Source organism: Actinomycetota bacterium (genome assembly GCA_019347575.1).
In the GTDB taxonomy this organism is placed as follows: Bacteria; Actinomycetota; Nitriliruptoria; order Nitriliruptorales; family Nitriliruptoraceae; genus JAHWKY01.
The window spans coordinates 173015-230685 of record JAHWKY010000001.1 but is presented as its reverse complement, the minus strand read 5'-3'; the positions used below and the strand labels follow the sequence as shown (position 1 = coordinate 230685).

Sequence of the window (57671 nt, the reverse complement as noted above, 5' to 3'; positions counted from 1 at the left end):
ACGCGGTGTGGCCGACGTAGGGCTGGTTCGACGGCGGCGTCTGGTTGCACAGCTCGGCCACGGCGTGCGCGATCTCGGTCATGCGCTCGAGCCGGTCCGGCGGCACCAGCGCCAGGCCCCGCTTGAGTTGCAGGTCGGCGATGACGGTGAAGAGGTTGGCGTTGCCACAGCGCTCCCCCAGGCCGTTCGCGGTGCCCTGAACGTGCACCGCCCCGGCGTGGATCCCGACGAGCGAGTTCGCGACGGCGCAGCCACCGTCGTCGTGGAAGTGCAACCCGACGTCGCACGGCAGCGCCCCGACCAGGTCAGCCACGATCGCGTCGACCTCCCACGGCATCGTGCCGCCGTTGGTGTCGCAGAGCACCACGCACTCGGCTCCGGCCACGGCCGCTGCGGTCACGACCTCGCGGGCGTAGGCCTCGTCGCGGCGGTAGCCGTCGAAGAAGTGCTCGGCGTCGAAGAACACCCGCCGGCCGAGCGAGATCAGGTAGGCGATGGAGTCGGACACCATCGCGAGGTTGACCTCGCGCGGCACGCCCAGCGCCTCGTCCACGTGGTAACCCCACGACTTGCCCACCAGGCAGATCACGTCGGCGCCCGATCCGGCCAGCGCCTCCAGCAGCGGGTCGTCCTCGACCGTGTTGTTCGCCATCCGGGTCATGCCGAACGCGGTCAGCGTGGCGTTGTCGAGTGGCAGTTGGCCGTCGGCGGCGCGGGCGAAGAACTCGGTGTCCTTCGGGTTGGCGCCGGGCCAGCCTCCCTCGATGTAGTGCACGCCGAGCGCGTCCATCCGCGCTGCGACGCGCAGCTTGTCCTCGACGCTGAGGTTGATGCCCTCGCGCTGGGTGCCGTCGCGCAGGGTCGTGTCGTACAGCGCCAGCCCGGGTCCTGCCCCGGTCGGCAGGGGCGCATCGCCCATGACTCGTCCTGTCGGTATCGGCGGCGAGGATGAGGATGCACGACCGGGGAGGTCGGTGCCCAACCGCGGCGCACTCTCCGAGACGGATCAGTCGATCTGCTGGCCCTCGTCGAGACGGAAGCCGACCTGGAGCACCACCTGGAAGTGCTGGGGCTCGCCGTCCTTGATCCAGCCGCGGATCTCCTTGACCTCGAACCAGTCGAGGTTGCGCATCGTCTCGGACGCACGGATCACGGCGCCGCGGATCGCGTCGTCGATCCCCTCGCGGCTCGAGCCGACGAGTTCGATCTTCTTGTAGACGAAGCTCATGCCCTGCTCTCCAGGTCGCTGTTGCATGGGTACTCCCAGTATCTAGTCGCATCGATGCTGCTACATCGCACCCTCTACGGTTGCGGAGTACCAGCGCGGACGGGGCGGGCTGGTGCCTCCCAGGGGCTCGTGTGTCGGCGGATGAACCCCCCGACCTCGCGCAGCGCGCGCCGACTCTCCGGCATGCCGGGGAAGGCGTGGAAGACGTGCCACATGCCGTGGAACACGCCGACGTCCGCCTGGACACCCGCCTCCCGAGCGCGGCGGATCAGATCCTTGCCCTCATCGATCAGCAGCTCGTCGCTGCCCACGTGCACGAGCATCGGCGGTAGGCCCTTCAGGTCGGCGAACAGCGGCGACACGCCGGGATCGTCGGCCGGCAGATCGCCGCGGTAGGCGTCGGCGGCCAGGTGGCCCAGTTCGGCCGGCAACCACGGGTCGTCGATGACGCCCGGCTGCCACGACTCCATGCTCAGGGTCAGGTCGACCCACGGTGACAGCAGCACGGTGCAGACGGGCTGCGGCAGGCCCAGGTCCTTCAGGTGCACGAGCAGCGACAGCGCCAAGCCGCCACCGGACGAATCGCCTCCGACGACCAGCCGTGCCGGGTCGATGCGACGGTCCTCGAGCAGCCAGCGGTACGCCTCGACGAGGTCGTCGCGCCCCGCCGGGAACGGGTCCTCAGGGGCGAGCCGGTACTCGGGGACGAAGACCCTGGCACGTCCGCCGCGCGACAGCGCGTAGCCGAGGCCGCGGTGGGTGCGAGGCGAGCACATGCAGTGCGCCCCGCCATGGACCCACAGCACGACGCGGTCGGGTTCGGCGCTGCGATCCACGACCCACTCACCCGGGACGCGAGCGTCGTTCTCGACGGCGATCGTGACCCGCTCCGGCAAGCGCGCACGGGCGGCGAGACGCTCGATGCGCTCGCGGTACGCCTGGATGTCGATGTCGCCGATCGCGGCGTCGGGCGAGATGTCGCCGACGCGCAACAGGGTCAGGGCGCGCACGAGGCTCGCCCGGAGGAGGCGTGAACTCAGACTCGGCACGCGCCGCTCAGTCGTTGACGTAGCTGAGCCAGTCCTTGAACTGGTCCAGCTTGCCGCTGACGGCGTCCATGAAGGTCGACTGCACCTCGGTGGTGACGGGGCCACGCGTGCCGCTGCCCACCTGACGGCCCTCGACCTCGCGGACGGGAGTGATCTCGGCCGCCGTGCCGGTGAGGAAGATCTCGTCGGCGAGGAACAGGTCGGTGCGCACGACGTGGTCCTCGCGGACCTCGTGGCCGAGATCGCGCAGGATGCGCAGGCACGAGCTGCGGGTGATGCCGCCGAGGGGACCGTCGGAGAGCGGCGGTGTGGTTACCACGCCGTCGCGGATCACGAAGATGTTCTCGCCCGTGCCCTCGGCGACGAAGCCGTCCTCGGACAGCATGATGGACTCGTCGTAGCCCGCCCGGAGCGCCTCGACCTTGGCGAGCGACGAGTTGATGTACTGACCGTTGGTCTTGCTCGCCGGCGGGATGGTGTTCTTGCCGATGCGCCGGTACGAGCTGACCATCACCTTGACACCCTTCTCGAGCGCCTCTTCGCCGAGGTAGGTGCCCCACTCCCACGTCGCGATCGCGATGCGGGGCGTCGAGGGCAGCGGGTTGAGGCCCATCTCGCCGTACCCGAGGTAGATGACGGGCCGGATGTAGCAGGCACCGTGCCGGTTGACGCGGATGGTCTCGAGGATGGCGTCGGCGACCTGCTCAGGGGTGAAGGGGATCTCGTCGAGCGGCGGGTAGATGCGGGCTGAGCGGAAGAGGCGGTCGACGTGGGGCTCGAGCTGGAAGACGGCGGGGCCGCGGTCCGTGGCGTAGGCGCGGATGCCCTCGAAGACGCCCCACCCGTAGTGGATCGTCGGGGTGAGGATGTGGACGGTCGCGTCGTCCCAGTCGACGAACTCACCGTCCATCCAGATCTTGTCCGCCTTCGGGAAGGGCATGTCGTGCTCCTATCGAGTGGTGCTACCGCTTTCGCTGCTTGAGCACTATCAGGTTGTGCTACCGCTTTCGCTGCTTGAGCACTATCAGGTTGTGCTACCGCTTTCGCTGCTTGAGCACTATCACGTTGCACTAGGCCTCGTGGGCGACCAGCTCCGCGAGCCGGTCCCCGACCTCGTTGGTGGAGTATCGCGCACCGTCGTCGCCGGTGCCTCCTCGCGAAGCCAGCCACGTCGCGACGGCACGTTCGACGTGCGCGGCTGCCTGCGCCTCGCCGAGGAAGTCGAGGAGCATCCCCACGCTCATGACCGCAGCGGTGGGGTCGGCCGTTCCCGTCCCAGCGATGTCCGGGGCGGAGCCGTGGACGGGCTCGAACACCGACGGCGAGCGCCGTGTCGGGTCGAGGTTGGCCGAGGCGGCCAGACCCATGCCGCCCTGCACCGCCGCCCCGAGGTCGGTGATGATGTCGCCGAACAGGTTCTCGGTCACCACGACGTCGAACCGCTGCGGCTGGGTGACGAGGTAGAGGCACGCGGCATCCACGTGGACGTAGTCGCGTTCGACCTCGGGGAAGTCGGTGTCACCGACCTCGGTGAACGTGCGCATCCAGAGGTCCCCCGCGTGACTCAGCACGTTCGTCTTGTGCACCAAGGTCAGGTGGCCGCGCCGCCGACTCGCGAGCTCGAACGCGTAGCGGACGGCACGCTCGACGCCGTGACGGGTGTTGACCGACTCCTGCGTCGCGACCTCGGCGGGCGTCCCGACGTAGAGCGCCCCGCCCGCACCCGCGTAGACCGACTCGGTGTTCTCTCGCACCACGACGAGGTCGCACTGCTCGGGGGTGAGCCGCGCGATGGGCGAGGTGACGCCGGGGTAGAGCTTGATCGGCCGCAGGTTGACGTAGAGATCGAACGCGAACCGGAGCTTGAGCAGCAGGCCGCGCTCGATGATCCCAGGCGGGACGCCGGGGGTGCCGATCGCCCCGAGGTAGATCGCGTCGAAGGCTCGCAGCTCCTCGGTGGTGTCGTCGTCCAGCACCTCCCCGGTGCGCAGGTAGCGCTGCCCACCGAGGTCGTACTCCACCCGCTCGGTCGCCACGTCCTCGAGCGCGTCGAGCACCTTCAGGCCCTGCGCGACCACCTCCGGGCCGATGCCATCACCGCCGAGCACGGCGATGCGGTGGGCCACGTGCGGTCTCCGGGGCGGGGCTGGCGATGGTACGGGACCGTACGCTCCCGCCGTGCCCCCTGAGCAGCCCACCTTCGACCGCGCCGCGCTCCGGCGCGCGCTCCTTGCGGCGTACGCGTGGCTCGACGCCACCGAGGTCGGTCCGCGCAGCGTGGAGGCGGGTGAGTGCGACCGTTGTGGTGACGAGGCCCGCCTCGTCGCGACGTGCGGGCCGGTGCCGTGGCGGGCGCTCGGCCGCGACTGCGCGACCGAGATCGGACTCAGCGCGTGGTGCGACGGACACCACGCGGACGGTGAGGCGGCGCTCGAGTGGCTGGCCCGCTTGCCGGAGGAGGCCGACGACGTAGCCCGGCTGTGGTGGGTCGCGACCGGGGAGGCGCGACTGGATCCGGCGCTGCTCAGTCGCCTCGAACTGCCTCTACGTGCTGACCGAGGGCGGCCCGGAGCGCAGCCACGTCGGTGAAGTGGTGCGCGGCGAGACCGGCCTCGAGCGCGCCTTCGACGTTGACCTCGCGGTCGTCCACGAGGTAGGTCTCGTGTGGCTCCGCCCCGACCACGTCGAGCACGCGGAGGTAGAACTCCGGGTCGGGCTTGCGCGCCCCGACCTCGTACGAAGCCACGACCTGGTCGAGGAAGCCGGCGAGCATCCCGTCGGTGAGCTCGTTCACCCAGTCCGGGTAGTTGGTGGCGCCGATGCGGCGGACCACGCCGGCGAGGTCGTCGAGCAGCTCGCGCATCCCCTCGATCCAGCGGTAGCCGGAGCGACGGGCGTTGTGGAAGGCCGCCACGTCCACGACGAACCCCGCGTCGGTGTAGTGGGCCCAGTACTCGGCCTCGGTGATCTCGCCGCGTTCGAAGCGCGGGTACGCCCGCGGATCGCGGGCCGCCAGGATCTCGCGCACCGGACGGCCGGTCGCAGCCTCGAGCGCCTCGCGGAAGGGGTCGCGGACGAGCGTGTCCATCACGTCGAACAGCACCACCCGGATGCTCACGACGCGAGCGCTCCGAGCTCGGCCTCGAGGTCGGCGAGGTCAGGGCGGACGCCCTTGAACACGATCTCGCCCTCAGGGTCGATGAGGACGAACGCAGGCTGGTAGGCGACCTCCCACCTCGCCCACAGCGAGCCATCCTCGGTCGCCGCGTGGGGGAAGTGGCCGACATCGTGGCGCTCCACGAACTCCTTCATCCGACCGATGGTGTCGTGCCCGGCGACCCCGATGAAGGTCACCTCTCCGTCGTAGCGTCGCGCCAACTGCGCGATCTCGGGAGCCTCCCGGTTGCACGTAGGTCACCAGGGCGCCCAGAACCACAGCGCCACCGCCTCACCGACGAACTCCGCCCCGACCACCTGACCGCCGGCGACGGCCGGGGCGGTGAAGTCGAGCGCCTCCGGTACCGCTGCCGCGGGTGCATCGGTGGCCGTCGGGGTCGCGGGGGGCGTGGTTCCGGTCGGGGCGATGGTCGCCGGCGGCGCGGTCCCACCCGCTACATCGGAAGCGGTCGCGGTCGTCTCGACGATCGCGTCCCCGCCCCCACTGCACGCGGTGGCCAGGACGGCGGCGAGCGCCACGATGGTGCGCACCGCGGTGCGAGTCCCCGCCACGTCGCTCCCTGTTCCGGCCCTCACCTCAACCCTCCGTCTCCGCCGCGAGTTCCCAGTTCCAGGCCTGGACGCGACCGAGGTCGGCCCCGAGGAAACGGCGCCCTAGCCTGCGGAACGTGGGCGGATCGCCGGAGGTGAGGAAACGGCGCCAACCGGGCCCGGCCAGCCCGCCCCGCGCCCAGCCGGTCCGCCCCAGGATGTCGCGGACCTCGAACGCGGTCTCGTCTGCGGACGAGACCAGGACCACGCCCCGGCCCACCGTCTCCTTGATGGTCCGGGCCAGCAGGGGGTAGTGCGTGCAGCCGAGAACCAGTGTGTCGATCGCGGCATCGCGGAGGGGCGCCAGGCCGGCGGCGACGATCCTGCGGGCGTGATCGGAGTCCGTGTCGCCGCTCTCGACGAGCTCGACGAACCCGGGGCACGCCACGACCTCGAGGTCGAGCTCGGCGTGCAGCTGCTGCGCCGTGAGCTCGTAGATCTTGGAGTCGGCGGTCATGCGGGTGCCGATGACCCCCACGCGCCCCGACCGCGTCGCCCTGACCGCGGCGCGGACGCCGGGCTCGACGACGCCGATGATGGGGACCTTCGGGTGGCGTTCGCGCAGCAGGTCGAGCGCCGCAGCGGACGCTGAGTTGCATGCGACGATGATCATCTTCACGTCACGCTCGAGCAGTGCGTCGGCGATCTGGGTCGAGTAGCGGCGCAGGACGTCGCGCGGCTTGGACCCGTAGGGGTAGCGCGCGGTGTCACCGAAGTAGATGAGCCGCTCGGTGGGCAGCAGGTCCGCCAGCGCCTGCAGCACCGTCAGGCCGCCGAGTCCGCTGTCGAAGACCCCGATGGGTCGCTCGTTCACTGCAGGTGCCCGGGAGCGCCGTACCCGACCGTCGCGCGCGTCACGCTAAGTGGTCCCTCCTGGAGGTCGACGACGTGACGGAGGCTACCTCTGCTTGCATGCGGCCCCGTCGCCACCAGGACCATGTTGGAACCCCAGACCGAGTCTGTTGGTCTACCGCCCTCCGGGCTACTTGAGACCGAGTCTGTTGGTCTCCCGCCCTCCGGGCTACTTGAGACCGCGGTCTCTCCTGCTGCGCCCCGCCTGCCGGCGTACGGCAGCGCGTCGCTGGCGGATCTGGGACGCGCGCTCCTGCACGCGGTCGGGGTCCACCGCGGAGACGACCCGCTACGGCTGCCTGCCGCAGACCGCGTGATCGTGCTCGTCCTCGACGGTGTCGGTGCGGCGCAGCTGCACGCCCACCGTGACGCCGCTGCGTTCCTCGCGGCACACAGCGAGCGGGCGCTGACTTCGGTGTTCCCGTCCACGACCGCGACCGCGCTCACCTCGCTGGCGACCGCGGAGCCGCCGGGGCGTCACGGGCTGCTCGGGTACACCGTCGGGCTGCCTCGTTCCGACCGCCCGCTCAACCTGCTGACGTGGCAGTGGGGTCCGCCGACGGAGGCCGAGGATGCCCGGGCCGAGGTCATCCCGGAGAGGTTCCAGCCGCTACCGACCATCTTCGAGACGGCGACCGCGGCGGACATCGACGCGACCGTCGTGTCGCTCGGCGAGTTCGTGGCTTCGGGCCTGACGCGAGCCGCCCTTCGCGGCGGGTCGTTCGTCGGCGCCGACGGTCCCGACATCACCCTCCGCCACGCCCTTGACGCGGCCGGACGGTCATCTCGTGCACTGGTGTACGCGCATCACGGTGCGGTGGACACCGTCGGGCACCTCCACGGCCCCGGCAGCGACGCGTGGCTGTCGGCGCTGAGGGCGACCGATCACGCGGTCGAACGCGCAGCTGGGTCGCTGCCGGAGCGCACGCTGCTGGTCGTGACCGCCGATCACGGGATGCTCGCCATCGACGAGACCGACTGGATCGAACTCGACGACGAGCCCGATCTCGAGGCCGGCGTCCGCGTGATCGCCGGAGAGGCTCGGGTCCGTCAGCTGCACGTCGTCCCCGGCGCACAAGCCGACGTCCTCACGGCCTGGAGGGAGCAGCTGTCCGACCGCTTCGCGGTCGTGACGCGCGAGGACGCGGTCGCGGCGGGCTGGTTCGGACCGGAGCCCCGCCCGGAGGCGGTGCTCCGGATCGGCGACGTGATCGCCGTCGCCCACGGCGACGCGGCCCTCGTGCACCGTCGCTGGGATCCCTTCGGTGGCCGCCTGCCCGGGATGCACGGGGCGCTCACCCCCGAGGAGGTCGACGTCCCGCTCGCGACCTTCACCAGCGCGGAGTAGCGGTGGACCGGTCCGGGGCCCCTTGCAGCCCGAGCGGCCGAGACCGCGCTCTCGGTCGCGGACCCCTTTCGACCGCCCCATCGACGATGCGGATGCAGCGTCGCTCGTACTAGTCGAGGGGTAGGGAGACGGCGAGGTCGTCGAAGATGACCACGCCGGGGGTCCGGATGGAGCCGTGGCCGGCGTACATGTCGGCGGTGCCGGAGACGGTGAGGAACAGCGACTCGCCTGCGTCGAGCTCGACGACTACACCCGGCAGCTCGATCGTGCCGTCGTAGGTGTCGGGGACACCGGCGGCGGGCTGCGTCGGGGCGGGCAGGTACAGCGGCATCGTGTTGTTCTGGATGATGGTCGCGTCGGCCTGGTTGGTGCCCTTCGACAGGGCGAAGAACACGCGCGAGTCGACACCGACGTTGAACGCCTCGTAGTCGAGCGTCGGGACGCCGGCGAGCGTCATCGGCTCGGACGCGGTCAGCAGCGGCAGGTTGATCGGAGCGCCGGCGCCGGTGATCGCGATGTAGCCGTCCTCGAGGGTCACGTCGACGTTCGCGGACACATCCGGTCCACCGCCGATCTCGAGCGACTCGATGGCGATGCACTCGCCATCCGCGGTCGTGCCTACCGCCTGGGTCCCGGTGCCGAACAGGTCCGCGGTGGAGCCGTGGTCGAACCCGAACGCGCGCTGGTAGTAGGTGATCCGCACGCCGTCCCATCCGCCGGCCTGGCTGGCGCACTCGTTGCCGCCCGAGGCGCTGCCCAACGGCACCGCGCTCGGTAGCGCGTGTCCGCCGTTGTAAGCGACGAAGCTCGACCGCGAGCGAGCCTCCGGTGTGAGCGTGTCGAGGAAGTTGTGCACGCCCTGGTTGAGGTTGAACAGGTTGTCGGTCGTGCCCTGCAGGATCAGCGCGGGGACGTCGAGCTGCACGCTGTCCTCGACGAACGACACCGGGCTGTGCGCGTGGAACACGGCGTCGATGTCCGGTTCGACGCCGGGGTCCGCCAGTCCCTGGCCGGGCTGGAACTCGCCGTCGGGCCACTGCCCGGTGGCGGCGCCGTAGGCGAACGCCTCGTGGATGTACTGCGGCACGGCGCTCGCCCCCGCCGCGTAGAGCGCGCTCACCCACACCGTGCGGACCACGGTCTGGGGGGCCAGCGACTCGGGCAGGTCGTACCAGGAGATCTCGGGCGCGATCGCGTTGAAGCGGGTGCTGCCGGACTCGCGGGTCTCGGTCAGCGCGGTGATCCACTGGTACCCGCCGCCGTAGGACCCGCCGATGGCGCCGAGCAGCGGGTCGGTCGGATCGTCGACGAGGCCACCCTCGCCATCAGCGACCTGGTCGTGCAGCACCCACGGCTGCTCCGCGATCCAGTCGATGAGGCTCTTGACGTCCTGGGCCTCGAACCGCGGATCCTGCACGTTGGCCTCGCCGCCGGAGGCGCCGAAGCCGCGCTGGTCGAAGCTGACGACCGCCATGCAGGCCTCGGTCCAGGCGCTGAACCCGCCGGTCGAGCGCCTGCCGCCCCAGCCGTGGCTGTGCAGGATCACCGGGACCTGGAAGGTCTCGCTGGCCTCGGCGGGCCGGATGACGGTGTAGGCGAGCGTGATGGGCGCCTCGCCGGAGGTCTCCAGCGTCAGGTTCTCGATGACCTGATCACCCGAGCAGCTGGGCGGCTCGGCGTCGTGGGCGGCGATCGTGGTGGTGGCGAGTGCGGCGAGAGCCGTGAAGGCTGCGAACGTGCGCAGGCGGGAGGGTGCCATGGGCCTACCTCGGGACGTTGGGGGGTACCCAGGGTGTTCGACACCGGGCCCGGCAACTCCTGTAAGCGGCCTCGGCCGGCTGGTCAGGAGGCGGCACCCGTCGCCAGTGCGACGACCAGCTCGCCGATCGCAGCGGGACCGCCGACGACGGTGAGACTCGTCGGGCGCAGACGCGAGAGTTCCGCTGAGACCGAGGTCGGCACGGAACCGTCGGACGGCACGAGGAGGAGGGGTGCCCCGGTCGCCGCGGACGCCGCACCAGCAGCGATCGCGTCGGGGAAGTCACGCCCGTCGCCAGGTAGGCGGTCGCCGGATGGGGTGCCGACGACGCCGCGCTCAGCGCGGCTGCGGTCGCGTAGCGGTCCGATCCCTCGATCCGTACGACCTCCGCACCGGTCGCCCGCGCCAAGGTGTCAGCGCCACCTCCGATACCGCTCCTGTCCCACCGGCGAGGACGATTCGCTCGGGCGCGAGCCGCTGCAGCTCGGTTCGCATCGCCTCCGGGACGTTGTCGGAGCGCACGAGCAGCAGCGGGCCCGGCTCGGTACCGGCAAGCGAACTCAGGGCGAGCGCGTCCGGGAAGGCGGTCCCCGTCGCCATGTAGACCACCGCAGGCGCGTGCTCGTCCCGGTGACGACGATCTCGTGGTCGCCAGGGCTCGCGGCAACGACGTAGTCGGTCGCGCCGTCGACGTCGTCCCAGGCGAGGTCGGCGGCGCCGTTGAGCGGCTCCGCCGTGAGCCCGCCCGGTGTGGCCGGGGCCTGGGGCTCCGGCGGTGCCGCATCCTCAGGCGTCGCGAGCGGAGCCACGGGTGCAGCGACCGCGGCTGGGCCGAACCCGGCCTCGTTCCGAGACGCGACCTCGGCCTCGTACGTGACGCCGTTGACGAGGTCGGTGAACTCGTGCGACAACGTCGCAGCCGACACGTCACGTTGCCGCGTCGTGCCGTCGCTCCCAGCGAGTTCGACCCGGTGGCCCTCGATCGGTGCGCCTCCGTCGTCGGCAGGAGGCGACCAGGTCAGTTCGACGCGTCGTTCGGATGCGCTGGCCACGAGGTCGCTTGGAGCGCTCGGGGGTCCGACGACGAGCACGGTCCGCGTCGCCGCGCAGCTGTCACCGGTGCTCGTGAGGGCGGCGACGTGGACGCGGTGGATGCCGCCCTGGAGCAGATCGGAGAAGGTCGCCTCGCGGACGTCCGCGCCGAACTCGACGACCTCGCCGGCGGGGTCGAGGCGGACGCGGTAGCCCGTCACGGTGCTGCCTTCGAGGCTCGTGGGCGGCTGCCACGAGACCAGTGGGTGCAGATCGACCCGCCTACCGGGTCCAGATGCACGCGCTCGTCACGACGCCGTCGGCAGCCACCCCGGGCGCCCCGCCTCGAACGCGGCGATGGCGTCGTCGTGCTCCAGGGTCAACCCGATCTCGTCCAGACCCTGGATCAGGCAGTGCTTGGTGTGCGCGTCGATGTCGAAGCTCGCCTCGAAGTCCGGGGCCGACACGGTCTGCGACGGCAGGTCGACGGTGACCTCGGCGGTGGGGTCTGCGGCCACGAGGTCGAACAGGCGCCGCACGTCGTCACCGGGCAGCTCCGCCGCGAGCAGCCCGATCTTGCCGCAGTTGCTGCGGAAGATGTCCGCGAAGCTCGGAGCGATGATGGCCTCGAACCCCGCATCCTGGAGGGCCCACGGGGCGTGCTCGCGTGACGAGCCGCAGCCGAAGTTGGGACCGGTCAGCAGGATCGACGCGCCCTCGTGCTCGGGCTTGTTCATGGGGAAGTCGTCGCGGGGACGGCCGGCCTCGTCGTAGCGCCAGTCGTTGAACGCGAACGGGCCGAACCCGGTGCGCTCGATCCGCTTAAGGAACTGCTTGGGGATGATCTGGTCGGTGTCCACGTCGGCCCGGTCGAGCGGGCAGACGGTACCCACGACCCGCTTCACGGCCTTCACGCCCCGCCCTCCTCTCTCTGTGCTACCTCGCGAACGTCGACGAACCGGCCGTGCACCGCCGCGGCGGCGGCCATCTCGGGCGACACCAGGTGGGTGCGGCCGCCCGCGCCCTGCCGCCCCTCGAAGTTGCGGTTGGAGGTGGACGCGCAGCGCTCCCCCGGGGCGAGCACATCCGGGTTCATCCCCAGGCACATCGAGCACCCCGGCTCGCGCCACTCGAACCCGGCCGCGGTGAACACCTCGTGCAGCCCCTCGTTCTCGGCCGCGGCCTTCACCAGTCCCGACCCGGGCACCACCATGGCGCGGACCGAGCCGGCGACCTGCCTTCCCTCGACGTAGCGAGCGACCCGGCGCAGGTCCTCGATGCGCGAGTTCGTGCACGAGCCGATGAAGACGCGGTCCACGGTCAGGTCGGTGATGGCCTCGCCCCCGTCGAGACCCATGTAGGCCAGCGCGCGCCGCCACTGGTCGGCGGTCTGCTCGTCGGGTGCCTCGTCGACGTTAGGGACGGAGCCCGAGATCGGGACCGATTGCGCCGGGTTGGTCCCCCAGGTGACGGTCGGCTCGAGTGCAACAGCGTCGATCTCGACGACCGTGTCGAACGTGGCCTCATCGTCGGTCTGCAAGGTGCGCCACCACGTGAGCACGTCCTCCCAAGCCGGTCCCTGCGGGGCGTGCCTGCGGTCCTTGAGGTAGGCGAAGGTGGTCTCGTCGGGAGCGATGAGCCCGGCCCGCGCCCCGCCCTCGATCGACATGTTGCAGACCGTCATCCGTTCCTCCATCGAGAGGCTCGAGACGATCGGTCCGCGGTACTCGATGACGTGGCCGATCCCTCCGGCCACCCCGATCTTCGCGATGATCCCGAGGATGAGGTCCTTGGCCGTGACGCCGTAGGGCAGCTCGTCTCCTCGTACCTCGACCGCCATCGTCCTGGGCCGGCGCTGCGGCAGCGTCTGGGTCGCCAGGACGTGCTCGACCTCGCTGGTGCCGATGCCGAACGCGAGCGCCCCGAACGCCCCGTGGGTGGCGGTGTGGCTGTCGCCGCACACGATCACCAGTCCCGGCTGGGTCAGCCCGAGCTCGGGTCCGATGACGTGGACGATGCCCTGGTTGCGCACACCCATGGGGTAGAGCGTGACGCCGAACTCCTCGCAGTTGCGAGCCAGCGCCTCCATCTGCGCCGCGGACAGCTCGTCCTCGAGCGGCTCCTCACCCCGCACCTGCGCCGGGTCGGTCGGCACGTTGTGATCCATCGTGGCGACGGTCAGGTCGGGCCGCCGGACCGGTCTGCCGGCCTGCCGCAGCCCCTCGAACGCCTGGGGCGAGGTGACCTCGTGCACGAGGTGCAGGTCGACGTAGAGCAGGTCCGGCTCGCCCTCCGCCGTCCGCACGACGTGGCTGTCCCAGATCTTGTCGACCAGGGTCCTGGGTGCGTCGTTCACCTCAAGACCAGCGCTTCGACGCCTCGGTGCGGTGACTGACCGCCTGGTAGTCGACCTCTTCGGGCTTGTTCAGCTCGAACTCGATGTGCTCCTCCCCGGTCGTCTCGGAGATCGCGGCGGCGACCTGCGCCACCAGCGCCGCTTCCTCCTCCGGTGTCTGGTCCGGGGGGACGTTCAGCTTGATCTTGGCCATGCCCTGACTCCTCCAGGCCTCGAAGGTACTCCCTGCGCGTGTCACGGTCGGAACTCCTGCGTACGGGGGACGATGCGTTGGACTCGGTTGAGCGCGTCGAGGTAGGCGCGGGCGCTCGCCTCGACGATGTCGGTGCTGACGCCGCGCCCCGTGTAACGGGTGCCGTCGTCCGCCTGCACCACCACGGTCACGTCGCCGAGCGCGTCGACGCCCTCGGTCACCGCCGAGACGTCGAAGCTGACGAGCGTGACCCCGTTGCGACCGATGGCGTCGCGGATCGCGCGACAAGACGCATCGACCATGCCGTCCCCGTCGGCCTCGCCGACCGAAACGCGGTTCTCGTCCACGAGCCGGATCTCGACCCGGGCGTGCGGGACCCGCTGGGTCCCGCTGGACACCTCGAAGGCCACCAGCTCGTAGGCGTCGTCGGCTCGCACCTTGGTCTCGGCGAGCACGATCGCCTCGAGCTCCTTGGTGGTCACCTCGCCCTTCTTGTCCGCCAGCTCCTTGAAGCGCTCGAACGCGGCCTGGACCTCGTCGGCCGAAAGCTCGATCTGCAGCTCGTCGAGCGCCTGCTTGAACGCGTGGCGTCCGGAGTGCTTGCCCAGGACGATCTGGCTGCCCTCGGCACCCACGTCCTCGGTCCGCATGATCTCGTAGGTCTGGCGGTCCTGCAGCACGCCGTGCTGGTGGATGCCGGACTCGTGCGCGAACGCGTTGGCCCCCACCACCGCCTTGTTGCGCTGCACGTGGTAGCCGGTGAGACGGCTGACGAGCCGGGAGGTCTTCAGCAGCTCGGGGGTGTGCAGCTGGTGGTCGACGCCCATCAGGTCGGCACGGGTACGGATGGCCATCACGATCTCCTCGAGCGAGCAGTTCCCCGCGCGCTCGCCGATCCCGTTGACCGCGACCTCGACCTGCCGCGCCCCGTTGCGCACGGCCTCCAGCGAGTTCGCAACCGCCAGGCCGAGGTCGTTGTGGCAGTGCACGCTGACGATGACGCCGCGCTCCCCGATGGCCGGGATGCGCTCGTGGAGCTGGGCGATCCAGCGCCCGAAGTCGTGGGGCAGCGCGTAGCCGACCGTGTCGGGGATGTTGATGGTTGTCGCGCCCGCCTCGACCGCGGCGGCACACAGCTCGACCAGGAACTCGAAGTCGGTGCGGGTGGCGTCCTGGGGACTGAACTCGACGTCCTCGGTGTAGCTCTTGGCGAGCTCGACGCCGCGGACCGCCTGCGCCATGACCTCCTCCTGGGAGGCCTTCAGCATCACCGTCCGCTGGATGTCGCTGGAGCTGATGAAGACGTGGATGCGGTGCCGCGCGGCGGGTGCGAGGGCCTTGCCCGCGGCCTCGATGTCGCCGTCGACGCAGCGGGCGAGCCCGGCGATGACGGGCGGGGCGCCGCGGTGGTCGTCGTTGCCGACGACCTCGGCGACCGCCTTCACGGCGTCGAAGTCACCGGCGGAGGCGGCAGGGAAGCCAGCCTCGATGACGTCGACGTTCAGCCGCGCGAGCTGCTCGGCGATCTCGACCTTCTCGCGGGCGTCCAGCGAGATGCCGGGCGACTGCTCGCCGTCGCGCAGGGTGGTGTCGAAGATGGTGACGTCGGGGCCGAAGCGCTCTGCCGCGGCGACGTCGGTGGGGGTGCCCATGGGGTGGTGCCTCCTCGGATGGCCTGGGGATGCGGTCGATGACGTGGATCCCGCGTGCGGGAGAGGCCTCCGCGGTCGCCGTCAGTGCTCGGTGGGACGGCGCCGCGGCGTCAAAGGATGAGGAGGAACAGCCCCAGGACGAGGCTGGAGACACGCGCACGGACCCGGCGAACCCGGGCGGAACGGAGCGTGCGGTGTGCGTCCATGGCGGGGCGCAGTGTGGGAGGGACCGCGGCGAGGTGCAAGGTCCCGGTCCATCTGCCGCACCCAACGCGCGGTCCCGTGCAGTGGTCGCACGACCTTCGGGCGCGCACCGCGCGATGTAGCCCGAGTGGAAACGTTCCCAGCGGTTCCGCTACCGCCTGCGAGCTTACCGGCGGTACGCTGCGGGCTAGTCCATCCGGGGGGGCGAGTCAACCCCGGAGCAGTGGGGGATCGCGCGGGGGGAAGTCGCACAGTCGTTGGGGGACGGCTGTGTCTGACGTCTCTTCGCCCTTCCTGGATCCGGTGCGAGGCCGTGCCGCAAGAAGGGGAACGACGATGGGCAAGCGGGGAACGGCTCTTCGACGCAGCGTCGCGATGCTCGCGACCGTGGTCATGGCGCTCGGGGCGGTGGTCGCCACCGGTGTGCCAGCGGCGGTCGCCGACCACACGCCGCCGCCGGCAGGGGGTCCCTACCGCGACCAGTTCATCGGCATGCACCTCGCCGAGAACAACCCCCTCCACGACCCCGAGTGCACGGCCACCGACTTCCCGGGAACGCGCTCGCTGCTCGGGGCGGAGCAACGGCAGTCGTTCGTGCCGTCGCGGGGCGCGCTGTCGCACGTGCAGCTGTGCCTGACCGCCAACTTCGACGGCACCTTCACCGTCGTGTTCTACGAGCCGGACGGCAGCGGCGGACTCGTCGAGCAGGGCCGCACGGAGGGCAGCACGACCGCCGGCACCCGCTTCGTCACCGTCGGCCTGCCCGCGGCGGTCGCCGCGAACGCGGGCCAGGAGTACGTGCTCGAGGTCCTCGGGCCGATCGCGGACTCCCCCTTCATCCTGGCCTGGCGCATGACCTGCTCGCCGGGGCTGCTGAGCAACGAGTGCCCGGCCGGTTCGCCGGACCTCTACGCGGCTGGCGTCGCGGCAGACGGGGCGTTCGGGGAGAACGCCGACTTCGGCTTCCGCACGCTCACGCCATCCACCGCGGACCTGACCGGCTCCATCGAAGCTGCCCCCCGCCACATCTGTCCCGACCGGACGTTCTCCGCGGACGTGACCATCACGAACGCGATAACCGACAGCGGCGGCTCCGAGATCCGACCCTCCCACTTCACGGTGACGCTGGTGGCGGGGCCTGCAACCGAGCCGCTCGCCCGCATCGCTTTGGGCCACCTCGGCCCCGGACAACAGGTGCGGCAGCAGGTCGACCTCGCCATCCCGGCGGCTGCGCTCGACGGGCACGATGGCCGCGCGCAGCTCCAGCTGACGGTCGACGCCGACGACGTGGTGGTCGAGGAGGACGAGACCAACAACACCGCGTCCGTCGAGACCGTCCTGACCTCGTGCGACCCCGTCGAGATCGCCTCGGTGGGTCTCACCGCGGACCGGAACGAGGTGCCCGCCGGTGTCGGCAGCATCCCGATCGAGTCCCTGCCGATCGCCGAGCTGTCCTTCTCGGGAGGCGATCTGGCCGCATCCCCCTACAACGACAACCCCTACAACGACAACCCCTACAACGACAACCCCTACAACGACAACCCCTACAACGACAACCCCTACAACGACAACCCCTACACGGACCGCAACCCGCTGCTCGCAGGAACGCTCAACACCTCCCCGGTCGACGCGTCGCGGACCTACCACGACGATCCTGCGAACGCGAGCTCGTTCCTGTTCGGCGCCCCGATCTCGGTCCTCGCGACCACGCCGCTCACCAGCGTCGGCATGGTCCGGCCCGGGGGGTGGCAGGCGGTGATCGACGACCACACCGAGGCCGCCTTCTCCGACCCCGCCGCCAGCCCATCGCTGAGTGGTGTCGCCATCCAGGACCTGACGCTGCTCGACATCATGCGCCTCGCCCCGCCCCCGTCGCCCCCGATCACCCACCTGGACATCGATGTCGATGCCAGCCCGCTCGGGGTCGTGACCGGCGGCGCCGCAGCGCTCGGCAGCACACCGCTCGCGAACCTGCGCCTGCCCGGCGACGAGGCGTGGTGCACGTTACTGGCGACGAACGGGGTCAGCTGCGCTGAACACGGCCTGGACCCCAACACCTCGACCCTGGTGACCGTCAACCTGCTCGGGCTCGACATGACCGCCATCCCCTGGGATGCGCTGACGTTCGACCGCATCGAACTTGCGCCCGCCTCGCCCCTGGGCGCCGTGTCGATGCAGATCGCCGCGCCGTTCCCCGGCTTCGACCCGCGCCTGACACCGTGGGCGTCCACTCCCGTCGCGGGCGAGCTCGCCGCGCTGGTGTCGTGCACCGCTTGCGGCACGCTCGGGCAGGTCGCGGAAGCGGATGCGTTCGTGGCGGGTACCACGTTCGCGGATCTGCTCGCCGCGCTGCCTGCCGCGGAACGCGCCCGCGCGACCGTCCACGACGCCCTGCGCGGCACGACCCACGACCTCGACGCGCTCCCCTTCGAGAACGCCGATCTCGGCTCGCTGCTGCTGTCGAGCTACGCGCAGGACGGGCCCTTCGTCACCTACTCACTGACGACCACGCCCTCCACGACAGGTTCCTCCCTGGTCGACCCCCAGCTCGCCGTGACGCTACCGCGCGGCTTCGCGTTCGTGCCCGGCTCCGCGGCCCTGGTGACCGCGGACGGTGCGGCGCGCCTCACCGAACCGGTCGACCCGCCCCGTGTGGGCGGGACGCGGCAGCTGCTGACCTTCACGACCGACCTGTACGTCGCGGCCGGCGACAGCGTCACGCTGACGCTGCAGGCCAACCCCGGACACGTGCTCGAGACCGGCACGGCGGCCGCGGAGGTCGCCGGGACCGATGCGCTGGGGAACGCCTACACGGCGAACACGGCCGAGTCGGCTCCGGTCACGGTGACGGAGCGGTTCGAGCCCAACGCGCCCGATGGTGACCCGTCGACGTGGACGACCCTGACGCCCGACGCGCTCAGCTTCAGTCACATCGCGCAGCCACACGAACTCGACACCTGGCTGATCCCCGTGCCGGCCGCCGGGTCGGAGCTGCGGATTGTGCTGAGCCACCTGCCGGGTGACTACGACCTCGTGCTGAGCGGGGCGAGTGAGACCGCTCTTGAGCACAACCCCTACAACGACAACCCCTACAACCACAACCCCTACAACCACAACCCCTACAACGACAACCCCTACAACGACAACGACGTGATCCCCGAGTCGACCAGTTCGGACGACCTGACGGACCCCGAGACGCTGCAGGACGTCCCCACCGACTCCGCGCCGTTCGAGCAGCAGGGCATCCGGGCGGTCAGCACAGGACGCGGCGACGGATCCGAATCCATCCACATCACCGCCACCTCGGGCGAGAGCGGCTTCTACACGCTGCAGGTCTCGGGCTACAACGGCGCCTCGTCGCCACTGCCCTACGTGCTCCGTTACCACGTCCGCAGCGCCAAGATCATCGGTCTGGGCGAGTGCCAGATCCCGCCGTTCGTGACCAGCACCGGGCACGAGGGGAGTCTGCCCGCCGTCGCGGACCTCGATCCCGCGACCAACACGCTGTTCCTGGTCAACCGCCAGCGTCTCACCGACCACTGGGGGATCGTCGACCGTGACGCGATCCTGTCCGCAGCGACCTCCGTTGCGGGGCGGCACGATCTCGGCGTGCGCGGGGCCATCGTCCCCGTGGAGGGCGACCCTGAGGTCGCTGCGGCGTACACGGCGTGGGATGCGAACCGCTGCGACCCACTGGCGGCGAACGCGGTCGCCGGCACTATCCGGGACGTCGTCCTCGACTACGCCTCACAGCTGCCGATCGAACACGTCGTGGTGATCGGCGACGACGACCAGATCCCCTACACCCGCATCCGGGATGGCGCTGGGCTGGGCAACGAGCGCGCCTTCCTGTCGTCCATCGTCGCCGACGTCGGCATCGCCGACGTCGACGGGGACCCCAGCAACGGCTGGCAGCCGGCGAACGGGACACCCCTCACGGTGGCGCTCCAGGCGGGGATGTTCCTGAGTGACGACCCCATCGTGAGCCCCCAGGCCAAGCCGTGGCTGGACCAGGCGGCCTGGGTCCCTGCGATGGGGCTCGGGCGACTGCCGGGCGACCCCGTCTCCACCGTCGCCGCTCTGGGACAGTTCGAGGGCAGCGAGGGTCAGGTCGACCCCGATGTGCTCACTCCGACGCACGCCGTGACGACGGGTTACCAACACCTGCTCGATGGTGGGACACAGACCGCGGACGACCTCGATGCCGCTCTGGGGATCGTCGGCGATCGACTACTGTCCGACACCTGGACGGCGGACGATCTCCGTACCGCGCTCGACGTCCCCGCTGGCGCTGAGGATGTCGTCGCCTCGCTGAACGGGCACTCGGACCACCGCCGGTTCCTGGCCGCCCACGGCAGCGTGACGCACGACTACACCGACACGTTCTTCACCGACGACCTCGCCGCGTTGCCCCCCGGCAGCATCGTCACCTCGATGGGGTGCCACTTCGGCTACGACCTACCGACCCAGGCGGGGAACGTACGTGACTGGGCCGATGCTGTCGCGGCACGTCGAGGGATCGTGATCGCCAACAGCGGCTTCAACTACGGCGACACCGACACGATCGCCGCCGGCGAGCTGTACAGCGTGCTCCTCGCTCGGAACCTCGACGGCTCCATGACGGTGGGCCAGGCGCGAGCGTTCACCTCCGCGCAGGTGTACGCCCGCGAAGGTGGACACGCCGCCGAGGCGTACAAGGCGATGCAGGGCATGCTGCTGTTCGGCCTGCCGATGTACCGGATCGCGGGAACGGAGACGACGTCTGGCGACGGGGATGGCACCGATCCGGGTCAGGCGCTGACCGCCAACCCCATCGCCCCACCGGCCACGACGACGCCGGTCGCCGACGACCCGGCAACGGGCCTCGGCACGGCGGAGCTCACGCTCGATCTGCGTCTCGTGGACGCACCGGGCGACTGCGCAGCCGGGGAGGACTGCCTCCTGCTCGTGAACGGTGACAACGGTGTGCACTTCGAGGTCATCGGACCGCACGGCTACGCCCCGATCGCCGTCACGGGAAGACCCACGGGCGCGCGAGCCATCCTCGACGTGACCGGCATCGATCCTGCGGGGCGCCGGGTACACGGCGCGGTGCTCACCGCGCTTGAGTCGCAGGACCTGTCCAACGACCCCGCGTTCGCTCGCGCGATCCTGTCCAGTGCGGACATCGAGCCCGAGCCGGAGGCGCTCGGGACCATCTACCCGACGCGGCCGTTGACCATCACCACGATCGACTCAGCGTTCGGTGAGCACCAGGTCCTCACCGTGCTGCCGTGGACGTTCCGCTCGACCGGCGTCGAGAACGGCGAGATCGTGGGTGACCTCCGTCTCGACACGCACCTGCGCATCCGGCTGCTGCTGTCCGACGCCACCACCAACCAGCCGAGCACGATCCAGCAGGTCGTCGTCGATCGCGACGGAGGCGACGCGGTCGTGACCGCCACCGTGGACACCGGCAGCGCGTCGACGGTCGCGTTCTCGGCGCTGCTGCGGGACCAGTTCGGCGACTGGCACCACGTCGACCTGTCCGCGAACGACGGCGGGACGACGTGGACCGGCCGGAGCCCGCTTCCCGGCGCCGACACCCGGCCCATCGAGGTGCTCGGCCAAGCGGTCAACGCACGGGGCGACGTCTCGTTCTGGCGGAACAAGGGCGACCTCGTCCCGTTGACCGAACCGGGCGAACTGGCGTTCAACCTCGCCGGTACTCCGGGGGCCAACGGGTGGTTCATCTCGGCCGTCACCGTGGAGCTCCCACCGCTCGACGGTGCTGTCTACGAGCGGCGGGACGCGGGGTCCGACACCTGGGTGCCGATCGAGGGCACCTCCTTCGTGGTCGACGGGGACGGCGTCCACGTGCTCGACATCCGCAGCTCGGAGGGCGCGTTGGCGGACGATGTGACGATCCCCATCGACGCGACGGGACCGTCCGTGTCAATCGAGTCCCCCGCCGACGGGGCCACGTACGCCCACGACGCCAGGATCGAGGTGGCGTTCACGTGCTCGAGCTTCGGACCCTCGGGTGAGGGCTCGTGCACCGGCGACCACCCCATCGGGGCGGTGCTCGACCTGCCGCCCGGGACGCACACGTTCACGGTGACCGCGACGGACGGAGCGGGCAACGTGACAACCACCAGCGCCACCTTCACGGTGCTGCCCCCTCCCTACGAGTTCGACGGCTTCTACTCGCCCATCGTGAACGACGTGTGGAACGACACGACCGCGGGATCGGCCGAGCCGATGAAGTGGCGCGTCTACCTCGAGGGTGTGCTCCAAGAGGACACCGGCATCGTGGTGCGCACCGACTGGCAGCAGGTCACCTGTACGACAGCGGTTGCAGACGCATCCTCCCTCGGTTCACCACAACCCGCGGCGTCGAAGAACAACCAGGATGTCTACATCACCGGCCGTCGGATGCAGTTCGACGCGATCGTGCCGTCCGTGGACGCGGGGACCTGTTGGCGCTTCGAACTCGGACTCGACGACGGCTCGACTCGTTACGCGTGGTTCCGGTTGCCCGCCTGAGCGAGGTCGGGCCCGACCGCGAGGACGAGCGGATCGATGACGAGTCCGAGCATCTCCGCACGCTCGGTGGCGGCAGCACGGAAGCGGGCTGACGCCTCATCGTCCTGGCCCCCCAGGCACCACGCAAGCAGGACGTCGGCCAACAGCAGCTCGTGGGTCGACTCGGCCGAGACGGCGCGGTCGCGGACCGCCCTGAGCTCGGTGCTCGCCGGGGCTCGTTCCTCCCACGCGCTCGCGAGGACCAGCGCCCGGCTCGCTACCACCGACTCAGGGTTCGCGTCGTTGCCGACCGCCTCCAGGACGTACAGCGCGTGTTCGCGGGCGCCCTCCACGTCGCCTCCGAAGCCAGCTGCTTCGGCCAGGCGCGCGCGCATCTCACGCGCCGGTTTCTCGAGCCTCGCTGCCCCGAGGACGCGATGGGCCTCCTCGAGAGTCGTGCGGGCGACGTCGTACTCGCCCCGCCGACTCGCTAGACGACCGAGGTTGCCCAACGACATGCCGATCCCGAGTTGGAAGCCGGCCGCTCGGTGCAGGCGGAGGGCGTAGTGGAACGCGTCCTCGGCCTCGTCGAACCGTCCCTGGTCGGACAGGATCTCGCCGACGTTCGAGATCGCGATGCCCGCACCCACCTCGTTGCCCGCAGCGAGCTTGAGCTCCTGAGCACGCGTCCACTGATCGCGGGCGCTCGCCCAGTCACCGTCGTGGTAGGCCGCTATCCCGATGTCGAGGTGGACGTTGGCCTGCCCGACGAGATCTTCTACGTCGCGGTAGAGGGAGAGAGCCGATCGCTGGTGCTCCGCGGCCTCGGGTTCGCCCTGAAGGACCCACGCGAGGACGAAGTGGACCCGGGCGAGCAGCTCCGGCGAGCCGAGGTCCTCGGCCTCCGGTAGGAGCTCGCGGACCCGTTGCTGGACCTCCCGCTTGCGTCCCTGGATTATGCGCACCTCGGCCTTGCGCAGCCTGACGCGTGCAGACAGTCGGCGCGACTCGGGATCGACCCGGCCCTCGAGGGCCCGCTCGGCCCGCGTGTACCAGCGCAGCGCCTGCTCGAGGCGACCTTCGCGCTCACGCACGATCCCCGAGCGGTGCCACAGCGCCGGGCGTCGATCGGGTGCAGCCATCCGGCGGGCTCGTCGGTAGGCCTCCTCAGCGCGCCCGTAGGAGCCAAGCAGCTCCATCAGGTCACCAAGTTCCTGCCACGCATCGGCGACCTCGTCCGGGTCGAGGTCGGGTACACGACCGCTCGACTCCAACGCCCACCGCAGCAGTCGGGCCGCCTCCGCCGGGGCGTAGCGGGCGCGTGCACGCTGGGCGGCCACGCGGTTGTACTGCCACGACTTCTCGTGGCGCCCCGCCCGGTGGTAGTGCAGAGCGAGGCTCTCGGCGACCTCCTCGGGTGCGTCGAGGTGGCGGGTCTCGATGACGCGCCCCGCACGGTCGTGCAGCTCGCGCCGACGCCGGTAGGGCAGGCCCGCGTAGGCGACCTCACGGTACAGGTCGTGCTCGAAGGTGTACTCCCCCGGGGCGTCACGGCGAACGAAGCGCTCCAACTCATCGAGGTCCGCGTCGCTGACCTCCGCGCCGGTCACCGACCGCAGCAACGACAGGTCGAACGCCCCACCTAGCAGCGCGGCGTGCCGCAGCAGCTCGCGGTGTCCCGGCGCGAGCTGGTCGATGCGGGCGGCGATCAGCCGTTCGACGGTGTCGGGGACGTCGTCGCCGGTGCCCTCGAAGGCCAGCAGCTCCTGCAGGAACAGGGGGTTGCCGCCGGCTCTACTCGCGAGCTGGCGGGCGGCGTCGAGCGTGACCAGTCCCCGCGCAGCGGCTTCGTGAGCGAACTCCTCGACCGCCTCCTCACCGAGAGGTTGCAGCTCGATCACCTCGTCGACCAGCTCGTCGAAGGTCACCTCGCGCGAGGTCACGACCAGCAGCCAGTCGGTCTCGGGGATAACGGCGCGGATGAGGTGCTCGAGCAGCTGGCGGGAGGCGTCGTCGATCCAGTGCACGTCCTCGATCCGGACGATGCTGCGTTCGGGGAGCACGGTCGTCAGCAGCTCGCCGATGACCGACCGCAACCGTGTCGCGCGGAACTGCGGGTCGAGGGCGGCGACCTCGGGACCCTCGTCGACCGCGATGTCGACGACGCTGCCGACGAGCGCTGCCCACGGGACCAGGTCCGGGGTCAGGGTCTCGAGACGCCGCGTGAGTTCGTCGCCGCCGGCGTCGTCCGAGAGCTCGAGGACGAAGCGGACCAGGCCCCTGAACGCGAAGTACGGCGTGTTGGACTCGTAGCTGGCGCAGTGCCCGTACCGCAGGCGAAGCTCCGGGTGGCGGTCACGCAGCTCCCCCAGCATCCGCGACTTGCCGATGCCGGGCGGTCCGACCAGCTCGACCACCCGTCCCCCGTCGGCGGTCGCCGCGATGTGCTCGTCGAGCCTGGCGATCTCGCGACCACGACCGATGAGCGGAACGCGGTGGGTCTGCTCGATGCGCTGGCCCCGCGGCTCGCCGACGATCACAGCCTCGATGGGATCGGTCTTGCCCTTGACGTGGAACGCCGGGACCGGTGTGGAGGCGAACCGGGAGCGGGTCGACTCCAGCGTGGAGGCGGTCGTGATGACGTGGCCGGGATCGACGGCGTAGGCGAGCCGCGCGGCGAGGTTCACGGTGTCGCCCATGACGGTGTAGGTCAGGCGGTAGGGCGGCCCGACGACGCCGGCGAACAGTGGGCCGGGGTTGACGCCGATGCGGACGGCGAGCCGACTGGGACTCGACACGATCTGGCGTGCGGCGCGGAGGATGCGCTCGTCATCGTCGTCGTGGCCGACGGGGGCGCCGGCGACGAGGATCAGCTTGCCCCCACCCTCCGCGACATCCGAGCCGAGGAAGGTGATGTCGTGCTCATCGCAGGCAGCGGCGGTGCGTCGCACGAGGTCGTCGAGAACTTCCGCGCACGCCGCTGGCCCCTCGGTGGTGATGAGGTCGTCGGTGCCCTTGAACGCGAGGAAGGCGACCACCGCCTGACGATGCTCAGCGCCCCCTCCGCCGGCCTCGAGGAAGCGACGCAACCCCGTCGGCAGCAGGATCGATGCGGCGTCAGCCGCGGCCTTGGGGGCGAACACGTCGTGGGGGACGCGGGGCGGCGTTGGCATCTCGGTCAGCAGCGACCCCCCGGCGCGGCCAGGGACGAGCAGATCGGTTCCGAGGTGCGCTGCGGTCTCGGGGGAGACCATCACCTCGCCCTGCTCGGCCGCGCCCTCGAGCTCGACCACACGGCTAGAGGCGGGTCCCGCGACGACCAGCTCTAGGTGCGAGTCCCCGACGAGGAAGAAGTCGAAGCGGCCGCTGTGCGCCCCGACGGTCATCCCGAGCCGGACCTTGCCCGCCATGGAGTCGAGCTCGCCGAGCTCGCGGAGCTTGCGGCGCATGCCGGCTGCGGAGTGAGCCGCACGGAGCTCGTGGTTGTCCCCGACGAACAGCAGCAGAAGCGCGTCACCACCGAACTTCAGCAGGCTGCCGTCGTTCTCGTAGGCGACCGCGAGCAGGCGCGTGAAGACGTGCTGGAGCAGGTCGGTGATCTCCTCGGCCCCGACACGGCCGAACGACGCGAGACGCTCCGACAGTGCCGTGAAGCCGGAGATGTCGACGAACACCATCGAGGCGTCGAGGGCCGTATGCCGTGGATCTTCTCCCGCGACCGTCTCCCAGTGCAGGGACAGGCGCGGCACGTAGACGCTCAAGTCGGTGACATCCGACGTCGCGGTGTGCACCTGCGGAACCGACACCTTCGAACCCCCTCGCCCCGAGGTGAACGGTAGCTGGGGGCGCCGGCTGGGAGGGCGTACCGGTGCCGGGGTAGCTTCGGCCCGTGACCCGCTTCCGCGAGACCCCCCTCGGCGACCGGCTGCGCACCCACGCGCGTCCGGTCCGACGTGTCGCGTCGCGGCGCCCGCTCGCGCTGATCGCTGTGGGGACGGTCCTCTACGCGACCGGACCGGTGATGGTGCGCGGCTCGTCGGTGTCAGGTCCGGTGTTCTCGTTCTGGCGTCTCTGGATCGGGGTTGCGGTCCTGGCGGTCGCGGCGACGATCCACGTACGCGCCAGCGGTCGGCGCCTCGATCCCGTCGCGGTGCGGGCGGCCGCGGGCGCGGGAGTCGTGTTCGGCCTGCACCAGCTGGCGTTCTTCACCGCGATCAAGCTGACCTCGGTCGCGGACGTGACGCTCATCGCGACCCTGTCCCCCATCGTCACCGGGGCGATCGCGCTGCCGATGTTCGCCGAGCGCCCCGCCCGCGGGTTCTGGGCGTGGTCCGTCCTCGCGATGGTCGGTGCCGGCACGGTGGTCGGAGCCGCCGGGCTCTCGGGCGATGCCGACGCGGTCGGGTTGACCCTGGCGCTGCTCAACGTCGCGCTGTTCGCCTACTTCTTCCTGCTGTCGAAGCGACATCGAGCGGCCATCGACGTGCTGCCGTTCCTCGCGATCGTGATGCTGGTCGGGGCGGTGACCGTCAGCACGTACGTCTCCGCGACCGACGCCGCGATCGGCACGGTCACGCGCACCGACCTCGTCCTCGCCGCCGCGACCGCCATCGGACCCGGCTTCATCGGTCACTTCGTCATGACGTGGCCGCTGGCCTACGTACCGGCCAACGTGCCGCCGGTGTTCCGCCTGGCGACGCCGTTCCTCGCGGGCGGCCTGGCGTGGCTGTTCCTCCACGAGCCCATGAGCGCCCGCCACCTCCTCGGCGGCCTGCTGACGATCGGCGGGGTGTTCGGGGCCATCCGGTCACGGGCCGGGAGGGAACTGCTGGCCAGTGAACGCGGCGCTTGACTGTCCCCATGGATCCCGAAGGTGTCGCCGCTGCCCGGACGGTCGCCGACGAGGCCGCCGAACGAGCCCACGTCACCATCCGCGACCTGCACGACGTGTCCGAGCACCGGGCGGCCTCGCGCCTGTTCGACGAGGTGTGGGGCCGTGACGTCCCCGTCCTCCCCACCGAGGTCATCCGCGCCCTCGACCACGCCGGGAACCAGGTGAGCGGGGCGTTCGACGGCGACCGCCTCGTCGGGGCGACGGTCGCGTTCTCGGGCATCGACGAGGACGGCCACCTGCACCTGCACAGCCACATCACCGGCACGACCGGGACGGGGCGCGGGGTGGGCTTCGCGCTCAAGCTGCACCAGCGCGCGTGGGCGCTCGAGCGCGGCATCGACCGGATCGTGTGGACCTTCGACCCGCTCATCCGTCGCAACGCGTACTTCAACCTGGTCAAGCTCGGGGCGCACCTGGTGGGCTACCACCTGGACTTCTACGGTCGCCTGGACGACGAGCTCAACCGCGGTCAGCCGACGGACCGGGGCGCCGTGACGTGGCGCCTGGACGACCCACGTGCCATCCGTGCCGTCTCCGGACACGCCAGCGAACCGCGCATCGACGCGCTGCTGACGGCGGGTGCCACGGCCGTGCTGCAGGTCGGTGACGGCCAGGAACCCCTCCGTGACGAGCCGGGGTCCGACCCGCTGCTGGTACAGGTTCCGGAGGACATCGAGACCATGCGCCAGGACGACCCCGAGCTGGCGACGCGCTGGCGCATGGCGTTGCGCGGCGTGCTGGGTGAGGCGCTCGGTTCCGGCTACCGGGTCGCGGGCTTCTGCCGCGACGGCTGGTACGTGCTCACGCAGCGGGGGCTCGAGGAGCTGCGCCCGTGAGGATCGAGACGGTCGAGCTGGTCCGTGTCGCGATGCCTCTCGTCGCCCCCTTCCGGACCTCGTTCGGGGTCCAGCACTCCCGCGATGTGCTGCTCGTGCGCGTGGTCGGCGACGACGCCGAGGGCTGGGGCGAGTGCACCACGCCTGACGCACCGATCTACTCGTCGGAGTACACCGACGGCGCGGCGGCGGTGCTCCGTGACCACCTCGTGCCACGGCTGCTCGCCGCGGGAGAGGTCGCAGCGCCGGAGGTCGGGTCGGTCCTGGGATCGGTGCGCGGGCACCGGATGGCGAAGGCCGCGCTGGAGCTGGCTTTGCTGGACGCGGAGCTGCGAGCCGCCGGCAGCGACCTTGCCGCCAGTTTCGGGGCGGTGCGGGACCGCGTCCCCGCCGGCGTCTCCGTCGGCATCCCCGAGGGCGGCGTCCCGGAGCTGCTCGACGTCGTCGCTGGTCACCTCGACGAGGGCTACCTGCGGGTGAAGCTGAAGATCGAGCCGGGCTTCGACCTCGAACCCGTCGCAGCGGTGCGCGAGCGGTTCGGCGAGACGGTCGCGCTCTCGGTCGACGCCAACACGGCCTACCGGCTCGACGACACCCCGCAGCTGGTGCAGCTCGACGCGTTCGAGCTCTCCTACGTCGAGCAGCCCTTCCCACCCGACCACCTGATGGACCACGCGCGTCTCGCCGACGTGCTGACCACGCCCATCTGCCTCGACGAGTCGCTGGTCTCCCCGACCGCGACCGCCGACGCGATCACCGCTGGGGCCTGCGAGATCGCCAACCTCAAGATCGGTCGCCTCGGCGGCTTCCTGGCCGCGGTGGCCACCCACGACGTCTGCGTCGAGCGGGGCGTACCCGCGTGGGTCGGTGGGATGCTCGAGACCGGGATCGGCCGCGCCGCCAACGTCGCCCTCGCCGCGCTGGCAGGGGTGACGCTCCCCGGAGACACGTCCGCGAGCGACCGCTACTGGGCCACCGACCTCACCGAGCCGTTCGTCCTCCGGGGCGGACACCTCTTAGTGCCCGATGGTGCGGGGATCGGTGTCGCCCCGCTCCCCGACGTGCTCGCTGAGATCGAGACGGGGCGCGAGGTGCTCCGCGCGTAGCCTGGCGAGCCATGGACCTGCCCGTCACGCCACCGATCGAGCCGATGCTGGCCAAGCTCGTGCGCTCCTTCCCGACCGGGGAGCTGCTCTACGAGCCCAAGTGGGACGGCTTCCGCTGCATCGTGTTCCGCGACGGCGACGACGTGTACCTGCAGTCGCGCAACCAGCGGCCGTTGCTGCGCTACTTCCCCGAGCTGGAGGCGCCGCTCGCCGCGAACCTGCCCGAGCGGGTCGTCGTGGACGGTGAGGTGGTCGTGGCGACGGGCGGGGCGCTGGACTTCGACGCGCTCCAGCAACGCATCCACCCGGCCGAGTCGCGGGTCGCGATGCTGGCCGAGCAGACCCCGGCGAGCTTCGTCGCGTTCGATCTGCTCGCCCTGGACGATCGACCCCTCCTCGGCGCCCCGATGCGCGAGCGGCGCGCCCTGCTCGAGGACGCGGTGTCGAGCGCGAGCCGCCCCGTGCACCTCACACCGGCCACCTTGGACCCCGACGAGGGTCAGCGCTGGTTCAGCGAGTTCGAGGGCGCCGGTCTCGACGGCGTGATCGCGAAGCCGCTCACAGGGATCTACGAGCCGGGGAAGCGCACGCAGTTCAAGGTCAAGCACCAGCGCACCGCGGACTGCGTGGTCGGGGGGTTCCGCTTCCACAAGGACGGCGACGGCATCGGGTCGCTGATGCTCGGCCTCTACGCCGACGACGGCTACCTCCGTCACGTCGGCGTCGCCTCGAGCTTCAAGGCCGACCTCCGCCGGGAGCTGGTCGACGTCGTCGCCCCGTACCGCGAGGACGCCGAGGAGGACCACCCCTGGATCTTCCAGGACGGCACCGACATCACGCCCCGCGGCGGCAACCGCTGGAACGCCGCCAAGGACACCAGCTGGGAGGCGCTGCGCCCCGAACTCGTCGCCGAGGTCGCCTACGAGAAGCTCGAGAACGACCGCTTCCGGCACACCGCGCGGCTGCTGCGCTTCCGCGTCGACAAGGATCCCGAGCACTGCACCTACGACCAGCTCGAGGTGCCGACGCCGGAGGTCATCGCGACGGTGTTCGGCTCATGAGCGCGGAGAGCGAGCTGGCGGCGCGGGCGGAGGAGCCGTTCGCGTACCTGACCACCGCGGGGCGGGTGACCGGCGTCCCGCACACGATCGAGATCTGGTTCGCCCTGCGCGGGATGACGGTCTACCTGCTGTCCGGAGGAGGCGAGGACAGCGACTGGGTCCGCAACCTCATCACTCACGCCGAGGTCACCATCCGCATCGGCGAGGTCGCTTACCGCGGGCGTGCCCGGGTGGTCGAGCGGGAGCGGGAGGACGTGCTCGCCCGCAACCTCGTCCACGCCAAGTACGCCCCGCGCCAGGACGGCGACCTCGACCACTGGCGCGACCACGCCCTCCCCGTCGCCATCGACCTCGACCGCCCCTGACGTCTCTCCGGGTCAGTCGTCCGCGGCGCGGCTCGGTTGGACACGCTTGGGCTCGCGGGCGCCCTTGGGGAAGTGGGGGGGCCACGGGGCGTCAGGTATGCCGGCGTCCTCGTGCTCCTGGGCCAGCGCGAGCAGCCCGTCGAGCGGCGAGAGGCTCGCATCGAGCTCGGCCATCGGATCGCCCCGCTCCGCCAGGACCTCCGTCGCCGTCAGGACCGTGTACGCGTCGGGCTCCACCGCCCCGACCTCGCTCCAGTCCACTGGCATCGAGACCCGGCCCTCGGGTACGGGGCGCACCGAGTAGGCGCACGCCATCGTGCGGTCCCACAGGTTCTGGTTGTAGTCGAGGAAGACGCGCTGCCCGCGCTCCTCCTTCCACCACGACGCGGTGACGAGGTCCGGGGCGCGGCGCTCGCAGTCGCGGGCCAGCGCGACCGCGGCCCGACGCAGCGTCACGAAGTCGGTCGGGGCGACGCGGACGAGCACGTGGATGCCCCGTGAGCCCGAGGTCTTGGGGAACCCGCGGAGCCCGTGGTCCTCCAGCGCCTCCTTCACCACGAGCGCAGCCTGTCGCACCGCGTCGAACGCCACCCCTTCCATGGGGTCGAGGTCGATCCGTAGCTCGTCCGGGTGGGCGAGATCGGGGCGTCTCACAGCCCACGGGTGCACGCTCAGCGCCCCGAGGTTGGTGGCCCACACGACCTCCGCCATCCCGGCCGGGCACAGCTCCCGTGCGGTGCGCCCCGACCCGAACGTGACCTCGACCGTCTGCAGCCACGGCGGGGCGTTGTCGGGGATGCGCTTCTGCATGAACTGGCTGCCACCGACACCGTTGGGGTAGCGCTCGAGGTTCAGCGGCCGATCGCGGCAGTGGGGCAGCAGTGCCTCCGCGACCTCGAGGTAGTAGGTGACGAGGTCGAGCTTGGTGACCCCGACCTCGGGGAAGTAGGGCTTGTCGGGGCTCGAGATGCGCACCGAGCGCGCACCGACCTCGACCTCGACCGCCTCGGAGCCCGACACGGACCCTCCTCGTGACCGGCGCCACGCTACCGCGCCCCGTCCGTGGGGCCAGTCAGGGCGCGAACGGTGTCCAAGCAGGCGGGTCGTACGTACTTCGAGGTGGTGGGGTACCGACGTACCTTCTGTGTAGGAGTTGAACGAGGAAGCTGTGACCTGCCCCATCTGCGCTGGCGAGGACGCTGGCGATCAACTCGTGGAGCGCAGCGTCCACGTCTTCTGTTGCCCCGACTGCCTCCCCCACGTGGCCGCGACCTTCGCCGCGTACGGTAAGGGCGACGACCAGGATCATCCCGAGCTCGTCGTCTGACCGACCGCACGGGGCTCTACGCTCGGCGGTCATGGACATCATCGACGCCGACAGCCACCTCTACGAGCCGCGGGACTGCTGGTCCGACCGCATCGACCCCGCCTCGCGTTCCGACGCGGTCGCCATCGAGGACGACGAGCTGGGCTACGCGTGGATCACGTGGCGCGGCGAGCGCATCCACCTCGCCGAGGTGCAGCACCCCGGGCGGATCGCCGAGCTCGGCGAGCAGCGCAACCGCCAACGCGCGGGGGAACCCGCCGAAGCCCGTTACGACGAGCTGCTCCCCGCCGCCTACACCGACCCCAGCGCACGGGTCGGCTGGCTGGACGAGCACGGTCTCGACGGCAGCGTGCTGTTCCCCAACCACGGCCTGCTGTGGGAGGGCACGCTGAACGCCGACGTCCCGGCGCTGACCGCCAACCTCACCGCGTACAACCGCTGGGCCACGGAGGTCGCGCAGGAAGGCGCCGGGCGGCTGTTCCCGGTCGCGCACCTCACCCTCCGCGACCGCGACTGGGTGATCGACGAGCTGAAGCGGCTCGGCGACGCGGGCATCAAGATGGCCATGGTCGCCCCGTCGCCCGTCGACGACGTGCCGCTGCACGACGCCTCGCTCGACCCGGTGTGGGCCGCGTTCGCGGAACACGACGTCGCGGTCACGTTCCACGTCGGGGCGCACCGCCGGCCGCTGGACCCGGTGTGGTACCGCGACGACACCGACCCGGTGAACTCCCTGCTCGACACCGTGCTCCTGTGGGTCGCGCCTGCGGCCGCCCTCACCGACCTGATCGTCTACGGCGTGCTCGAGCGGCACCCGTCCCTGCGGATCGCGGTCATCGAGCTCACCGCTCACTGGGTCCCGCAGTGGCTGCTGATGCTCGATGGAGGCATGGGCTTCTTCAACGCCCTGATGGGCCGGCCCCCTGTCGAACTGCCGCACGCGTACTCGGACTACTTCCGGCGCCAGGTGAGGGTCGGGGCGCTCGCCTACGAGCAGCCGGCGCGGCTCATCTCCGACGTGGGCGACGACACGTTCATGTTCGGCTCCGACTGGCCCCACGCCGAGGGCATCGCCGACCCACTCGGGACCTACGAGGCGGCGAACCCGGGCATCGCGGGGCGCGCCCGCGAGCAGCTCTACGGCGGCAACGTCCGCTGGCTCCTCGGGCTGCCGAGCTAGTGATCTAGAGGGTCGGTTCGCAGCCCAGGTCGGTCGGGGCCGTTCCCTCGATGATGCCACCTTGGCCGGAGTCGTAGTACATGTCGTTGCCCAGCCCATCGGTGACGTACAGCACGTAGGCCTGCCCGTCCTCGTAGAGGCAGATCGCCACGGCGTGCCCGGGAGCGACCACGGCTCCCTGCCCGACGAGGGCGTCGAGGTCGTCGGTGTAGGTCTGGAGGTCGGTGTAGTAGGTCTCCATCGCGATGGCGAGGTTGCGCGCGTCCGACGCCACCGCCGCCTGTCCCGGGGGCGCACCGCTCGGATCGTCACCCAGCTCCGGTCCGAGCATCCCGCCGAACAGGCTGAGGAACACCTCCACGAGCTGCTCGGCGGTGATGGTGACCGCGTCATCCGGGGCGTCGACGGGCTCAGCTGCCCCGTGGTCGGCGAGCGCGACCTCGATCACGACAGCTCCTGGCTGCAGCTCGGGCGGCGCGTCAGGGAACGCCGTGGCGGCGCGGCCTACGTCGAAGCTCACCCCAGTGATGCGCGACTCCCGGGTCGTGATGACGAGGCCCTCGATCCGTTCGGGTGCCTGGTCCACTGTCTGCTGCACATCCTCCTCGGGGACGGGGTCGCCCGCGAGGTCGCCGACGATCTCGGCAGCCTCGCGGATCAGCGCGTGCACTTCGATGGCGACCTCGTAGACCTCCGCCCCGTCGCTCTCGGTCACGGTCACGGTGGTGAACTCGCCGATCACGACAGCGGGGTCGGAGAAGCGTTCACGGGTGCGTTCGATGGCCTCGTCGATCTGGTCGAGGTCTCCGCCGAAGCTCTCCACCGGGAACCCAAGTCCCTCGGCTCCGATATCGGCGAGGTCGAGGTCGCCGATCCCGAGCACCCCGATCCAACCGCCCCGCACTCCCGCTTCGAGGAACGCGGTGATGTCGGGGGGCAGCGCCAACTCGGCGATCGAGGTGACGGCGTGGTCAGGGTCGAAACCGCCCTGGCTGATCCCGGCGATGGTCTGCGTGTCGACCTGCAGGTACAGGTCGGCGTCCCCGATCGACCGCAGTTCCCCGAGGCGCGTGCCGAGCGCCTCGAGCGCCACCGTCCCGTCCTCGCCGTCGCTGCGTCCCGTGAGCGTCGCGCTGGTGACCATCGCGAGCCCCGCGCCAGCCGATGGGTCGTCGCGGATGATGACGTCGCGGAACGCCGGGCTCAGCTCGCCGCTGACCTCGAAGGCGAACGAGTCCTTGAGCGTCGCCTCGAGGGCGGCGATTAGCGCGTCCTTCGCGTCGGCCGGCTCCCCGGTGCCTCCGCACCCCGTGGCCAGTAGCGCCAGCGCCGACAAGATCGCGCCGAGACGCCATGCCACCCTGTGCCCTCCTAGGTCGAACCGTTGAACCGGAGCATCCGGTTCAAGCATTCAACCTTCTCCGGGCGCGCGGGGAGACGGAACCGCGCGATCGGTCGAGCAGGCATCAATGGCCGTGGAAGGGGGTGCCGCTCGCGGCCAGGAAGGCCTCGCCGATGGCCTCGTAGAGGGTGGGGTGGGCGTGGGTGATGGCGGCGACCTCGGCCGGGAGTGCCTCCCAGTACGTCGCCATCGTCGCCTCGGCGATGAGGTCGGTGGCGTGGGGCCCGACGATGTGCACCCCGAGGGTCTCGCCGCCCCGCCGGGTCACGAGCTTCACGTGGCCGTCGACCCCGGCGATCATCGCGCGCGCGTTGGCGCGGAGGTTGTAGGTCGTGGTCTCGACCTCGTCCCCGAACCGCTCCCGCGCTGCCTCCTCGGTCAGCCCGACCGAGGCGACCTCGGGGTGGCAGTAGGTGACGCGCGGGACCAGGTCGTAGTCGACCGGCTGGATCCGCTCGCCGGCGATGACGTCGGCGACGACGAAGCCCTCGCTGAACGCCGCGTGGGCCAGCGCCAGCGTCGGCAGCACGTCGCCGACGGCCCAGACGCCGTCGACGGAGGTACGCCCGTACTCGTCGGTGACGGCGAAGCCGCGGTCGTCGAGGATGCCGAGCTCGGCCGCCCCGGTGTCGGCGGTGTTCGGGGCGCGCCCGATGGCGACGAGGACGACGTCGGCCTCGATCGAGCGTGAGCCGCCGTCGAGTGACACCTCGACGGTCGCCTCGGCCCCGCTCGCGGTCTGACCCACCGCGACCTTGTCGACCATCGCCGAGGTCAGGACCTCGATGCCCTTCTTCTTGAACGCGCGCTGCACCGCCTTGGAGGAGTCGACGTCCTCGAGCGGTAGCGCCCGGTCGAGCGCCTCGACGACCGTCACCTCGGCACCGAAGGGGTGCCACATCGAGGCGAACTCCATCCCGATCGCCCCGGCCCCGACGATCACCGCGCGCTGGGGCGCCTCGAGGAACCACAGCGCCTGGTCGGAGGTCAGCACGACCTCGCCGTCGATGTCGATCCCCGGCAACGAGCGCGGCACCGAACCGGTGGCGAGCACCACGTTGCGCCCCTCGACCTGGCTGACCGACCCGTCGGACGCGGTCACCTCGACGACCCCCGCGGAGACCAGCCGCCCCCGGCCCTCGTGGAGAGCCGAGCAGCGCTGCTTCACCAGGGCCTCCAGCCCGCGGTGCATCTGGGACACGACGTCGCCGCGGAAGCGGTCGAGCGCCTCGCCGTTCAGGCCGTTGAAGGTCAGGTCGAGTCCGAGCGTCGCGGCGCGGTTGACCTCGTCCATGACCTCCGCGACGTGCAGGATCGCCTTGGAGGGGATGCACCCGCGGTGCAGGCAGGTGCCGCCGACCTTGGCGGATTCGATCAGCGCGACGTCGAGCCCGCGGGCGGCGGCGCGGAACGCGACCGCGTACCCGCCGGGTCCGCCGCCGACGACGACCACATCGTGAGCCACGGGTGATCCTTCCGGGTCCGGTGAGGTGGCCGCCTACGTGTGCAGCAGCAGGCGGGAGGGGTTCTCGCACAGGTCACCGACGTAGGTGACGAACCGCCCCGCCTCACCGCCGTCGCAGACGCGGTGGTCGAACGCGAGCGTGAACGTGCACACGCGCCGGACCGCCAGTTCACCGTCGACGACCCACGGACGCTCGCGCATCGCCCCGACCCCCAGGATCCCCGCCTCCGGGTGGTTGATGATGGGGTCGCCGAAGTCGTTGCCGAACGCGCCGTAGTTGTTCACCGTGAACGTGCCACCGGTGAGCTGAGCCGGGGTGAGCTTGCCCGCACGCGCGGTGGCCGCGAGTTCGTGTAGCTCGAGCGCGAGCTGCAGCGTCGACTTGGTGTGCGCGTCCTTGACGTTGGGGACCAGTAGCCCCGCGTCGGTGTCGACCGCGACCCCGAGGTTGATGTGCTCGAGCAGGGCGATCTCGCCCGCCTCGCGGTCGATGCGAGCGTTCAACGTCGGGAAGCGACGCAGCGCGAGGATCGCGGCGCGCATCACGAGCGCGAACGGGGTGATCTTGACGTCGAAGCCCTCGTCGCGGGCCTGCTCGGTCAGCTCCTTGCGCAGCTCCCACAGCCGCGTCACGTCGGCGGTGCGTGAGGTCGTCGCCTCAGGGATGTCGCGGCGGGACAGCTCCATCTTCTCGACGATGCGCTTGCGGATGCCGCGGATCGGCTCGACCTCTCCCGGCTGGCGGCCGCGGAAGCCGGGCACAGGCTTCTCGCCGGCGGTCCCGTGGAACACGGGGGTCGGGGCGGCAGGAGCGGCGGGAGCGGCTGGTCGGGCCTCGGCCGGACGAGCTTCCTCCCGGGCGGCGGGACCTGCGGAGGCAGCGGCGTGCACGTCGTCGCGCGTGATGATCCCGTCCGGTCCCGACCCCGGGAACACGTCGTAGAGGTCGACGCCGAGGTCCTTGGCGAGCTTGCGCACGGGCGGCTTCGCCAGCGGCTTCCCCTCGGGGATCTCGAGCTGCGTCTGACGGGAGACCTGGTCCGAGGCCTGGCCGTTGCCGCCGGCGCCCTGCTTGCCACCCCGCCGACGGCGACGCGTGGCGCCACCCTTGCCCTGCCCGTAGCCGACCAGCGGCTGGGGCTCCTCGTCGGCGTCGAGGATGGACCGGTCAACGACCTCGCCGTGGACACCACCCGGCGCCTCGTCACCCGTCCCTCCCCCGTCGACCGCGGCGGCCTCGGCCGACGCCAGACCCTCGGCCGGCGCCGCCGCCACATCAGCGAGGTCCACGTCGCCGGCGACGTCGGTGACCTCGATGCGCACCATCGGCTCGCCGACCTGCAGCGTGTCACCGGGCTCCCCCAAACGCTCGACGACCTTCCCTGCGAACGGCGAGGGCACCTCGACGGCGGCCTTGGCGGTCTCGATGACGGCGAGGTTCTGGTTCAGCTCGATGGTCTCGCCGACCTCGACGAGCCACTCGAGGATCTCGCCCTCCTCGAGGCCCTCACCGAGATCGGGCAGCAGGAAGTCGCGGACCTGGGCCACGGTGGTCCTCCTCGTCCACCCTCGCGGGCGGGGTAAGCGATCAGTACTCGAAGCTCTTCTCGACGAAGTCGAGGATGCGGTCGGCGTTCGGCAGCCAGTACTCCTCGAGCTTCGCGGGCGGGTAGGGCGTATCGAACCCGGTGGCGCGGAAGATGGGTGCCTCGAGGTGGTAGAAGGCCTGCTCCTGCACCCGCGCCGCGACCTCGGCGCCGACCCCGAGGGTGCGCCCCGCCTCGTGCACGACGATGCAGCGCCCCGTCTTCTTCACGCTCTCGACGATCGTGACGGTGTCCATCGGACTCAGCGAGCGCATGTCGACGACCTCGAGCGACCAGTCCTCGTCCGCCGCTGCCTCGGCGGCCTCGAGCGCGGTCTTCACCATCGGCCCGTACGCCACGACGGTCACGTCGGTGCCCTCGTGGGCGATGACGGCGCGGTCCATCGGGGCGCGCTCGACCGGCAGCTCCACCTCCTCCTTCATCCAGTAGCGCCGCTTGGGCTCGAGGAAGATGACGGGGTCGTCGGAGGCGATGGCCTCGCGCATCATCGAGTAGGCATCGCCGGGGTTGCCCGGAGCGACGACCTTCAGGCCCGCGGTGTGGACCCAGTAGGTCTCGGGCGACTCGGAGTGGTGCTCGACCGCCCCGATGCCTCCCCCGAACGGGATCCGGACCGTGACCGGCAGCTTGAGCGTTCCGCGCGAGCGGTTGCGGAGCTTGGCGAGGTGGCTGACGATCTGCTCGAACGCGGGGTAGCTGAAGCCGTCGAACTGGATCTCGGGGACCGGGCGGTAGCCGTACATCGCCAGCCCGATCGCGGTCCCGATGATCGCCGACTCCGCGAGCGGCGTGTCGAAGACGCGCTCCTCGCCGTACTTGTTCTGCAGCGCGTCGGTGATGCGGAACACGCCACCGAGCTTGCCGACGTCCTCGCCGAACACGAGGATGCGATCGTCGTCCTCCATCGCGTCGTGCAGCGCCTTGTTCAGCGCCTGCGCCATCGTCACCGCCATCAGGCGTCACCCCCAGCGGCGTCGAGCTCGGCACGCAGGAACGCGCGTTGCGCCGCGTAATCGCGCGGCGGATCGACGTAGACGTGATCGAACAGCTCCAGCGGATCGCCGTGAGGCGCGTCGTAGATGCCGTCGCGCATCCTCTGCGCCTCCGACTGCGCGAGCTCGTCGACCTCGGCCTTGAACTCCTCGCTCCACAGGTCGCGCTGCTTGAGGAACGCCTCCATCCGCACGATCGGGTCGAAGGTGCGGGCGTACTCCAGCTCGTCCTCGGTGCGGTAGCGGGTCGGGTCGTCGGAGGTGGTGTGCGCCTCCATGCGGTAGGTGAGCGCCTCGATCATGGCTGGTCCATCGCCCTGTCGTGCCCGTTCGACCGCGCGCTTGGTGACCGCGTACGTCGCGAGGACGTCGTTGCCGTCGCAACGCAAGCCTGGCATGCCGTACCCCACGGCCTTGTGGGCGAGGGTCGGGGCGGCGGTCTGGCGCTCCAGTGGCACCGAGATGGCGTACTGGTTGTTCTGCACGAAGAACACGCACGGCGCCTGGAACACGGCCGCGAAGTTCATCGCCTCGTGGGGGTCGCCCTCGGAGGTGGCCCCGTCGCCGAAGTAGCCCATCACGACGATGGGGTTGTCATCGAACCGGGCGCCCATCGCGAACCCGGCGGCGTGCAGCGCCTGGGTCCCGATCGGGATCGCCATCAGCGCGAAGTTGTGCTCGTAGGGGTCGTGGTCGCTCAGCCACGTGCCGCGGTAGAGGTGCAGCAGCGCGGCGGTGTCGACGTGGCGTACGACGGCGGCGCCCATCTCGCGGTAGCTGGGGAAGACCCAATCGTTCTCGCCGAGCGCGTACGCCCCGCCGACCTGTGCCGCTTCCTGACCGAGGCACGACGCGTACACCCCGAGCTGGCCCTGACGCTGCAGGTTGATGGCCTCGCGGTCGACCTTGCGGGTCACGACCATGTAGCGGTGCAGGTCGAGGAAGTCCTGGTCCTTCAGATCCAGCGGGTAGTCGCCGTGCTCGTGGAACGTGCCGTCCGGGTCGAGCAGGTGGACGGGATCCTCGGGGGGCAGCAGCGAGGCTGCGTCGTGGATGTCGACCACGGACAAGCTCCTCTCGTCAGGCCACCACGAGGTCCTCCGTGGGTGCCGTGGACGGCTCCCTGCTGCGGCTCCCTGTGCCGCGTAGGGCATCGCGACGCAGGTGCTCGACGTGCCCGTGGGGTCGCCACGGTGACCGCGAGACCGGTCGTCGCTGCCACCGATGAGGTGGCGGGCGTGGAACGGGCGGGGCGGTGACGACCCTGGGACCCGTCGCGTGACGAACCGTAGCGGACCGGACTCATGGTCGCCGGGTCCGATGGGACGGCACGCCGGTCTCGGACCACGTGCAGTCAGAGAGCCGCCGTCGTCGAGGACGGGTCACCGTCGCCGGATGGTCAGTACGGCGCCGGTTCTCCGCCGGAGACCGTCGAGCGACGGTGACGGCAACGGTCATGATCGCGATGACGCGTGTACGAGGCCGAGTCCCTGAAGTGAACGGTCTCGTGTCTAGATCCGTGCTGTCCGATCAAGCTGTGGCGTCGACCTCTTGGTAGTAGGGCAGGTCGAAGAACGAGCCGTCGTTGCCGTTGACCCAACCGTTCGTGACGACGTGGACGCCGCGGAAGGCGTGTTCGAAGGTCAGGTCGGTGACCTCGACCCCGTCGAGTTCTTCGGGCACCTCCATCGTGAACTCGTACACGTTGTCGAGTGCTGCCACCTTTGTTCACCGACGCGGATTCGACAGGCGGGCGTTGACTTCCTGCCCGGGTCCCCCCGTGCATGGAGGTTCCCCTCACGTAGGTTCGCCCAGGCCCCCTTCGATGAGGTCCGTCCTCCTGCCTGCATCCGGGATCGTTGCGCCCCGCCGCTCCCTCGCCTACACCGCCCTCGACAGGAGCTGCCCGGTGGACCGTGCCGCGTTCGAGACGCTCGATCGGGACGATCCGCTGCGCCCCGTCCGTGAGCGATTCCTCCTCCCGCCCGACATCGTCTACCTGGACGGGAACTCCCTCGGGGCACTGCCCTCCCTGGTCGTGCAGCGGCTGAGCCGGACGATCCGCGACGAGTGGGGCCGGGGGCTCATCCGCAGCTGGAACGACGCCGACTGGGTCGGGGCGCCACAGCGGGTCGCCGCTCGGATCGCGCCGCTCATCGGCGCGGATGCGGACGAGGTGGCCGTGTGCGACAGCACGACGGTCGACCTGTTCAAGCTGGTCGTGGCGGCGGCGCGACTGCGCCCCGACCGACCCGCGATCGTCACCGTTGAGGACGATTTCCCCACCGACCGTTACGTCGTCGACGGCGTCGCGGACCTGCTCGGGCTCCAGGTGCGCAACGTCACACGGGCCGACCTCGGCGCGGCCATCGACGACGACGTCGCCGCGGTCGTCGCCAGCCACGTGGACTACCGCTCCGGGTACCGCCACGACGCGGCGGCGCTCACCGCCACGGCCGAACGCTCGGGTGCGTTGCTGGTCTGGGACCTGTCTCACTCGACCGGCGCAGCCCCCGTCGACCTGCACTCCTGGCGCGCGGACCTCGCCGTCGGTTGCACCTACAAGTACCTCAACGGTGGTCCCGGGAGCCCCGCGTACCTGTACGTGTCACGGCGACTGCTCGATGCGGGTGCGCTCTCGCCTATCGCGGGCTGGTTCGGCCACGCAGAGCCGTTCGCGTTCGACGACCGGTACGCGGCCGCCGGGACGGCGCAGCGTTTCCTGGCCGGGACGCCGCCGATCCTGTCGACGCTCGCGCTGGAGGCTGCGTTGGAGGTGTGGGAGGGCGTCCCGCTCGACGCGGTGCACCACAAGGCGCGCGCGCTGACCGGACGCTTCATCGAGCTGGCCGACGACCACCTCGCCCCGCTCGGGGCAGCGGTCGTCACGCCCCGCGACCCCGAGGCCCGCGGGGCGCACGTGTCGCTGCGGCACGACGGCGGCTACCCGGTCATGCGTGCCCTGATCGGGCGGGGCGTGATCGGCGACTTCCGCCCACCCGACCTGCTGCGGTTCGGGTTCGCCCCGCTCACCACGCGGTACGTCGACGTGTGGGACGCGGTCGAGACGCTGCGCCAGGTGCTGGAAGGCGGGGCGTGGCGGGGCGACCACCGGTCCCAGCCAGGCGTCCCTTGACGCGATCCGCTCCACGAGGTGGCTGCGGCCACGCTCCGCACCCACCGCGGCCGGCTCGTCGTACCCGCACCGGTGACCGCCGAGGCCGACTACCTCATCGGGCGTCGGGCCGGCCGTGGGGCGCGGCTCGCGTTCGTCGAGGACCTCGGACGAGGCGCGCTGGAGGTGGCCTGCCTGTCCGCCGCCGAGGACGCCGCGGCGGCGACGGTCGACCGCCGCTACGCGGACCTGGATATGGGACTCTCGGATGCCGCCATCGTGGTAGTGGCCCACCGACACCGGACGCGGACGATCGCCACCTTCGACCACCGCTGCTTCCGCGCGGTCGAGCCGCTCGACGGAGGCACGTTCACCCTGCTCCCCGAGGACGCGACATGAGGATGCGCGGCCCGTCGGGCCCAGTGCCTACTGTCTAGCCCATCGCTGCTGGTACATCGCACCCTCCAGCGTTGCGATGTACCAGCCCCAGTGAGGCGCGGCCCGTGAACTAGGAGACTGTGATGGTCGCGCGCATCCCGCCCTCGTAGTGGCCGGGCTCGTGACAACCGACCAGGACCTCGCCTGGCTCGGTGAACCGCCAGGTCAGCGTCGCGGTCTCGCCGGCGTGGATCGTGACGGCGTTGCTCATCGCACCAGCGTGGGCGTGGCCGTCACCGGACGCCATCTCGTCGGCCATCGCTGCCTGCATCTGCTCGTCACCGATGACGAACTCGTGCTCGATGTCCCCGGTGTTGGCGATCTCGAACGTGACGACCTCACCGGCCGAAACCTCGAACGCGTCTGGCATGAACGCGAACGAGTTGTCGACGGTGACCTCGATCGTCCGCTCCGCCTCCGAGGGCTCCGCGGGCTCCCCCACAGGGGTGGAGCCCATCGCGTCCATGCCCATGATGCTGTGCGTCATGCCATCGTTCGGACCGTCGGTCGCGGCTCGCGCACCGTGAGCCGCTGCCGCCGCGTCCGTGGCGGGCGCCTCGATGACAGGGTCGTCGTCGCCCCCACACCCGGACGCGACGAGCGCGAGGACGATGCCGAGGACGGTCAGCCAGACGCGTCGCCGCATGCCCGATCTCCTCTCGGGGATGTGTTTCATCGCAGGGCGATGGCGCGACCCTCGGTCGCCCCGATGCGCTCGATGATGTCGGTGAGCACGTCGCGCGGTACGGCGTCGTCGAGCGACAACGCCATGATGGCCTCGCCGCCGACCTCGGCCCGGCCCACCTGGGCGCTGGCGATGTTCACCCCTGCTTCGCCGAGGATGGTCCCGATCGCCCCGATGATGCCGGGGCGGTCCTCGTACCGGAAGAACGCCATGTGGGCGGTCGGCTCGACGTCGACCGGCGTGTCCCACACCTCGACGATGCGCTCACGCCCCGCCGGCTGCAGCATGGTCGCCGCGACCCGGATCACCGAGCCATCGCGACCGACACCCGAGACGCGCAGCAGCGAGACGTAGTCCTCGCTGTGGGTCTCGCTGACCTCGCGGAGGCGGATGCCGCGGTCCTCCGCGAGCAGCGGGGCGTTGACGAAGGTGACCGGCTCGCTGATCGTCGGGGCGAGCATGCCCTTGAGGACCGACAACCCCAGCACCCGGCAGTCGGAAGTGGCGAGTTCACCGACGAACTCGATGGTGATCTCGCCACCGAACCCGCCCTCTGCGAGGGCGGTGAGGAGGTGGCCCAGCTTCTCGCCCAGCGGAAGGAACGGACGAACCACGTCGTCGACCTGGCCGCCCTGGACGTTCACGGCGGTGGGGACGAACTCGCCCGCGAGCGCCAGCAGGACCGCGTCGGCGACCTGGGTGCCAGCCTTGTCCTGTGCCTCGGCTGTCGAGGCGCCGAGGTGCGGGGTGACCACGACGTTGGGCAGCTCGAACAGCGGGCTGTCGGTGGTCGGCTCGGAGGCGAACACGTCGAGCGCAGCGCCGGCGATGACCCCCTCCCGAAGCGCGTCCGCGAGGTCCGCCTCGTCCACGATGCCGCCCCGAGCGACGTTCACGAGCCGCGCTGTCGGCTTCATCCGTCGCAGTCGCTCCGCGTCGATCAGGCCGACGGTCTCGGCGGTCTTGGGCAGGTGCACGGTCACGATGTCGGCCTGAGCCAGGAGCTCGTCGAGGTCGTCGACCAGCTCCACGCCCATCCGCGCGGCGCGTTCGGGGGTCACGAACGGGTCGTAGGCCCTCAGCTTCATGCCGAACGCGTTGCAGCGCTGGGCGACGAGCACCCCGATGCGTCCGAGGCCGAGCACGCCGAGGACCTTGCTGTGCAGCTCCGTGCCGCTCCAGCGCGACCGTTCCCAGGAGCCGCGACGCAGCGCCGCGTCGGCCTGCGGGATGTTGCGAGCCATCGCGAGGATCATCCCGACCGTGTGCTCGGCGGCGGACACGATGTTGGACTGCGGGGCGTTGCAGACGATCACCCCCGCCCGCGTGGCGGCCTCGACGTCGATGTTGTCGAGTCCGACGCCCGCCCGCGCGACCACCTCGAGGTTGGCGGCGGCCGCGATCACGTCGGCGTCGATCGTCGTCTGACTCCGCACCACGATGGCGTGGTACGCCGGGACGACGGCGAGCAGCTCCTCCTTGCTGAGCTCGGTCTTCACGTCGACCTCGTGCCCGCCCTCAGCCAGCGCGGCGATCCCCGACTCGGCGAGGGGGTCGGCGACGAGCACCTTCACGACGGGACCTTCGGGACGGCGGCCGGACGGATGCCCCATGCTACGGCCGGCGGCCCGGACCCACCGCAACCACCGGATACGGGGGTTTCCGGGGCGAGGCCGGCCCGGCCAGCCACCCTCGCCGGCGAGAACCACCGGATACGGGCGTTCCCGGCGCGGAGCCTCAGAGGGGGCGTTCGTACCAGGCGACGTCGATCCAGCGGCCGTGCTTGAACCCCACTTCGTGGAACGTGCCGATGTGGTGGAAGCCGACCCTCTCGTGCAGCGCGATCGATGCGGCGTTGGGCAGCGCGATCCCCGCGTAGGCGCGGTGGAAGCCGTCCTCGCTCAGCACGGTCAGGAGCACGTCGTAGAGCGCTCGCCCCGCGCCCCGCCCGATCGCGTCGGGGTGCAGGTACACGCTCACCTCTGCGGAAGAGCGGTAGCCGGACTTGGGTCGCAGCGGCCCGGAGGTGGCGTAGCCCAGGACGGTCCCGTCGACATCGGCCACGAGGAGGTGGTAGGGCCCTCCGACGACGTGCTGGTCGTACCACTCGCCCCAGGCCGCGACCGACCGGGGCTCGGTGTCGAACGTGACGTGAGCGGTGCGGACGTAGTGCGCGAGGATGGCCGCGACCGCCGGCAGGTCAGCCGGCGTCGCCGCCCTGATCGAGGACGGACTCACCGTCGAGCGCACCCTCCTGCTCGATCTGCTCTCGAGCGTGCACCAGGTAGCCGATCACATCGGCGGGGGTGGGTTCCACCCCGAGCTCGGCGAACAGGTACGCGTGCGCACCCACCACGATCCCGTGCGAGAGCTCGGTCTCCGCCTCGATCGCGGCCAGCACCTGCGCGGTCATCCCCTCCATCGGCGATCCTTCTGTAGGAGCCGATGTCATCGTCCTCCGGCCGGTCGCACGACGGTATCGCCCGACGAGACCGTTCTCGGTAGCCCGATGTGACCAGTCACCACCGGTCACCCCTGTTTCACGGAGCACTTCGGGTCCCCATGCGTACCGAGCCGCCGAGACCGCGCTCTCGGCGGCGGACCATCCGCCACGTCTCCATCGACGACGCGGATGAGGCGTCGCCAAAGACAGGATCAGTACAGGCCCTGGGGGCGGAACAGCCGGTCGTGGGTGCGCATCGCGAAGCTGTCGCTCATGCCCGCGACGTAGTCGACCGCCGCCTGCACCTCGGAGGAGTCAGCCAGCCGGTAGGTGTCGGGGACGTCCTCGGCGTGAGCGGCGAAGTGGTCCACGAGGTCGCGGATGACCTTGATCGCCTTGTCGTGCTGCTCGCGGGCCTCGGGGCGCAGGTAGATCCGCTCGAACATGAAGTCCCGCAGCCGCTGCATCGCCCCGAGGTCGTCCGGTGCCATCGTGACCTCGCCGGCCGCGGCGGACGCCTCGACCACCGCGACCACCATGCGGTCGATCCAGGCCTTCGGTGGGCCGAACACCGCGACGACGTCACCGGGCAGGTCCTCCACCCGGAGCAGCCCCGCTCGCGCCGCGTCCTCGGCGTCGTGAGCGAGGTAGGCGATGCGGTCGGCGAAGCGGCAGACCCGGCCCTCCGGCGTAGCCGGCGGCGGGTCGTTCTTCCACGACGATGCTCGGATGCCGTCACGTACCTCCCACGTGAGGTTGAGCGGTTCGAGTTCGCGCACGATGCGCACCGACTGGATCGCGTGCTGCCACTCCTTGCCCGGGCCCATGTAGGGAGACAGCGCGACCTCGCCGGTGTGACCGAAGGGTGAGTGCCCCAGGTCGTGTCCGAGACAGATGGCCTCCGTCAGCGGCTCGTTGAGTCCCAGCGCGTTGGCGATGGCACGCCCTACCTGCGCGACCTGCATCGTGTGGGTCAGACGGGTGACGAAGTGGTCGCCCTCGGGGTTGATGAACACCTGGGTCTTGTGCTTGAGCCGCCGGAACGCCTTGCTGTGCAGGATGCGGTCGCGGTCACGCTGGAACGCGGTACGGAACCGGTCCTCGGGTTCGTGACGCTCCCGACCCTTGCTTCCGAGAGCGCGCGTCGCGGAGGGGGCGAGACGCTCGTCCTCCTCGGCCTCGCGCTGCTCGCGCGTCCGCCGGAACAGCCTGGTGTCCACATCGCTGGTGTCCACGTCGATCCCTCCGGTGGGTCGATCCTCGGATGGCCGACACCTCCGACGCCCCGAACGGTACGCGGTGGGTGTGACGTCAGCCCGCGAGCTCCACCACGAGCCGCTCGAACTCCGCCCAGTCCGCGACGTCGCGGACCCCGTCGACGGGGCGGTTCCACGGGCGGACCATGCGGCACACGGTGGTGTCGGGGCGGCGCTGGCGCAGCTCGGCCAGCTGCTGGGGTGAATCCTCGAGGTAGACATCACACGCCACACGGAACTTGTCGTGGCGCACGTGGACCTCGCGGGTCGGGAGCCGATGATCGGCGATCCAGGCGTAGGTGTCGTGTAGGGCCCAGCGCGGTTTCGCGGTGATGACCACGACCTCGTGGCCGGCCTTCGTCAGCCGTGCGAGGCTCGGGAGCGCATCGGGGTAGCAGTCGAGGTGGCGGAAGATCGAGTGCCCGCCGTGGTCGCGTGCCCAGTCCCAGAAGTCACGGATGTCCTCGAAGTGGGTCAGGTCCGCGAGCGCGTCCCAGTAGGACACGAGGTCGCTCGTGAGCTCGGTGCCGAACTCGACGTTGTAGGCCCGCATCCAACCCGCGTTGAAGTCCGCGACGACGCCGTCGAGGTCGATGCCGAGCCGCAGCTTGCCGATGACTCAGCCGCGCAGCGTCATGTCGTCGGGTTCGGACGGCAGGAACGAGAAGCGCCAGACATCGCGCATCGAGACGATCCCGACCAAGCTGTCCTCGTCGACCACGGGTAGGTGACGGAAGCCGCGCTCCTGCAGGATCCCGGCGACCGCGCTCGGCAGTTCCTCCGGGCCGATCGTGACCGGGTCGGCCGTCATCCAGTCGCGGACCGACTCCGCGGTCAGGTCCTCGCCGGACGCCGCCGCTCGCAGGACGTCGCGCTCCGTGATGATGCCCAGCAGTCGACCGTCCTCGACCACGCACGCCGAGCCGATGCCGCGGTCGGTCATCGCCTTCGCGGCTCCGGCGACAGTCGCATCGGCGGTCGTGGTGAGCACGTCCTTCGTCATCACATCGGTGAGCAGCACGACCGATCCTCCTCCCTCGGCGTCCACACGAGCAGTCGGTGACGTTCGTGGTGCCGAGGTCGCGTGAGCCTACTCCTCCACCTTGGGCTCGGGACGGCCTGGATGGCCATCGAACCCGTGTCCGCGCTTGGGCACGAGCACCTTGCGCGTGAACTCGCACACGACGGTCCCGTCCTGCTTGTAGCCGATGGTCCGCACGGTGACGATGCCGCGATCCGGCTTGCTCTTGGACTCACGCTTGTCGAGCACCTCGGTCTCGGAGTAGATGGTGTCGCCGTGGAACGTGGGGTTGGCGTGCTTGAGGCTCTCGATCTCGAGGTTGGCGATGGCGCGACCGCTGACGTCGGGAACCGACTGACCCAGCACGACCGAGTAGACGAGGTTGCCGACGACCATCGCCTTGCCGGTCGGAGATGCGGCCTGCGCGTAGTTGTCGTCGCTGTGCAGCGGGTGCTGGTTCATGGTGATCGAACAGAACAGGATGTCCTCGGCCTGCGTGATCGTCTTGCCGGGCCAGTGCTTGTAGATGTCCCCGACCTCGAAGTCCTCGAGGTAGCGACCGAAGTCCGCCGTGGGCATGGGTGACCTCCTGCTGACACGCTCGGTTCTTCACGCGGACGAGGGGCCAGGCCCCGGCTTGGAGCGCGGCCCCGAGGGCCAACTACCGTAGTGCGCCACAGCCTCGCGCCAGCAGTCCGGACCTGACCGAACGCCTCGCCTGCCGACCGCGCTGGAGATGCCATGCGCAGCCCCAAGGACTTCTTCCGGCCCCTCGCCATCGGTGCCCCCGACCCGGTGCGCGAGATCCCGTTCCTGCCCTCGCGGATGATCCACTTCTTCGACCCCAGCAACCCCAAGATGGTCGCCAAGGTCCCCGACATGATCGGGACCGTCGACGTCCTTCTGGGCAACCTCGAGGACGCGATCCAGGTCGAGAACAAGGAGGCCGCGCGGGAGGGCCTGGTCGGGGTCGCTCGCGACAACGACTTCGGCGACACCCAGCTGTGGGCCCGCGTCAACGCGCTCGACTCGCCCTGGGTCCTGGACGACCTCACCACCCTGCTGACCGAGGTGGGCGACCGGCTCGACGTGTTGATGATCCCCAAAGTCGAGGGCCCCGAGGACATCCACTACGTCGATCGCTTGGTCGCGCAGCTCGAAGCGCGCGCGGGGTTGGCGCGACCGCTGCTGCTGCACGCGATCCTCGAGACCGCGCGGGGAGTCGCCAACGTCGAACAGATCTGCCTCGCCTCGCCCCGCATGCAGGGGCTGTCGCTGGGACCCGCCGACCTCGCCGCGAACCGGCGCATGAAGACGACCCGGGTCGGGGGCGGGCATCCCGGCTACGTGGTGCGCGAGGATCCGGGGGTAGACGATGAGGGCAACCCGGTGATCGACGCCAACACGCGCCGAACCGCCCAGCAGGATCTGTGGCACTACACCGTGGCGAGGATGGTCGATGCCTGCGTGACCGCCGGGATCCTGCCCTACTACGGACCGTTCGGGGACATCCGCGACACCGTCGCCTGCGAGGACCAGTTCCGCAACGCCTACCTGCTGGGATGCGTCGGGGCGTGGAGCCTGCATCCGGTGCAGATCGACATCGCCAAGCGGGTGTTCACACCGGAGCCGGACGAGGTGAGGTGGGCGCGTCGGGTCGTCGATGAGATGGGCGACGGCTCCGGAGCGGTCATGATCGACGGCAAGATGCAGGACGACGCGACCTACAAGCAGTGCCAGGTCGTGCTCGACCTCGCGGGTGCGCTGGCCGCTCGCGATCCCGAGCTCAAGGAGGCGTACGGACTGTGAGTGGATCCGAGGCTGGTTCCGAGCCTCTGGCTGGCTCCGGGCCGGTGGCTGAGTCCGGGTCCACGGCTGGTTCCGGGCCCGTGGCGGATGAGGCCTACACGCCCCGCCGTTCCGTGCTCTACATGCCGGGAGCGAACGAACGGGCGCTGGAGAAGGCGCAGACGCTGCCCGCCGATGCGCTGATCCTCGATCTCGAGGACGCGGTCGCCCCGGATGCCAAGGACGAGGCACGGGACCGGGTGTGCACGGCCGCGAGGTCGGGCGCGTACGGCGACCGCGAGGTCACGATCCGCGCCAACAGCCTCGGCACGCGGTGGCACGCCGACGACGTCGCGGCCATCTCCGGATCCGGAGCCGACGCCATCGTGGTCCCCAAGGTCGGGGCGCGGGGCGACGTCGAGGTGGTCGCCCGAGCACTCGAGGCCGGCGGGGCGCCCGACACCCTGGCGATCTGGGCGATGATCGAGACTCCCGCCGGGGTCACCAGCGTCGCCGACATCGCCGCGCACGAGCGGCTCGCGGTGCTCGTGATGGGCACCAACGACCTCGTGAAGGAGCTGCGGGCGGAGTTCGTCCCGGGCCGCGCCCCGCTGCTCAGCGCCCTGTCGCGGTGCGTGCTCGGGGCGCGGCTCGCCGGCAAGGCCATCCTCGACGGCGTGTTCAACGACCTCGAGGACACGGACGGCTTCGAGGCCGAGTGCGTGCAGGGCCGCCAGCTCGGCTTCGACGGCAAGACGCTGATCCACCCCAAGCAGCTCGGACCTGCCAACCGGGTCTGGGCGCCGTCGGAGGAGGCGGTGTCCCAGGCGCAGCGGGTCATCGCGGCGTTCGAGGAAGCGGAGGCAGCGGGGCGGGGCGTGGTCACCGTGGACGGACGGATGATCGAGAACCTCCACGTCGAGCAGGCCCGCCGCACCCTCGCCATCGCCGACGCCATCTCCCGACGGTCCGCCTGACGCACGCCCCGCCTGACTAACCGGAGAGAAGACCTCGCTCCCGCCAGCGCCGCAACGAGTGGGGCGACACGGACCATGTCGTCTCGGATGTCGCACTCACCGAAGCGCAACGGCGTCAGCCACTCACCCGTGAGCACGATCGCGTTCTGCCGTGCCCCGTCCGCTGCTCGCCCGAGTACGGGCGCGTGGTAGCGGTCGAGTCGACCTCGATCGGCAGTCGCTCGGGGACGTACGCGAAGTCGAGGTAGCGCCGCCGTCCGTCGGCATCCACGATGGCGACGTTGGCCTGCGGCAGGTCGACGCCGTGCTCCCGTAGGCCGCGGAAGAACGTCCGCTCGAGGTCTGAGCGCCTCCCGACCATGCGCGGATCGAAACGTTCGAGCGTCCGACGCGCGAGCTGTACTCCAGGGAAGCTGCCGAGGGCCCCGATGACCTCCCAGGTCGCCCCGCACGTCGTTCGCTCCTCGGCGAGCGTGGCGTCCACGACCCGCTCGTACGTGCGGGGCGCGAGGAGACCGCTGAGGTCCGCGAGCGTGCGCTCGATGGTCGTCAGTCTCACCTCGCTTCGGCGTGTGACGTGTTCGGGCGGGAGCCGCAACGGTCGGTGCAGGGTCACGCCTCGGACCGCGGGCTCGTACCCCCGTGGGTACGTGAGGTCGATGCGGTTCTCGATCAGTCTTCGCGGCACGTGGCGGAGCTCGTGCAGTTCCGCTGCGGTGGCGTGGGACAGGGCGGCCCGCTCGCCAGCGGCCAGCGCTGCTGCCGTGATCCGCAGCTCGCGGGAGTCCGGGACGCCGGCCAGGAGGTAGACGCGTGGCTGTAGCTCCACGATGTCACCGCGCGACGCCATCCGCGCGAGCTGGTTCGCGGCGTAGCCAACCGCTTCGAAGTCGGCTGGCACCAGCAGCCCGCCCCCGCTTGCGGGCGCGGGGGCCTGGGGACGGCGGGGCGGGGGGATCAGGAGTGGTCGTGGTCCTCGGGCTCTCGCTCCTCGTGGCCGAGTTCGACCTCGTGGAGGTTGTAGACCGTGATGCCGTCGCCGAAGCCACCGAGAGGCATCCGTGCATCGACCACGAGGTGGAAGTAGCCGAACCCGAGGTCCACGTACGGGGTGACCTCGACCGTGCTCGCCCCGCCCAGGGTCGGCACGACCGCGTACGCCGCGTCGGGGTGGGTGATGCCGGCCACGACGGTGTGGCCCGCCTCGGCGAGGACGGTGGTCTCGACCGCCCACCCCTGCTCCATGCAGACGCTGCTGTCGGTCTCGGGCAGGTCCAGGGCGATGCACGGCGCCCCGCCCGTCGAGCGGTACGGCCGCAGTTCCCACGCGCTGCCGTCGTCGAACTCGACCTGCGCCACCCGGCCCCACGCCTCGACGTCGTCGACGTGGCCCCACGCCCCACCGCACGCAGCGCCCAGCACGGCCGCGAGCAGCAGCCATGCTGGGGTGAGGCGGGGCGCGTTCAGACGGCTCGCTTCCGCTCGTCTTGGACCCGGGGTTCGTCGACCGCCGGCTCATCGACCGGCCGATCGTCGATCACCGGTTCGTCGCCCTCCTCTTGCGGCAGATCGGGCTCGAACGCTTCCGGCCACCGGGCGAGGTGGGCACGTACGACCTCGTCGTGCAGCGGGGCGCTGCCCCCGTACCGGGCCGGCTGCCACCAGTCGTCGCCCGGCCGTGCCGCGTCGGGGTAGGTGCGGATGGCGTCGTCGAGCATCTCGGCCATGATCGTCTGCAGCCGCTCGGTCGCCTCGACGGGATCCTCGTCCGGCGCGACGTGCACCGGCGGGACGTACCTGACGGTGACCGGCAAGCGCCAGACCAGGTGGGGCTTGCGCCGCTTGGTGAAGAAGCGCTGGTCACCCCACGCGATCGCGGGGATGATGGGCACCTGCGCGGCCTGCGCCATCCGCACCGCTCCGGTCCGGAAGGGCAGCAGCTCGAACGACTGCGAGATGCTCTGTTCGGGGGCGATGGCGATCAGCGCACCCTCGCGCAGCCGGTCGACGGCGGTGGTGAACGCTCGGGCACGGGCTTCGACGCTGCCGCGTTCGACCGGGACCTGGCCGCTCGCCCGGAAGATCCAGCCGCGGACGCGAGGCCGGAACAGCTCCGCCTTCGCGAGGAAGACGGGGTAGCGACGGGTGTGGCGGTAAAGCGGGACGCAGGTCACGAGGAAGTCGACGTAGCTGTGGTGGTTGAAGGCGAGGACGGCACCGCCGGCCCGTGGCACGTGCTCGAGCCCGCGGACGTCCAGTCGCCACCGCAGTAGCCCGAACAGCACGAGCCGGACGGCGGCGATGATCGTCCCGTAGATCGCGCGCCGGGCGAGAGGGTCGGACCTTGTTGCCTCCACGATCACGCAGCGTACGACATCGCTCCCACCCGAGGTTGACGGGTCGAGCCGGTACCTCGCTCGATCTTCCGATCGCGACCGCCGTCAGCGAGGTAGCAACCCATCGATGGCACCCACGAGTCGGTCCACGTGCTCGTCTCGGGCCCCCTCGCCCATCAACCCGACCCGCCACGCGCGCCCCGCGAACGCCCCGAGCCCACCGCCGACCTCGATGCCGTGCTCGGTGAGCAGCGACCGCCGCAGCGTGGCCTCGTCGACGCCGTCGGGCCACGCGAACGCCGTGAGCTGCGGCAGCCGGTGCCCCTCCTGCGCGAGCAGGGTGCCGCCTCGCTCGACGATGGCCTGCTGGAACCGCTCCCCCACAGCGCGGTGGCGTTCCCACCGTGCCTCCAGCCCCTCCTCGAGCACCATGCGCAGGCCCTCGTGAAGTCCGAAGAGCGCCGAGATCGGCGCGGTGTGGTGGTACGCGCGCTCGGCGCCCCAGTAGCGCTGGATCGCGGTCACGTCGAGGTACCACGACCGCACCCGCTGGCTCCGTGACCCGATGACCGCTTCCGCCTTCGGCGAGAACGTGATCGGTGCGAGCCCGGGCGGCACCGACAGGCACTTCTGGGTGCCGGCGTAGACGACGTCGAGGTGCCACGCGTCGACCTCGACCCGTGTTCCACCCAGCGCGGTGACGGCGTCGACCACGAGGAGCGTCTCACGCTCGGCGACCAGCGCCCCGATGTCCTCGAGCGGCTGGTGCGCCCCCGTCGAGGTCTCGGCCAGCACGAGTACGACCGCCTTCGCGCCGGGGTGAGCCTGCAGCGCCTCGTCGACGCGCTCGGGTGGGACGATCCGGCCCCACTCCTCGGTGAGCTCGACGACCTCGGCCCCGGCCCGACGCGCGGTGTCCGCGAGACGGCCGCCGAAGATGCCGTTGACCCCGACGATGACGGTGTCGCCCGGCTCGACGACGTTGACGACCGATGCCTCCATCCCGGCGCTGCCCGTCCCCGAGACGGCGAACGTCAGACGGTGGTCGGTCCGGAACAGCGACCGCAACATCTGCGCGATCTCGTCAGTGCGTTCGAGGAACCACGGATCGAGGTGGCCGACGACCCCGCGCGCCTGCGCCTCGAGCACGCGCGGGTGCACCGGCGAGGGACCCGGCCCCAGCAGTAGCCGCTCCGGCGGCGCTGCGGCAGCGGGCACGTCCACGTCCTGCTCGGATTCCTCGAACCGTTGAACCCGTCAGCCAGGTTCAGCGGTTCAACCTTCGGGGCGTCAGTCGGTGGGCTTGGGGAGCCAGCTCATCATCGCGCGCAGCTCCCTGCCGACCTGCTCGATGGGGTGTTGGAGGCCCCGTTCGCGCAGCTGGGTGAAGCGTTGGCGGTCGTTGCGGTTCTCCTCGATCCAGTCCTTGGCGAACGAGCCGTCCTGGATCTCGGCGAGGATCTGCCTCATCTCGCGCTTGGTCTCGTCGTTGACGATGCGCGGCCCGCTGACGTAGTCGCCCCACTCCGCCGTGTCGGAGATGGAGTACCGCATCCGCTCCATGCCGCCCTCGTAGAGCAGGTCCACGATGAGCTTGAGCTCGTGCAGACATTCGAAGTAGGCGACCTCGGGCTGGTAGCCGGCCTCAGTGAGGGTCTCGAACCCGGCCTGGATCAGCGCGGTCGCCCCGCCGCACAACACCGCCTGCTCGCCGAACAGGTCGGTCTCGGTCTCCTCGGCGAAGGTCGTCTCGATGACGCCGGCGCGGGTGCAGCCGATGCCCTTGGCGTACGCCAGCGCGAGCGCTTTGGCAGCGCCGGTCGCGTCCTGGTGCACGGCGATCAGGCCCGGGGTGCCGTTGCCGTCGGTGAAGGTGCGCCGGACGAGGTGGCCGGGTGACTTCGGGGCGATCATCGTCACGTCCACCGTGTCCGGTGGGGTGATCTGGCCGAAGTGGATGTTGAACCCGTGGGCGAACATGAGCATGTCGCCGTCCGCGAGGTTCGGGGCGACTGCCTCGTCGTAGATGGCCTTCTGCTCGGTGTCGGGCAGGGTCATCATGATGACCTGTCCCGCAGCCGCGGCGTCCGCGGTGTCGAGCACGCGCAGACCGGCCTCCTCGGCGCGGCTACGCGAGGACGAGTCGGGGCGCAGCCCCACGACCACGTCGATCCCCGAATCGGTGAGGTTGCGTGAGTGGGCGTGCCCCTGCGAGCCGTACCCGAGCACCGCGACCGTCTTGCCCTCGAGGAGGCTCAGGTCGGCGTCCTCGTCGTAGTACATCGTGGCCATCAGCTTCTTCCCTTGCTCTCCGCGGTGGAGGGTCAGACGACGCGCTGCATGCGCACGCGCGAACCGTCGGTGATGGAACGTCCGCCCCGTGCGAGCGAGACGGTGCCGGTGCGGACGAGCTCACGGATGCCGTACGGCGCGAGCAGGTCCACCATCGCTTCCAGCTTGTCGGGCGCCCCCGACGCCTCGATGGTCAACGAGTCGTGATCGACGTCGACGATCTTGGCGCGGAAGACATCGGCGAGTTCGATGATCTGGCTCCGCGTCGTCGCGTCAGCCGCGACCTTGACGAGCTGCAACTCGCGCTCGACCGACGCACCGGGATCGAGCTCGAGGATCTTCAGCACGTTGATGAGCTTGTTGAGCTGCTTGATGACCTGCTCGAGGTGGGGGGTCTCGGTCCCCACGACGATCGTCATGCGCGAGATGCGTGGATCCTCGGTGGGTCCGACGGCGAGCGAGTGGATGTTGTACCCCCGTCGGCTGAACATCCCCGCGACGCGAGCGAGCACGCCGGGGCGGTTCTCGACGAGGACCGAGAGGGTGTGGCGGTGGCTGCTCATGTCAGTCGGTCTCCGGCTCGGAAGCGACCTCGGCGAGCGCAGCCTTGCGCGCGTACCACTCCTCGGTCGACTCGATGATCTCGTCGTTGCTCATCCCCGAAGGCACCATCGGGAAGACCTTCTCGGTCGGGTCCACGCGGAGGTCGATCAGCACCGGCTGATCGGTGATCTCGGCCGCCTTGTCGAGCGTGGTGCGCAGCTCGTCGACGGTGCTGACGCGGAACCCGGGGATCTTGTACGCGTCGGCGAGCTTGACGAGGTCGGGAAGGTCCTGCGGCAGCTCGACCTCGCTGTAGCGCTCGTCGTAGAACAGCTCCTGCCACTGGCGGACCATGCCGAGGAAGCCGTTGTTGATGACGCAGAACACGACGGGGATATCGTGCTGGACCGCGGTCGCCAGCTCCTGCAGCGTCATCTGGAAGCAGCCGTCGCCGTCGATGCACACCACCGTGCGGTCGGGGTCACCGACCTTGGCCCCGATGGCGGCCGGGACCGCGAACCCCATGGTCCCCAGACCCCCGGAGTTGATCCACTGCCGACCCCGGCTGTAGGGGATGATCTGCGCGGCCCACATCTGATGCTGGCCGACTCCGGCGACGTAGATGGCGTCGTCCCCCCAGGTGTCGTAGATGGCACGGATGGCGGTCTGGGGCTTGAGCACACCCTCGTCGGGCTGCTCGACGAGCAGCGGATGCTCCTGCTTCCACGTCGCCACCGTCTGACGCCACGCGGTCGTGTCGGGCTTGACCTCGGCGCCCCGCTCGCTGGCGTTCTTGACGAGCTGTCCCGTCACGACGCGGGCATCGCCGACGATCGGGATGTCGACGACGCGGTTCTTGCCGATCTCGGCCGGGTCGATGTCGATGTGGATGATGCGGGCGTTGGGCGCGAAGTCGTCGACCTTCCCGGTGACGCGATCGTCGAAGCGGGTGCCGATGGCGATGAGCAGGTCGGCCTCCTGGAAGGCGCGGACCGCGGCCCAGTGGCCGTGCATGCCGGGCATGCCCACCCACAGCTCGTGGGTGTCGGGGAGCACGCCGCGCGCCATCAGCGTGGTGACGACGGGCACCTCGAGCAGCTCGGCGAGCTGGCGCAGCTCCGCGCCGGCGTTGGCCCGGACCAACCCGCCTCCGGCGTAGATGACGGGGCGTCGGGCCCGGCCGATCAGCTCGACCGCCTCGCGGACCATCTTGCCGTGACCTCGGATCGTGGGTCGGTAGCCGGGCAGGTCCATGTACTCGGGCCAGTTCCACTCGAGGGTGGCGTTGAGCACGTCCTTCGGGATGTCCACGAGCACCGGGCCTGGCCGCCCCGTCGAGGCGATGTGGTGGGCCTCCTTGATCGCGCCCGGGACGCGTTCGACCTCGATCACGAGCTCGTTGTGCTTGGTGATCGGCATCGTGATCCCGGTCACATCGGCCTCCTGGAAGGCGTCGGAGCCGACCGCTGACGTCGGTACCTGTCCCGTGATGGCGAGCAGCGGGATCGAATCCATGTGCGCGTCCGCCAGACCGGTGACGATGTTGGTGGCCGCCGGCCCGGAGGTGACGAGGCAGACGCCGACCTTGCCCGTGGCGTGGGCGTAGCCCTCGGCCATGTGGACCGCGCCCTGCTCGTGGCGCACGAGGATGTGCCGTAGCGGCGAGTCGATGAGCGGGTCGTAGGCGGGGAGGATCGCCCCACCCGGGTAGCCGAAGACGACCTCGACGCCGAGCTCCTCGAGCGCGCGCATGACCGCTTGGGCCCCGGTGACCTGCATGCTGACTCCTCTCGTGCGGTCAGCGCGTTCCGCCCCGAACGCCCCGGACCTCCCGAGCTGGGAGGTCCGCGCGCGCCCGAGGTACGGACGCGCGCTAGGTAACGAGGACGACGACGTCGACCACGACGCGCAGCGACGACCCGCAGAGGGCCGTGGTGCGCGGCGTCACGGTGAGCACGTCGTTCGCTCCTTCGGAGAGCTCCGGCGGCGTGCGCTGGGCGCCCACGACCGGGGCGCGTACTGTCGCCCACCGACCAGCGAGCCGTCAAGTCGACGGGGGGCCGCGGGGCGCAGCGATGTGTCGTTGACGCGGTATCCCGCGCCAACCACCCAACGTCCGGGTCCCCAGGGGAATCCCGCCGCCGAGACCACGCTCTCGGCGGCGGGCGACGCATGGACCACCTAGCGACGGCGCGGATGCGGCGTCGCCAAGGTCAGGTCAGGCGCTGGCGAGTTGGGGTTCTGGCTCCGGGGTCGCGGCGAGCTCGAGCATCGCGTCGCGGGTGTTGGCATCGCGGGTCGCGGCCGAGTCGAAGTAGAAGTCGAGCTCAACGATCCGGCCGTTGCGCACGACGAAGACCATGCAGTCCTCGGCCTCGCGCGTCTTGCCGGTCTCGTCGCAGATGGCGTAGTTGTGGACCTCGACGACGACCTGGTCGCCGTCGCACGTCCAGCGGCTGGGCGTGAGCGTCCACTTCGCCCACCGCTCGAACGACAGGGCGAGATCGGTCAGGAGCACCATCCGACCGTCGATCTCCTCACGGCCACCTGCGGCGACGAAGTGCACGTCGTCGGCGCAGAGTGCGGCGCACGCCACC

General features: G+C 70.6%; 55 protein-coding genes (2 of these 55 running past the window's edge). 14 read left to right on the top strand and 41 right to left on the bottom strand.

Features of this window, described 5'->3' with window-relative positions:
* From cimA to KY469_00990, 5 genes are all read right to left on the bottom strand, one after another.
* Positions 1-919 carry the 5' portion of a citramalate synthase gene (gene cimA / locus KY469_01010; protein MBW3661652.1) on the bottom strand. Its footprint begins 701 nt before the window's first position, so 919 of the gene's 1620 nt are visible here — the first part of the coding sequence; the start codon lies at positions 917-919; its stop codon lies beyond the left edge, outside the window.
* Positions 920-1006: 87 nt separating this feature from the next.
* Positions 1007-1228: a dodecin family protein gene (locus KY469_01005; protein MBW3661651.1), complete on the bottom strand. Its 222-nt coding sequence runs from the start codon at positions 1226-1228 to the stop codon at positions 1007-1009.
* Positions 1229-1302: 74 nt separating this feature from the next.
* Positions 1303-2238: an alpha/beta hydrolase gene (locus tag KY469_01000; protein MBW3661650.1), complete on the bottom strand. Its 936-nt coding sequence runs from the start codon at positions 2236-2238 to the stop codon at positions 1303-1305.
* Positions 2239-2284: 46 nt separating this feature from the next.
* Complete coding sequence (gene ilvE / locus KY469_00995) at positions 2285-3217, bottom strand: branched-chain-amino-acid transaminase (protein MBW3661649.1); 933 nt, start codon at positions 3215-3217, stop codon at positions 2285-2287.
* A gap of 130 nt (positions 3218-3347) precedes the next feature.
* Complete coding sequence (locus KY469_00990) at positions 3348-4403, bottom strand: 3-isopropylmalate dehydrogenase (protein ID MBW3661648.1); 1056 nt, start codon at positions 4401-4403, stop codon at positions 3348-3350.
* Between the two features lie 52 nt (positions 4404-4455).
* Here KY469_00990 and KY469_00985 point away from each other — a divergent pair, with 52 nt between their 5' ends.
* A complete protein-coding gene (locus KY469_00985) occupies positions 4456-4866 on the top strand; it encodes a hypothetical protein (protein MBW3661647.1) in 411 nt (136 codons plus the stop codon).
* On the opposite strand, the gene KY469_00980 is transcribed toward KY469_00985, so the two are convergent.
* The 4 genes from KY469_00980 to murI are packed head-to-tail and all read right to left on the bottom strand — an operon-like array spanning position 4802 to position 6859.
* Positions 4802-5395 (bottom strand): HAD-IA family hydrolase, encoded by a 594-nt coding sequence (locus tag KY469_00980; protein MBW3661646.1) that lies wholly within the window; start codon positions 5393-5395, stop codon positions 4802-4804. The genes KY469_00985 and KY469_00980 overlap by 65 nt on opposite strands.
* On the bottom strand, positions 5392-5655 hold the full coding sequence (locus KY469_00975) for a hypothetical protein (protein ID MBW3661645.1): 264 nt from the start codon (positions 5653-5655) through the stop codon (positions 5392-5394). The genes KY469_00980 and KY469_00975 overlap by 4 nt, the downstream gene beginning before the upstream one ends.
* A gap of 36 nt (positions 5656-5691) precedes the next feature.
* Positions 5692-6006, bottom strand: coding sequence for a hypothetical protein (locus tag KY469_00970; GenBank protein MBW3661644.1), 315 nt, complete (start codon positions 6004-6006; stop codon positions 5692-5694).
* Positions 6007-6031: 25 nt separating this feature from the next.
* Positions 6032-6859, bottom strand: coding sequence for a glutamate racemase (gene murI, locus KY469_00965; GenBank protein ID MBW3661643.1), 828 nt, complete (start codon positions 6857-6859; stop codon positions 6032-6034).
* Between the two features lie 126 nt (positions 6860-6985).
* Between murI and KY469_00960 the strand changes: the two genes are divergently transcribed.
* Entirely contained in the window at positions 6986-8245 is a 1260-nt protein-coding gene (locus tag KY469_00960; protein ID MBW3661642.1) for an alkaline phosphatase family protein, read from the top strand.
* Between the two features lie 109 nt (positions 8246-8354).
* On the opposite strand, the gene KY469_00955 is transcribed toward KY469_00960, so the two are convergent.
* From KY469_00955 to KY469_00920, 8 genes are all read right to left on the bottom strand, one after another.
* Positions 8355-10004, bottom strand: coding sequence for a peptidase S15 (locus KY469_00955; protein MBW3661641.1), 1650 nt, complete (start codon positions 10002-10004; stop codon positions 8355-8357).
* 83 nt (positions 10005-10087) lie between these two features.
* Positions 10088-10372 (bottom strand): cell wall-binding repeat-containing protein, encoded by a 285-nt coding sequence (locus tag KY469_00950; protein MBW3661640.1) that lies wholly within the window; start codon positions 10370-10372, stop codon positions 10088-10090.
* On the bottom strand, positions 10341-10604 hold the full coding sequence (locus KY469_00945; protein ID MBW3661639.1) for a cell wall-binding repeat-containing protein: 264 nt from the start codon (positions 10602-10604) through the stop codon (positions 10341-10343). Before KY469_00945 ends, KY469_00950 begins: the two co-directional genes overlap by 32 nt.
* On the bottom strand, positions 10565-11257 hold the full coding sequence (locus tag KY469_00940; protein ID MBW3661638.1) for a fibronectin type III domain-containing protein: 693 nt from the start codon (positions 11255-11257) through the stop codon (positions 10565-10567). Before KY469_00940 ends, KY469_00945 begins: the two co-directional genes overlap by 40 nt.
* 87 nt (positions 11258-11344) lie before the next feature.
* Complete coding sequence (gene leuD / locus KY469_00935; GenBank protein MBW3661637.1) at positions 11345-11950, bottom strand: 3-isopropylmalate dehydratase small subunit; 606 nt, start codon at positions 11948-11950, stop codon at positions 11345-11347.
* Positions 11947-13392 (bottom strand): 3-isopropylmalate dehydratase large subunit, encoded by a 1446-nt coding sequence (gene leuC, locus KY469_00930; GenBank protein MBW3661636.1) that lies wholly within the window; start codon positions 13390-13392, stop codon positions 11947-11949. The genes leuD and leuC overlap by 4 nt, the downstream gene beginning before the upstream one ends.
* Before the next feature lies 1 nt (position 13393).
* Positions 13394-13585, bottom strand: a complete 192-nt coding sequence (locus tag KY469_00925; GenBank protein ID MBW3661635.1) for a hypothetical protein — start codon at positions 13583-13585, stop codon at positions 13394-13396.
* A gap of 41 nt (positions 13586-13626) precedes the next feature.
* On the bottom strand, positions 13627-15237 hold the full coding sequence (locus tag KY469_00920) for a 2-isopropylmalate synthase (GenBank protein MBW3661634.1): 1611 nt from the start codon (positions 15235-15237) through the stop codon (positions 13627-13629).
* A 540-nt stretch (positions 15238-15777) separates the two neighbouring features.
* On the opposite strand from KY469_00920, the gene KY469_00915 reads away from it, so the two are divergent.
* The gene (locus tag KY469_00915) at positions 15778-21966 is read left to right on the top strand and encodes a PxKF domain-containing protein (GenBank protein MBW3661633.1); all 6189 of its coding nucleotides are present in this window, start codon (positions 15778-15780) and stop codon (positions 21964-21966) included.
* Here the strand turns inward: KY469_00915 and KY469_00910 are convergent.
* A complete protein-coding gene (locus tag KY469_00910; protein ID MBW3661632.1) occupies positions 21939-25751 on the bottom strand; it encodes an AAA family ATPase in 3813 nt (1270 codons plus the stop codon). The genes KY469_00915 and KY469_00910 overlap by 28 nt on opposite strands.
* 83 nt (positions 25752-25834) lie before the next feature.
* On the opposite strand from KY469_00910, the gene KY469_00905 reads away from it, so the two are divergent.
* The 5 genes from KY469_00905 to KY469_00885 are packed head-to-tail and all read left to right on the top strand — an operon-like array spanning position 25835 to position 30207.
* The gene (locus KY469_00905) at positions 25835-26797 is read left to right on the top strand and encodes a DMT family transporter (GenBank protein ID MBW3661631.1); all 963 of its coding nucleotides are present in this window, start codon (positions 25835-25837) and stop codon (positions 26795-26797) included.
* Between the two features lie 8 nt (positions 26798-26805).
* Positions 26806-27675 carry a GNAT family N-acetyltransferase gene (locus KY469_00900; GenBank protein ID MBW3661630.1) on the top strand — a complete coding sequence of 290 codons (870 nt, stop codon included), beginning with the start codon at positions 26806-26808 and terminating at the stop codon, positions 27673-27675.
* The gene (gene menC, locus KY469_00895) at positions 27672-28781 is read left to right on the top strand and encodes an o-succinylbenzoate synthase (GenBank protein MBW3661629.1); all 1110 of its coding nucleotides are present in this window, start codon (positions 27672-27674) and stop codon (positions 28779-28781) included. The genes KY469_00900 and menC overlap by 4 nt, the downstream gene beginning before the upstream one ends.
* Before the next feature lie 11 nt (positions 28782-28792).
* Complete coding sequence (locus KY469_00890; protein MBW3661628.1) at positions 28793-29842, top strand: ATP-dependent DNA ligase; 1050 nt, start codon at positions 28793-28795, stop codon at positions 29840-29842.
* On the top strand, positions 29839-30207 hold the full coding sequence (locus KY469_00885; GenBank protein MBW3661627.1) for a nitroreductase family deazaflavin-dependent oxidoreductase: 369 nt from the start codon (positions 29839-29841) through the stop codon (positions 30205-30207). Before KY469_00890 ends, KY469_00885 begins: the two co-directional genes overlap by 4 nt.
* 12 nt (positions 30208-30219) lie before the next feature.
* Here KY469_00885 and ligD read toward each other — a convergent pair whose 3' ends face one another.
* Positions 30220-31389 (bottom strand): non-homologous end-joining DNA ligase, encoded by a 1170-nt coding sequence (gene ligD / locus KY469_00880; protein ID MBW3661626.1) that lies wholly within the window; start codon positions 31387-31389, stop codon positions 30220-30222.
* Here ligD and KY469_00875 point away from each other — a divergent pair.
* Positions 31376-31534, top strand: coding sequence for a hypothetical protein (locus KY469_00875; protein MBW3661625.1), 159 nt, complete (start codon positions 31376-31378; stop codon positions 31532-31534). The genes ligD and KY469_00875 overlap by 14 nt on opposite strands.
* A gap of 31 nt (positions 31535-31565) precedes the next feature.
* Positions 31566-32714, top strand: a complete 1149-nt coding sequence (locus tag KY469_00870) for an amidohydrolase (GenBank protein ID MBW3661624.1) — start codon at positions 31566-31568, stop codon at positions 32712-32714.
* A 4-nt stretch (positions 32715-32718) separates the two neighbouring features.
* On the opposite strand, the gene KY469_00865 is transcribed toward KY469_00870, so the two are convergent.
* The 6 genes from KY469_00865 to KY469_00840 form a co-directional block, all read right to left on the bottom strand.
* Positions 32719-34074, bottom strand: coding sequence for a hypothetical protein (locus KY469_00865; protein MBW3661623.1), 1356 nt, complete (start codon positions 34072-34074; stop codon positions 32719-32721).
* Between the two features lie 106 nt (positions 34075-34180).
* The gene (lpdA, locus tag KY469_00860; protein ID MBW3661622.1) at positions 34181-35581 is read right to left on the bottom strand and encodes a dihydrolipoyl dehydrogenase; all 1401 of its coding nucleotides are present in this window, start codon (positions 35579-35581) and stop codon (positions 34181-34183) included.
* Positions 35582-35614: 33 nt separating this feature from the next.
* Positions 35615-37129, bottom strand: coding sequence for a 2-oxo acid dehydrogenase subunit E2 (locus KY469_00855; GenBank protein MBW3661621.1), 1515 nt, complete (start codon positions 37127-37129; stop codon positions 35615-35617).
* 40 nt (positions 37130-37169) lie between these two features.
* The gene (locus KY469_00850; GenBank protein MBW3661620.1) at positions 37170-38141 is read right to left on the bottom strand and encodes an alpha-ketoacid dehydrogenase subunit beta; all 972 of its coding nucleotides are present in this window, start codon (positions 38139-38141) and stop codon (positions 37170-37172) included.
* Entirely contained in the window at positions 38141-39334 is a 1194-nt protein-coding gene (gene pdhA, locus KY469_00845) for a pyruvate dehydrogenase (acetyl-transferring) E1 component subunit alpha (GenBank protein ID MBW3661619.1), read from the bottom strand. Before pdhA ends, KY469_00850 begins: the two co-directional genes overlap by 1 nt.
* Positions 39335-39710: 376 nt before the next feature.
* The gene (locus KY469_00840; GenBank protein ID MBW3661618.1) at positions 39711-39902 is read right to left on the bottom strand and encodes a hypothetical protein; all 192 of its coding nucleotides are present in this window, start codon (positions 39900-39902) and stop codon (positions 39711-39713) included.
* A 103-nt stretch (positions 39903-40005) separates the two neighbouring features.
* On the opposite strand from KY469_00840, the gene kynU reads away from it, so the two are divergent.
* Both kynU and KY469_00830 read left to right on the top strand, forming a co-directional pair.
* Positions 40006-41316 carry a kynureninase gene (gene kynU / locus KY469_00835; protein MBW3661617.1) on the top strand — a complete coding sequence of 437 codons (1311 nt, stop codon included), beginning with the start codon at positions 40006-40008 and terminating at the stop codon, positions 41314-41316.
* Positions 41317-41334: 18 nt separating this feature from the next.
* Positions 41335-41694, top strand: a complete 360-nt coding sequence (locus KY469_00830) for a PIN domain-containing protein (protein MBW3661616.1) — start codon at positions 41335-41337, stop codon at positions 41692-41694.
* A gap of 109 nt (positions 41695-41803) precedes the next feature.
* Here KY469_00830 and KY469_00825 read toward each other — a convergent pair whose 3' ends face one another.
* From KY469_00825 to KY469_00790, 8 genes are all read right to left on the bottom strand, one after another.
* Entirely contained in the window at positions 41804-42379 is a 576-nt protein-coding gene (locus KY469_00825; GenBank protein ID MBW3661615.1) for a cupredoxin domain-containing protein, read from the bottom strand.
* 26 nt (positions 42380-42405) lie between these two features.
* The gene (serA, locus tag KY469_00820) at positions 42406-44031 is read right to left on the bottom strand and encodes a phosphoglycerate dehydrogenase (protein ID MBW3661614.1); all 1626 of its coding nucleotides are present in this window, start codon (positions 44029-44031) and stop codon (positions 42406-42408) included.
* Positions 44032-44155: 124 nt separating this feature from the next.
* Complete coding sequence (locus KY469_00815; GenBank protein ID MBW3661613.1) at positions 44156-44641, bottom strand: GNAT family N-acetyltransferase; 486 nt, start codon at positions 44639-44641, stop codon at positions 44156-44158.
* On the bottom strand, positions 44619-44840 hold the full coding sequence (locus KY469_00810; protein MBW3661612.1) for a hypothetical protein: 222 nt from the start codon (positions 44838-44840) through the stop codon (positions 44619-44621). The genes KY469_00815 and KY469_00810 overlap by 23 nt, the downstream gene beginning before the upstream one ends.
* A gap of 233 nt (positions 44841-45073) precedes the next feature.
* Positions 45074-46069, bottom strand: coding sequence for an HD domain-containing protein (locus KY469_00805; GenBank protein ID MBW3661611.1), 996 nt, complete (start codon positions 46067-46069; stop codon positions 45074-45076).
* Positions 46070-46172: 103 nt separating this feature from the next.
* Complete coding sequence (locus tag KY469_00800; protein ID MBW3661610.1) at positions 46173-46733, bottom strand: hypothetical protein; 561 nt, start codon at positions 46731-46733, stop codon at positions 46173-46175.
* Positions 46734-46736: 3 nt separating this feature from the next.
* Positions 46737-47138 (bottom strand): CBS domain-containing protein, encoded by a 402-nt coding sequence (locus tag KY469_00795; protein ID MBW3661609.1) that lies wholly within the window; start codon positions 47136-47138, stop codon positions 46737-46739.
* A gap of 69 nt (positions 47139-47207) precedes the next feature.
* Positions 47208-47717, bottom strand: a complete 510-nt coding sequence (locus tag KY469_00790; GenBank protein ID MBW3661608.1) for a MaoC family dehydratase — start codon at positions 47715-47717, stop codon at positions 47208-47210.
* Positions 47718-47879: 162 nt separating this feature from the next.
* Here KY469_00790 and KY469_00785 point away from each other — a divergent pair, with 162 nt between their 5' ends.
* Entirely contained in the window at positions 47880-48947 is a 1068-nt protein-coding gene (locus KY469_00785) for a CoA ester lyase (protein ID MBW3661607.1), read from the top strand.
* Between the two features lie 80 nt (positions 48948-49027).
* Entirely contained in the window at positions 49028-49903 is an 876-nt protein-coding gene (locus KY469_00780; protein ID MBW3661606.1) for a CoA ester lyase, read from the top strand.
* A gap of 115 nt (positions 49904-50018) precedes the next feature.
* Here KY469_00780 and KY469_00775 read toward each other — a convergent pair whose 3' ends face one another.
* The 8 genes from KY469_00775 to KY469_00740 all read right to left on the bottom strand — a co-directional run.
* Positions 50019-50804, bottom strand: coding sequence for a hypothetical protein (locus tag KY469_00775; protein MBW3661605.1), 786 nt, complete (start codon positions 50802-50804; stop codon positions 50019-50021).
* A gap of 56 nt (positions 50805-50860) precedes the next feature.
* Entirely contained in the window at positions 50861-51325 is a 465-nt protein-coding gene (locus tag KY469_00770; GenBank protein ID MBW3661604.1) for a hypothetical protein, read from the bottom strand.
* 41 nt (positions 51326-51366) lie between these two features.
* Positions 51367-52260, bottom strand: a complete 894-nt coding sequence (locus KY469_00765; protein ID MBW3661603.1) for a 1-acyl-sn-glycerol-3-phosphate acyltransferase — start codon at positions 52258-52260, stop codon at positions 51367-51369.
* Between the two features lie 84 nt (positions 52261-52344).
* Positions 52345-53463 (bottom strand): alanine--glyoxylate aminotransferase family protein, encoded by a 1119-nt coding sequence (locus KY469_00760; GenBank protein MBW3661602.1) that lies wholly within the window; start codon positions 53461-53463, stop codon positions 52345-52347.
* Positions 53464-53529: 66 nt separating this feature from the next.
* On the bottom strand, positions 53530-54531 hold the full coding sequence (ilvC, locus tag KY469_00755) for a ketol-acid reductoisomerase (protein ID MBW3661601.1): 1002 nt from the start codon (positions 54529-54531) through the stop codon (positions 53530-53532).
* A 32-nt stretch (positions 54532-54563) separates the two neighbouring features.
* Positions 54564-55094: an acetolactate synthase small subunit gene (ilvN, locus tag KY469_00750; GenBank protein ID MBW3661600.1), complete on the bottom strand. Its 531-nt coding sequence runs from the start codon at positions 55092-55094 to the stop codon at positions 54564-54566.
* A gap of 1 nt (position 55095) precedes the next feature.
* On the bottom strand, positions 55096-56853 hold the full coding sequence (locus KY469_00745; GenBank protein MBW3661599.1) for an acetolactate synthase large subunit: 1758 nt from the start codon (positions 56851-56853) through the stop codon (positions 55096-55098).
* A gap of 439 nt (positions 56854-57292) precedes the next feature.
* Positions 57293-57671, bottom strand: the 3' portion of a protein-coding gene (locus KY469_00740) for a nuclear transport factor 2 family protein (GenBank protein MBW3661598.1). 56 nt of this gene lie beyond the right edge of the window; only the last 379 of its 435 coding nucleotides appear in the window; its start codon lies off the right edge, out of view; its stop codon occupies positions 57293-57295.

Bases quoted from the DNA above. Each gene is read 5' to 3' on its own strand.
- KY469_01005 (MBW3661651.1), bottom strand. From the start codon at position 1,228: ATGAGCTTCGTCTACAAGAAGATCGAACTCGTCGGCTCGAGCCGCGAG.
- ilvE (MBW3661649.1), bottom strand. From the start codon at position 3,217: ATGCCCTTCCCGAAGGCGGACAAGATCTGGATGGACGGTGAGTTCGTC.
- KY469_00955 (MBW3661641.1), bottom strand. From the start codon at position 10,004: ATGGCACCCTCCCGCCTGCGCACGTTCGCAGCCTTCACGGCTCTCGCC.
- KY469_00945 (MBW3661639.1), bottom strand. From the start codon at position 10,604: ATGGCGACGGGGACCGCCTTCCCGGACGCGCTCGCCCTGAGTTCGCTT.
- KY469_00925 (MBW3661635.1), bottom strand. From the start codon at position 13,585: ATGGCCAAGATCAAGCTGAACGTCCCCCCGGACCAGACACCGGAGGAG.
- KY469_00920 (MBW3661634.1), bottom strand. From the start codon at position 15,237: ATGGGCACCCCCACCGACGTCGCCGCGGCAGAGCGCTTCGGCCCCGAC.
- KY469_00915 (MBW3661633.1), top strand. From the start codon at position 15,778: ATGGGCAAGCGGGGAACGGCTCTTCGACGCAGCGTCGCGATGCTCGCG.
- KY469_00900 (MBW3661630.1), top strand. From the start codon at position 26,806: ATGGATCCCGAAGGTGTCGCCGCTGCCCGGACGGTCGCCGACGAGGCC.
- KY469_00890 (MBW3661628.1), top strand. From the start codon at position 28,793: ATGGACCTGCCCGTCACGCCACCGATCGAGCCGATGCTGGCCAAGCTC.
- KY469_00885 (MBW3661627.1), top strand. From the start codon at position 29,839: ATGAGCGCGGAGAGCGAGCTGGCGGCGCGGGCGGAGGAGCCGTTCGCG.
- ligD (MBW3661626.1), bottom strand. From the start codon at position 31,389: ATGGGGCAGGTCACAGCTTCCTCGTTCAACTCCTACACAGAAGGTACG.
- KY469_00870 (MBW3661624.1), top strand. From the start codon at position 31,566: ATGGACATCATCGACGCCGACAGCCACCTCTACGAGCCGCGGGACTGC.
- KY469_00850 (MBW3661620.1), bottom strand. From the start codon at position 38,141: ATGGCGGTGACGATGGCGCAGGCGCTGAACAAGGCGCTGCACGACGCG.
- pdhA (MBW3661619.1), bottom strand. From the start codon at position 39,334: ATGCCCTACGCGGCACAGGGAGCCGCAGCAGGGAGCCGTCCACGGCAC.
- kynU (MBW3661617.1), top strand. From the start codon at position 40,006: ATGAGGTCCGTCCTCCTGCCTGCATCCGGGATCGTTGCGCCCCGCCGC.
- KY469_00825 (MBW3661615.1), bottom strand. From the start codon at position 42,379: ATGCGGCGACGCGTCTGGCTGACCGTCCTCGGCATCGTCCTCGCGCTC.
- serA (MBW3661614.1), bottom strand. From the start codon at position 44,031: ATGGGGCATCCGTCCGGCCGCCGTCCCGAAGGTCCCGTCGTGAAGGTG.
- KY469_00810 (MBW3661612.1), bottom strand. From the start codon at position 44,840: ATGGAGGGGATGACCGCGCAGGTGCTGGCCGCGATCGAGGCGGAGACC.
- KY469_00790 (MBW3661608.1), bottom strand. From the start codon at position 47,717: ATGCCCACGGCGGACTTCGGTCGCTACCTCGAGGACTTCGAGGTCGGG.
- KY469_00785 (MBW3661607.1), top strand. From the start codon at position 47,880: ATGCGCAGCCCCAAGGACTTCTTCCGGCCCCTCGCCATCGGTGCCCCC.
- ilvC (MBW3661601.1), bottom strand. From the start codon at position 54,531: ATGGCCACGATGTACTACGACGAGGACGCCGACCTGAGCCTCCTCGAG.
- ilvN (MBW3661600.1), bottom strand. From the start codon at position 55,094: ATGAGCAGCCACCGCCACACCCTCTCGGTCCTCGTCGAGAACCGCCCC.
- KY469_00745 (MBW3661599.1), bottom strand. From the start codon at position 56,853: ATGCAGGTCACCGGGGCCCAAGCGGTCATGCGCGCGCTCGAGGAGCTC.